This window comes from Bradyrhizobium sp. LjRoot220 (assembly GCF_964252915.1).
Lineage (GTDB): Bacteria > Pseudomonadota > Alphaproteobacteria > Rhizobiales > Xanthobacteraceae > Bradyrhizobium.
In genome coordinates this window covers 1-56,674 of the sequence record NZ_CAXUPS020000011.1, presented here as the reverse complement: position 1 = coordinate 56,674, position 56,674 = coordinate 1, and the positions used below count along the sequence as shown (strand labels likewise).

At 62.8% G+C, this 56,674-nt stretch carries 52 protein-coding genes (1 of these 52 cut by a window edge); 24 read left to right on the top strand and 28 right to left on the bottom strand.

The annotated features are described in order from the left end of the window. The 5 genes from ACSQ84_RS31740 to ACSQ84_RS31720 all read right to left on the bottom strand — a co-directional run. Window positions 1-790: the 5' portion of a crotonase/enoyl-CoA hydratase family protein gene (locus ACSQ84_RS31740; RefSeq protein WP_436215679.1), read on the bottom strand. Its footprint begins 17 nt before the window's first position; 790 of the gene's 807 nt are visible here — the first part of the coding sequence; it begins with the start codon at window positions 788-790; the stop codon falls past the left edge of the window. Between the two features lie 986 nt (window positions 791-1,776). Continuing rightward, entirely contained in the window at window positions 1,777-2,238 is a 462-nt protein-coding gene (locus ACSQ84_RS31735) for a DUF3237 domain-containing protein (RefSeq protein ID WP_436215678.1), read from the bottom strand. 3 nt (window positions 2,239-2,241) lie between these two features. Further along, complete coding sequence (locus ACSQ84_RS31730; RefSeq protein WP_436215677.1) at window positions 2,242-3,558, bottom strand: TRAP transporter large permease; 1,317 nt, start codon at window positions 3,556-3,558, stop codon at window positions 2,242-2,244. A gap of 6 nt (window positions 3,559-3,564) precedes the next feature. Then, entirely contained in the window at window positions 3,565-4,074 is a 510-nt protein-coding gene (locus ACSQ84_RS31725; RefSeq protein WP_212206144.1) for a TRAP transporter small permease, read from the bottom strand. A 195-nt stretch (window positions 4,075-4,269) separates the two neighbouring features. Continuing rightward, the gene (locus ACSQ84_RS31720) at window positions 4,270-5,286 is read right to left on the bottom strand and encodes a TRAP transporter substrate-binding protein (protein WP_436215676.1); all 1,017 of its coding nucleotides are present in this window, start codon (window positions 5,284-5,286) and stop codon (window positions 4,270-4,272) included. A gap of 274 nt (window positions 5,287-5,560) precedes the next feature. Here ACSQ84_RS31720 and pobA point away from each other — a divergent pair, with 274 nt between their 5' ends. Together pobA and ACSQ84_RS31710 are read left to right on the top strand one after the other, a co-directional pair. Beyond that, the gene (pobA, locus tag ACSQ84_RS31715; protein ID WP_436215675.1) at window positions 5,561-6,730 is read left to right on the top strand and encodes a 4-hydroxybenzoate 3-monooxygenase; all 1,170 of its coding nucleotides are present in this window, start codon (window positions 5,561-5,563) and stop codon (window positions 6,728-6,730) included. 241 nt (window positions 6,731-6,971) lie between these two features. Then, the gene (locus ACSQ84_RS31710; protein WP_436215674.1) at window positions 6,972-7,397 is read left to right on the top strand and encodes a PaaI family thioesterase; all 426 of its coding nucleotides are present in this window, start codon (window positions 6,972-6,974) and stop codon (window positions 7,395-7,397) included. Window positions 7,398-7,528: 131 nt separating this feature from the next. Here the strand turns inward: ACSQ84_RS31710 and ACSQ84_RS31705 are convergent, their stop codons facing one another. Continuing rightward, complete coding sequence (locus tag ACSQ84_RS31705; protein WP_436215673.1) at window positions 7,529-8,422, bottom strand: LysR family transcriptional regulator; 894 nt, start codon at window positions 8,420-8,422, stop codon at window positions 7,529-7,531. Window positions 8,423-8,546: 124 nt separating this feature from the next. On the opposite strand from ACSQ84_RS31705, the gene ACSQ84_RS31700 reads away from it, so the two are divergent. Continuing rightward, complete coding sequence (locus tag ACSQ84_RS31700) at window positions 8,547-9,176, top strand: pyridoxamine 5'-phosphate oxidase family protein (protein WP_436215672.1); 630 nt, start codon at window positions 8,547-8,549, stop codon at window positions 9,174-9,176. Window positions 9,177-9,323: 147 nt separating this feature from the next. Then, on the top strand, window positions 9,324-9,794 hold the full coding sequence (locus ACSQ84_RS31695) for a hypothetical protein (protein WP_436215671.1): 471 nt from the start codon (window positions 9,324-9,326) through the stop codon (window positions 9,792-9,794). On the opposite strand, the gene ACSQ84_RS31690 is transcribed toward ACSQ84_RS31695, so the two are convergent. Continuing rightward, window positions 9,791-10,414 (bottom strand): DUF6647 family protein, encoded by a 624-nt coding sequence (locus ACSQ84_RS31690; protein ID WP_436215670.1) that lies wholly within the window; start codon window positions 10,412-10,414, stop codon window positions 9,791-9,793. The genes ACSQ84_RS31695 and ACSQ84_RS31690 overlap by 4 nt on opposite strands. A gap of 514 nt (window positions 10,415-10,928) precedes the next feature. Here ACSQ84_RS31690 and ACSQ84_RS31685 point away from each other — a divergent pair. Further along, complete coding sequence (locus ACSQ84_RS31685) at window positions 10,929-14,936, top strand: BTAD domain-containing putative transcriptional regulator (RefSeq protein WP_436215669.1); 4,008 nt, start codon at window positions 10,929-10,931, stop codon at window positions 14,934-14,936. On the opposite strand, the gene ACSQ84_RS31680 is transcribed toward ACSQ84_RS31685, so the two are convergent. After that, complete coding sequence (locus ACSQ84_RS31680) at window positions 14,933-15,793, bottom strand: nucleoside hydrolase (protein ID WP_436215668.1); 861 nt, start codon at window positions 15,791-15,793, stop codon at window positions 14,933-14,935. The two genes, ACSQ84_RS31685 and ACSQ84_RS31680, sit on opposite strands and share 4 nt — an antisense overlap. Window positions 15,794-15,846: 53 nt before the next feature. Beyond that, window positions 15,847-17,526, bottom strand: coding sequence for a cytochrome P450 (locus tag ACSQ84_RS31675; protein ID WP_436215667.1), 1,680 nt, complete (start codon window positions 17,524-17,526; stop codon window positions 15,847-15,849). Between the two features lie 609 nt (window positions 17,527-18,135). Between ACSQ84_RS31675 and ACSQ84_RS31670 the strand changes: the two genes are divergently transcribed. Then, window positions 18,136-19,353, top strand: a complete 1,218-nt coding sequence (locus ACSQ84_RS31670) for an ABC transporter substrate-binding protein (protein ID WP_436215666.1) — start codon at window positions 18,136-18,138, stop codon at window positions 19,351-19,353. 116 nt (window positions 19,354-19,469) lie between these two features. On the opposite strand, the gene ACSQ84_RS31665 is transcribed toward ACSQ84_RS31670, so the two are convergent. After that, window positions 19,470-20,201, bottom strand: coding sequence for a glutathione S-transferase family protein (locus ACSQ84_RS31665; RefSeq protein ID WP_436215665.1), 732 nt, complete (start codon window positions 20,199-20,201; stop codon window positions 19,470-19,472). A 67-nt stretch (window positions 20,202-20,268) separates the two neighbouring features. Beyond that, window positions 20,269-20,520, bottom strand: coding sequence for a hypothetical protein (locus tag ACSQ84_RS31660; protein ID WP_436215664.1), 252 nt, complete (start codon window positions 20,518-20,520; stop codon window positions 20,269-20,271). A 141-nt stretch (window positions 20,521-20,661) separates the two neighbouring features. Between ACSQ84_RS31660 and ACSQ84_RS31655 the strand changes: the two genes are divergently transcribed. The 3 genes from ACSQ84_RS31655 (at window position 20,662) to ACSQ84_RS31645 (ending at window position 22,512) form a co-directional block, all read left to right on the top strand. Beyond that, on the top strand, window positions 20,662-21,360 hold the full coding sequence (locus ACSQ84_RS31655) for a helix-turn-helix transcriptional regulator (protein WP_436215663.1): 699 nt from the start codon (window positions 20,662-20,664) through the stop codon (window positions 21,358-21,360). Window positions 21,361-21,422: 62 nt separating this feature from the next. Next, window positions 21,423-22,019 carry a hypothetical protein gene (locus tag ACSQ84_RS31650; RefSeq protein WP_436215662.1) on the top strand — a complete coding sequence of 199 codons (597 nt, stop codon included), beginning with the start codon at window positions 21,423-21,425 and terminating at the stop codon, window positions 22,017-22,019. 175 nt (window positions 22,020-22,194) lie between these two features. Further along, entirely contained in the window at window positions 22,195-22,512 is a 318-nt protein-coding gene (locus ACSQ84_RS31645) for a YkgJ family cysteine cluster protein (RefSeq protein ID WP_436215661.1), read from the top strand. Window positions 22,513-22,666: 154 nt separating this feature from the next. On the opposite strand, the gene ACSQ84_RS31640 is transcribed toward ACSQ84_RS31645, so the two are convergent. The 4 genes from ACSQ84_RS31640 to ACSQ84_RS31625 form a co-directional block, all read right to left on the bottom strand. Next, entirely contained in the window at window positions 22,667-23,068 is a 402-nt protein-coding gene (locus ACSQ84_RS31640; RefSeq protein WP_436215660.1) for a hypothetical protein, read from the bottom strand. A gap of 233 nt (window positions 23,069-23,301) precedes the next feature. Continuing rightward, complete coding sequence (locus ACSQ84_RS31635) at window positions 23,302-23,655, bottom strand: DUF3307 domain-containing protein (protein WP_436215659.1); 354 nt, start codon at window positions 23,653-23,655, stop codon at window positions 23,302-23,304. Window positions 23,656-24,089: 434 nt separating this feature from the next. Continuing rightward, window positions 24,090-24,971 (bottom strand): DUF6537 domain-containing protein, encoded by an 882-nt coding sequence (locus tag ACSQ84_RS31630; RefSeq protein ID WP_436215658.1) that lies wholly within the window; start codon window positions 24,969-24,971, stop codon window positions 24,090-24,092. 18 nt (window positions 24,972-24,989) lie between these two features. After that, window positions 24,990-25,658, bottom strand: a complete 669-nt coding sequence (locus ACSQ84_RS31625; protein WP_436215657.1) for a Crp/Fnr family transcriptional regulator — start codon at window positions 25,656-25,658, stop codon at window positions 24,990-24,992. A gap of 249 nt (window positions 25,659-25,907) precedes the next feature. Between ACSQ84_RS31625 and ACSQ84_RS31620 the strand changes: the two genes are divergently transcribed. Both ACSQ84_RS31620 and ACSQ84_RS31615 read left to right on the top strand, forming a co-directional pair. Then, window positions 25,908-26,693, top strand: a complete 786-nt coding sequence (locus ACSQ84_RS31620) for an enoyl-CoA hydratase/isomerase family protein (protein ID WP_436215656.1) — start codon at window positions 25,908-25,910, stop codon at window positions 26,691-26,693. Window positions 26,694-26,960: 267 nt separating this feature from the next. Next, window positions 26,961-27,218, top strand: coding sequence for a hypothetical protein (locus ACSQ84_RS31615; protein WP_436215655.1), 258 nt, complete (start codon window positions 26,961-26,963; stop codon window positions 27,216-27,218). Between the two features lie 81 nt (window positions 27,219-27,299). Here ACSQ84_RS31615 and ACSQ84_RS31610 read toward each other — a convergent pair whose 3' ends face one another. From ACSQ84_RS31610 to ACSQ84_RS31575, 8 genes are all read right to left on the bottom strand, one after another. After that, complete coding sequence (locus ACSQ84_RS31610; protein ID WP_436215654.1) at window positions 27,300-28,010, bottom strand: nitroreductase; 711 nt, start codon at window positions 28,008-28,010, stop codon at window positions 27,300-27,302. A 2-nt stretch (window positions 28,011-28,012) separates the two neighbouring features. Further along, entirely contained in the window at window positions 28,013-29,257 is a 1,245-nt protein-coding gene (locus ACSQ84_RS31605; protein WP_436215653.1) for an acyl-CoA dehydrogenase, read from the bottom strand. Between the two features lie 148 nt (window positions 29,258-29,405). Beyond that, the gene (locus tag ACSQ84_RS31600; protein WP_436215652.1) at window positions 29,406-30,653 is read right to left on the bottom strand and encodes an acyl-CoA dehydrogenase; all 1,248 of its coding nucleotides are present in this window, start codon (window positions 30,651-30,653) and stop codon (window positions 29,406-29,408) included. 154 nt (window positions 30,654-30,807) lie between these two features. After that, a complete protein-coding gene (locus tag ACSQ84_RS31595) occupies window positions 30,808-31,935 on the bottom strand; it encodes an acyl-CoA dehydrogenase family protein (RefSeq protein WP_436215651.1) in 1,128 nt (375 codons plus the stop codon). Between the two features lie 134 nt (window positions 31,936-32,069). Beyond that, a complete protein-coding gene (locus tag ACSQ84_RS31590) occupies window positions 32,070-33,941 on the bottom strand; it encodes an AMP-binding protein (RefSeq protein ID WP_436215650.1) in 1,872 nt (623 codons plus the stop codon). 39 nt (window positions 33,942-33,980) lie between these two features. Then, entirely contained in the window at window positions 33,981-34,787 is an 807-nt protein-coding gene (locus tag ACSQ84_RS31585) for an enoyl-CoA hydratase/isomerase family protein (RefSeq protein ID WP_436215649.1), read from the bottom strand. A gap of 162 nt (window positions 34,788-34,949) precedes the next feature. After that, complete coding sequence (locus ACSQ84_RS31580) at window positions 34,950-35,708, bottom strand: SDR family NAD(P)-dependent oxidoreductase (RefSeq protein ID WP_436215648.1); 759 nt, start codon at window positions 35,706-35,708, stop codon at window positions 34,950-34,952. Window positions 35,709-35,773: 65 nt separating this feature from the next. Next, window positions 35,774-36,370, bottom strand: coding sequence for a TetR family transcriptional regulator (locus tag ACSQ84_RS31575; protein ID WP_436215792.1), 597 nt, complete (start codon window positions 36,368-36,370; stop codon window positions 35,774-35,776). A 334-nt stretch (window positions 36,371-36,704) separates the two neighbouring features. On the opposite strand from ACSQ84_RS31575, the gene ACSQ84_RS31570 reads away from it, so the two are divergent. From ACSQ84_RS31570 to mbfA, 4 genes are all read left to right on the top strand, one after another. Next, window positions 36,705-37,877, top strand: coding sequence for an acetyl-CoA C-acetyltransferase (locus ACSQ84_RS31570; RefSeq protein WP_436215647.1), 1,173 nt, complete (start codon window positions 36,705-36,707; stop codon window positions 37,875-37,877). A 181-nt stretch (window positions 37,878-38,058) separates the two neighbouring features. After that, a complete protein-coding gene (locus tag ACSQ84_RS31565) occupies window positions 38,059-39,603 on the top strand; it encodes an acyl-CoA synthetase (RefSeq protein WP_436215646.1) in 1,545 nt (514 codons plus the stop codon). A gap of 213 nt (window positions 39,604-39,816) precedes the next feature. Continuing rightward, window positions 39,817-40,968: an alpha/beta fold hydrolase gene (locus tag ACSQ84_RS31560; protein ID WP_436215645.1), complete on the top strand. Its 1,152-nt coding sequence runs from the start codon at window positions 39,817-39,819 to the stop codon at window positions 40,966-40,968. Between the two features lie 86 nt (window positions 40,969-41,054). Next, complete coding sequence (mbfA, locus tag ACSQ84_RS31555) at window positions 41,055-42,026, top strand: iron exporter MbfA (RefSeq protein WP_436215644.1); 972 nt, start codon at window positions 41,055-41,057, stop codon at window positions 42,024-42,026. A 2-nt stretch (window positions 42,027-42,028) separates the two neighbouring features. Here mbfA and ACSQ84_RS31550 read toward each other — a convergent pair whose 3' ends face one another. Continuing rightward, a complete protein-coding gene (locus ACSQ84_RS31550) occupies window positions 42,029-42,595 on the bottom strand; it encodes a GNAT family N-acetyltransferase (RefSeq protein ID WP_436215643.1) in 567 nt (188 codons plus the stop codon). Window positions 42,596-42,788: 193 nt separating this feature from the next. On the opposite strand from ACSQ84_RS31550, the gene ACSQ84_RS31545 reads away from it, so the two are divergent. Both ACSQ84_RS31545 and ACSQ84_RS31540 read left to right on the top strand, forming a co-directional pair. Continuing rightward, on the top strand, window positions 42,789-44,261 hold the full coding sequence (locus ACSQ84_RS31545; protein ID WP_436215642.1) for an amidase: 1,473 nt from the start codon (window positions 42,789-42,791) through the stop codon (window positions 44,259-44,261). Between the two features lie 152 nt (window positions 44,262-44,413). Next, entirely contained in the window at window positions 44,414-44,767 is a 354-nt protein-coding gene (locus ACSQ84_RS31540) for a nuclear transport factor 2 family protein (protein WP_436215641.1), read from the top strand. A gap of 145 nt (window positions 44,768-44,912) precedes the next feature. Here the strand turns inward: ACSQ84_RS31540 and ACSQ84_RS31535 are convergent, their stop codons facing one another. After that, the gene (locus ACSQ84_RS31535; RefSeq protein WP_436215640.1) at window positions 44,913-46,001 is read right to left on the bottom strand and encodes a Zn-dependent alcohol dehydrogenase; all 1,089 of its coding nucleotides are present in this window, start codon (window positions 45,999-46,001) and stop codon (window positions 44,913-44,915) included. Between the two features lie 42 nt (window positions 46,002-46,043). After that, on the bottom strand, window positions 46,044-47,828 hold the full coding sequence (locus ACSQ84_RS31530) for an acyl-CoA dehydrogenase family protein (protein WP_436215639.1): 1,785 nt from the start codon (window positions 47,826-47,828) through the stop codon (window positions 46,044-46,046). A gap of 91 nt (window positions 47,829-47,919) precedes the next feature. Here ACSQ84_RS31530 and ACSQ84_RS31525 point away from each other — a divergent pair, with 91 nt between their 5' ends. From ACSQ84_RS31525 to ACSQ84_RS31515, 3 genes are all read left to right on the top strand, one after another. Then, window positions 47,920-48,918 carry a glutathione S-transferase family protein gene (locus ACSQ84_RS31525; RefSeq protein WP_436215638.1) on the top strand — a complete coding sequence of 333 codons (999 nt, stop codon included), beginning with the start codon at window positions 47,920-47,922 and terminating at the stop codon, window positions 48,916-48,918. Window positions 48,919-49,037: 119 nt separating this feature from the next. Then, on the top strand, window positions 49,038-49,739 hold the full coding sequence (locus ACSQ84_RS31520; RefSeq protein WP_436215637.1) for an SDR family NAD(P)-dependent oxidoreductase: 702 nt from the start codon (window positions 49,038-49,040) through the stop codon (window positions 49,737-49,739). A gap of 134 nt (window positions 49,740-49,873) precedes the next feature. Beyond that, window positions 49,874-50,704 (top strand): enoyl-CoA hydratase, encoded by an 831-nt coding sequence (locus tag ACSQ84_RS31515; RefSeq protein WP_436215636.1) that lies wholly within the window; start codon window positions 49,874-49,876, stop codon window positions 50,702-50,704. A 71-nt stretch (window positions 50,705-50,775) separates the two neighbouring features. Here ACSQ84_RS31515 and ACSQ84_RS31510 read toward each other — a convergent pair whose 3' ends face one another. Both ACSQ84_RS31510 and ACSQ84_RS31505 read right to left on the bottom strand, forming a co-directional pair. Then, window positions 50,776-51,393 (bottom strand): N-acetyltransferase family protein, encoded by a 618-nt coding sequence (locus ACSQ84_RS31510; RefSeq protein WP_436215635.1) that lies wholly within the window; start codon window positions 51,391-51,393, stop codon window positions 50,776-50,778. 66 nt (window positions 51,394-51,459) lie between these two features. Next, complete coding sequence (locus tag ACSQ84_RS31505) at window positions 51,460-51,663, bottom strand: DUF1127 domain-containing protein (protein WP_436215634.1); 204 nt, start codon at window positions 51,661-51,663, stop codon at window positions 51,460-51,462. Between the two features lie 117 nt (window positions 51,664-51,780). On the opposite strand from ACSQ84_RS31505, the gene ACSQ84_RS31500 reads away from it, so the two are divergent. From ACSQ84_RS31500 to tcuB, 4 genes are all read left to right on the top strand, one after another. After that, entirely contained in the window at window positions 51,781-52,680 is a 900-nt protein-coding gene (locus tag ACSQ84_RS31500; protein ID WP_436215633.1) for a transcriptional regulator GcvA, read from the top strand. Between the two features lie 93 nt (window positions 52,681-52,773). Then, window positions 52,774-54,174, top strand: coding sequence for an FAD-dependent tricarballylate dehydrogenase TcuA (gene tcuA, locus ACSQ84_RS31495; RefSeq protein WP_436215632.1), 1,401 nt, complete (start codon window positions 52,774-52,776; stop codon window positions 54,172-54,174). Between the two features lie 216 nt (window positions 54,175-54,390). After that, on the top strand, window positions 54,391-55,419 hold the full coding sequence (locus ACSQ84_RS31490; protein WP_436215631.1) for an esterase: 1,029 nt from the start codon (window positions 54,391-54,393) through the stop codon (window positions 55,417-55,419). Window positions 55,420-55,449: 30 nt separating this feature from the next. Then, a complete protein-coding gene (gene tcuB / locus ACSQ84_RS31485; RefSeq protein WP_436215630.1) occupies window positions 55,450-56,556 on the top strand; it encodes a tricarballylate utilization 4Fe-4S protein TcuB in 1,107 nt (368 codons plus the stop codon). Window positions 56,557-56,674 lie beyond the last annotated feature (118 nt).

The following is a 56,674-nucleotide window of genomic DNA, read 5'->3' as shown; positions in this document are numbered from 1 at the left end:
TGGCGGTCTTGCGATCGAGGAACTCACGGATCCGGCGTTTTGCCTCTTTGTCGCTCTGCGCCACCGTGGCCATCAGCGACTCCATCAGCAGGCCGGCCTGCGGATTGGCTTCCGCGATCATCGGCAACGCCTGCAGCACGGCGAAATTTGTCAGCGGCGCGTTGGCCGCGACGCGCTCGGCCAGCTCCAGCGCCTTGGGCAGCGCGCCGCCGGCCTCGGTGAGATATTGCGAAAAGCCGTAGGCGGCGCCTTCGGTCGCGGTATAGACCCGGCCCGTCAGCATCATGTCGGTCATCCGCGCCACGCCGATCAGCCGCGGCAGCCGCACCGAGCCGCCGCCGCCGACGAAGATGCCGCGCTGGCCCTCGGGCAGCGCGAAATAGGCTGATGGTTCGGCAACGCGGATATGCGCGGCGCAGGCCAGCTCCAGCCCGCCGCCGATCACCGCGCCCTTGAGTGCGGCAATGACGGGCACGGCGCTGTATTGAATGCGATCGAACACCCGATGCCACATCTGCGAGTGCCGCAGACCCTCGGTGGCGTCGTGCTCGGTCAGTTCGGACAGATCGAGGCCGGAGGAGAAATGGTCGCCGATGCCGTGGATCACCACCGCGCCGGTCCCCTCGGGCAGGTTGGCGAAGCAATTTTGGATCGCAAGGATGATGCCGTCGTTCAGCGCATTGCGCTTGGCCGGGCGGTTGAGGCCCACGGTCAGCACCGCGCCGGATTTCTCGATCTGGAGCAAGCCGGATGGATCAGCGGTGGCGGAAGCGGAGGCGGCGTTTCCCATGGAATTATTGTTTCCCGTCCAGAATAGTTATGTTTTATAACTATCGCGGCGAGAGTCAATATGTCGGTTCATGCCTCCCGCTGTCATCGTCCGGCTTGACCGGACGATCCAGTATCCAGAGACGCCAGTGCTTGAGCTGATAGGCCGCGGCGTACTGGATGCCCCGCCTGCGCGGGGCATGACAGTGAAGCGTTGGACGCAACTTCACCTTCTCGCGGCGCCAGGCGTCCGAGCTTTGCTGGAAACTTCCCGCCCTCTCCAAATAGAGGGCGCAGGGAAGACCGGGTGCGCGCTGCACCCGCGGTCTCGTGTGCAATGTGCATAAGAATGCGCACACGAGCATACAGGGCAGCGGGGAACACCCGGCCTTCCCTGCGCAATGGCTTTACGGCTTATAACGAGCTCTCCCCGGAGAACGGCTCTTTTGCCTCCGTTGCGCCCTGAGAAGCAGTTGCCTCCAGGTGCGTTGACGCCAGCACCGCGACGTCGGGACCACACGCCTTTGCCGTACGCTTCTGTCGCGATCGTCCATCGCAACATCAGCGTCCACCGCAACCCCGTCCAACGTCCGTGACGACGGCCGACGCCCTTCTGAGTAGAACGGGATGGCCAAACATTTACCCCTGATTTGACTTCCGTAAAAGCGAAATATTTTTTATTTTGGGGTTGACATGATTTCCAATAATCAGAAGTGATCTGCCCGTCGGGTTGTTTTGTCGCACCTGCCGCACCAAGATCGCTATTGTCCGCGAGGCAACGCAGTCGGGATTTTCGTAGTTGCGACGATAACCGGTCATGCGGGCAAGCTCGCGCGGTGAGGTGATGGGTTTCGCGAAGGGCTCAACCCATCGGTCTAGCCAACTATCGGAGGGCTTCATTTGGGACCCGTCGATCATCGCCGTCGCACTTTTTTGGGACATACGGGCACGGTCGCGTGATGAGGCGATGGGTTTCGCGAAGGGCTCAACCCATCCTACAATCTAAAGTCACAACACCTGATGCACGTCGATGACGACGCGGTCGGTGTGGCGGGCGGCGGAGCCGATGAAGAGGTTTTGCATCAGCCAGCGGTATTTTGCGTGGCCGGTCTCGAATTTCGGCACGGTGCGGAAATAGATCAGTTTGGGGTCGACCGGCTCGCCGCGTTTCAACTTCTGCAGCAGATCCACCGGGCCGAAGCGAAGGCCCTTGTTTTCGACATGCACAGTCGCGCCGTCGTCGGTCTCAAAAGCGTATTTGGCTTCCAGTTCGATCAGCTCGTTCGGGCGGATAATCTGAAAATCCGCGCCGAACGCACAGATCTTGCCGGTGATGCCCTCGCCGCGCACGTCGCCGCCGAGGATGGGTATGATCCGGCGCACGCCATGACCGGTCTCGCCGGCCGATGTCACCTCGCCGATGCGGACGGTGAGCGTGAAGACGTATTTGGTCTCCAGCTGCGGCGTCATGAGTTACCCCATCATGCGTTGCGGCAGCCAGAGCGCCAGGATCGGAAATGCGATCAGGATCACCAGGCGGATCAGGTCGGTCGCGACGAACGGGATCACGCCGCGGAAGATGGTGGTGAACGACACGTCCTTGACCACGCTCTTGATGACAAAGACGTTCATGCCGACCGGCGGATGGATCAGGCCCAGTTCCACCGTCATCACGATGATGACGCCGAACCAGATCGGGTCGAAACCGAGGTGCATAATGACCGGGAAGATGATCGGCACCGTCAGGATGATCATCGCCATCGCGTCCATCAGGCAGCCCAGCACCAGATACATCACCATGATCAGCGCGAGGATGCCGTAGGGGCCGAGCCCGAGGCCGGTAAGTAGTTCAGTGACCTTTTGCGGGGTCTGCGTCACCGTGAGGAAATAGCCGAAGATCAGGGCGCCGATCAGCACGGTGAAGACGGCGGCGGCCGTGCGGGTCGCCTGCAGCAGCGAGTTGAGGATTTTTTCCTTGTCGAGCCGCCCGGTGAGCACACCGATCAGGAACGCGCCGGTGGCACCGACGCCGCCGGCTTCGGTCGGCGTAAAGCGCGGCAGGAACGGCAGGCCGTAAAGCCCGCCGATCACGAAGACGAACAGCAGTACCGGCGCCCAGATATTCTTCAGGCCGGCGAAGCGTTCGCGCCAGCTGGTCTGCGGTCCCTTCGGCAGGAAGTCGGGCCGGAACCAGCCGATCAGCGCGATCGTCAGCATGTACATCGCCATCGCGAGCAGCCCGGGAATGATGCCGGCCATGAACAGCTTGCCGATGTCCTGCTCGGTGATGATGCCGTAGACGGCGAGCACCGTCGACGGCGGCAGCATCGCGCCCAGCGTGCCGCCGGCCGCAATCACGCCGGTGGCGAAGGATTGCGGATAGCCGAAGCGGCGCATTTCCGGATAGGCGACGGCGGAAAACGTCGCGGCGGTCGCCACCGACGAGCCGCAGATCGCGGCAAAGCCGCCGCAGGCCGCGACCGTGGCAATGCCGAGGCCGCCACGCAAATGGCCGACAAAGCCGTTGGCTGCCCGAAACAATTCGCGGCTCATGCCGGAATTGCTGACGAAGGCGCCCATCAGCAGGAACATCGGAATCACGCCGAAGGTATAGTCGGTGACCGTGCGCATCGAGGTCTGGCCGACCATCTTGAGCGCCGGGGAAAACCCGACGAGATAGCCAAAGCCGGTGACGCCGACGAGGCCCATCGCCATGCCCACCGGCACGCGCAGCAGCATCAGCGCGAACAGCGCGACAAATCCGAGGATGGCGACGGCGTCGGTGTTCATGATGCCCTACTCCACCGTGGTTTCTTTGGCATCATGGATGTCTTCCGGATGGAAGATCAGCCGGTAGGTGCGGATGGCGATCAAGAGCACCGCGGAGGCGTCGCCGGCCCACGCGATCGCGAAGAACGGCCAGGTCGGCATGCGCATGTCGAAGGTCAGGACGTTGTCGTTGTAAGTGCCCTGCACCTTGTCGAACAGCGTCCAGGTCTGCACCGCCACCACGAACAGCAGCACCAGCGTCGCGAAAACGTCGATCCAGCGCTGGTATCTCGGACCCACATTGGCCCAGACCAGATCGACGGTGATGTGTCCGCCGCGATAGCTGGTCGCTGCGATGCCCCAGAAGATCAGGATGCCGAGCATCATGCGGCCGATGTCAAACGAGTCCGGGATCGAATAGTTGAAGATATTGCGCAGCAGCACGGCCAGGAAAATGTTGGCGGCGACGATGCCGACAAAGGCGGCTGCGATCCATTCGATCGTATCGATGAAACGATCCATCGAAGCGCGATTCATGTGGGGAGGTCCTGTGGCTTCTGATTGAATCGGTGTGGCTCAGAATTCATCTTACCTCTCCCGCTTGCGGGGGAGGTCGGCGCGCGCGAGCGTGACGGGTGGGGGAAACTCTCTCCACACGAACAGTGTGACTCGCGGCGACACCCCCACCCCGCCCTCCCCCGCAAGGGCGGGAGAGGGAGAACTGCGAGTCTTTTACTGCGCCAGGGCGTTCTGCTTGGTCAGCTCGGCACGAAGCTCGGTCATCGCCGCATCCGGGTTGCCGCCGGCTTTCTTGACGTTATCCGCCCAGGTCTTGACCAGCGGCTCGGAGGCCTTCTTCCACAGCGCGGTCTGCTCCGGCGACAGCTTGTAGACTTCATGGTCGGGCAGCGCCTTGATCTTGGCGACACCGGAGTTCTCGTAGATGCCCCAGGGCTCGCCGACGCGGCCGGCGGCCTCGGTGTTGCAGTTGTTGTCGATCGCCTTCTTCTGGCGGTCGGACATCTGGTTGTACTTGTCCTTGTTCATCACGAAGGCAAAGGTCGTGACGTAGATCGGCGCCTCGATGTGATACTTCGTCACCTTGTCGATGCCGAACAGCAGCACCGATCCCCACGGGAAGGTGACGGCGTCGGCGACGCCGCGCTCGATGATGTCGCGGACCTCCGGCGCCGACGACTGCACATTGGTGCCGCCGAGCAGGGTCACGTAATTGGCCATGGTGGCGTGGGCGGGGCGGATCTTCATGCCCTTGACGTCGTCAGGCGTCACGATTTTTTTGGTGCGCGAATGGAACGTGGACGGCGAGTGAATGAAGCCGAGACAGAACTTGACGTCCTTCATCTCCTTCTCGGCATATTTGCGATACCAGGCGTCGAGCGCCATCGAGCCGCCCTTGGCGTCCGACATCAGGAACGGCAATTCACCGGCGCCGATGATCGGAAAGCGGCCGGGCTGGTAGCCCGGATTGATGTAGGTGACGTCGGCGATGCCGTCGCGCGCCATGTCGTAATGGTCGAACGCCTTGCCGAGCTGCTGGGCCGGGAACACCTTGTATTTGATGGTGCCGCCGGATTCCTTTTCGACCGCGGAGCCCCAGTCTTCCAGCGCCTTCTGCAGCGGGTGCGACGCCGGCACCCAATGCGACAATTTCAATTCGATGTTTTTTTCCTGCGCCATCGCAGGCGTCACGCTGGCGGCGAGCAGCAGCGCCAAAAACGCTTTCCTCATCGACATTCTCTCCCTTTGCGCATGAAGGCGGGCTTGGCGCCCGATCTCGTTAGTTAACATGTTATATAGTTGGCGCGGCTTTTCAAGCCGGACGTGTTTGCCGCGACGCCTCCGTTCGGCCGCCGACAAGATGGCCTTGCGGTGCGGTGCAGCAAACAACAACAATGTTTCGCGCAACGCCCTTTGCGAAAATTGTTATATGATATAATTATCATTGCAACACCTCGCGCAAGCGTCGGCGTGCCAATCTGTATCAGACCATGGGAGCAAGCAATTGCGGACTAAAGTCGCAATCATCGGCGCAGGCCCGGCTGGATTGTTGCTTGGGCAACTACTTCACCACTACGGCATCGATAACGTCATTCTCGAGCGTCAGCCCCCGGAATATGTGCTCGGCCGCATTCGCGCCGGCCTGCTGGAAGAGGGCACCGTGGCGCTGCTCGACGAGGTCGGCGCCGGCGCGCGCGCCCATCGCGAGGGCCTGGTGCATCATGGCGTCGAGCTGGCGTTCGGCGGCGCCCGGCATCGCATCGACATGCATGCCGCGACCGGCAAGACCGTGATGATCTACGGCCAAACCGAGGTGACGCTCGACCTGATGAACGCGCGCAAGGCGGCCGGCCTCACCACGGTCTATCAGGCCGCCGAGGTCAAACCGCATGATTTCGATACCGACCGTCCGCGGGTCACCTATCTCAAGGACGGCGTCACGCACGAGATCGCCTGCGACTTCATCGCCGGCTGCGACGGATTCCACGGCGTCAGCCGCGCCAGCGTCAAACCCTCGGCGATCCAGACGTTCGAGCGCGTCTATCCGTTCGGCTGGCTCGGCATACTTTCAGATACCCCGCCGATCAGCCATGAACTGATCTATTCCAACCATGCACGGGGCTTTGCGCTGTGCTCGATGCGCTCGCCCCAGCGCAGCCGCTATTACGTGCAGTGCCCGCTCGACGACCACATCGACCAGTGGCCGGACGAGCGGTTCTGGGACGAATTGAAGCGGAGGCTCGACCATAAGGCGGTCGATGAACTCGTCACCGGGCCGTCGATCGAAAAGAGCATCGCGCCGTTGCGCAGCTTTGTCGCCGAGCCGATGCGGTTCGGAAACATGTTCCTGGCCGGCGATGCCTCCCACATCGTGCCGCCGACCGGCGCCAAGGGATTGAATCTGGCCGCCAGCGACGTGCATTACCTCTCGCAGGCGTTCCGCGAATATTACGACGAGAAATCCAGTGCCGGGATCGACCATTATTCGACGAAGGCGCTGACCCGGGTCTGGAAGGCGGTGCGGTTCTCCTGGTGGATGACGTCCATGCTGCACAAATTTCCCGATCAGGGCGAGTTCGGCGCGCGGATTCAGCTGGCCGAGCTGGATTACCTGGTCAGTTCGAAAGCGGCGTCGGCGTCGCTGTCGGAGAATTACGTTGGGTTGCCGTTCTAGCTTGATCGTGGATCGTAGGGTGGGCAAAGCGAAGCGTGCCCACCATTCCAAGCGACATGCGGGATAGATGGTGGGCACGGCGCAAGTGCGCCTTTGCCCACCCTACGCAGGCCGGCATGACTGCCGCCAACCGCGCGAATTCAAACACCCGTCGAAATTCCGTTTTAAACTTTGTAGGCGGTGCATTGCATGGCGACTTCGCGTTCAATCGCGGCAGGCATCTTCAACACGCGAGCCAAGCATGACCTCCGCTGAGATCCCCGATGGTTTTGAATTGCACACCCGCAGGAGCCCGCTCACCGAGCCCTGGGAGCCGCTCTATGCCAAGCGGACCGACAAGGCCGTGACTATCGGGCTCCGGTTGGCCAAGCCGCATACCAACGGCCGCGGCCTGATTCATGGCGGGCTGATCGCGGCGCTCTCCGACAACGCGATGGGCTATAGCTGCGGGCAGGCGACGGGCTGGACGACCTCGTTCGTGACGATCGGGCTTGCGGTCGATTTCATCGGCACCGCAGAGATCGGGCAATGGCTCGCGATCGAGACCGAGGTGATCAAGACCGGCCGCACCATCTGCTTTGCGCAGTGCCTGATCAAGGCCGACGACGCCGTGATCGCGCGCGCCAATGCGACGTTCCGCGTGGTGCCGAAGAAGGCTGAATCATAGGCCTTACCTCGTGTCCCGGGCGCGGTGCGGCGTCCTACACGCCGCTCCGCAGAACCGGGACCCATGCGGAGAGATGGGCCCCGGCTCTGCAGCGCACCGTTGCACGCTGCGCTGCGTCCGGCGCACGATAGCTACCCAAACCGCCAATCCGTTATCTCTGTCACCAGATCAATAAAGGTGCGCACCTTGGCCGACAGCAGGCGCGAGGTCGGATAGACGATGTGGATCGGCAGCGTCGGCTGCTCGAATTCCGCCAGGACGATTTTGAGCCTTCCGGCTTTCAGCGAATCGGCGGCCTGATAGGCCAGCACCCGGGTCAGGCCGCCGCCCGCTTCGGCATACTGGATCGCGGCATCGGCGCTGTTGGAGTTAAACCGCGGCGTGCTGGAGACGCGAATTTCGCGGCCTTCGGCGGCAAATCGCCATTCCGGCGCGGCGGTCATGGCGCCGAAATGGATGGTGTCGTGCGAGGCGATCGCCTCCGGCGTTTTGGGCTCGCCGCGCCGTTTGAGATATTCTTTCGAGGCCACCACGATCCGCCGCATCTGCCCGACATGCCGCGCGACCAGGGTGGAGTCCGGCAGGTGGCCGATCCGCACCGCGAGGTCGACGCCCTCTTCCACCAGATTGATCATGCGGTCCGACAGCCTGAGTTCGGCCGAGACCTCGGGGTAGCGCTTCAGATAGGCCGACATGACCGGACTGACGTGAAGCCGGCCAAAACCGTTCGGGGCCGATACCGTCAGCCGGCCGCCCGGCCTGGTGCGCTCGCCCTCGGCGGCACTTTCGGCTTCCTCGACATCGCTGAGGATGCGGCGGGCGCGCTCCAGGTAGCGTGCGCCGGCGTCGGTCAGCGTCACGGAGCGCGTGGTCCGCTGCAGCAGCCGGGCGCCGAGTCGCTCCTCCAGCGCCGCGATCAGCCGCGTCACGCCGGAGGGCGACAAATGGAGCTTGCGCGCGGCGGGGGCAAAGCCCTGCAAATCGGCGACAGTGACAAAGGCCTGCATGGCGTCGATACGGTCCATGCCATTATTTCATATATTGCAATAGTCTCGTGTCAATTGGGATAATTGTTTAAAATTCGTGAGAGCGCATTTTGGAGAAGAACAGGCGCAGTGGCGCCCACAGAATTTGGCAGGAGCTAATCCGATGTCAGACGTTCAAACCTATTCAAGTGACGTCGCCTTCACCCCGGCGGTGAAAGCGATACAGACCCGCAAAGGCTCGCGCGACGGCTATGCCCGCGTCGAAGCGAACGGCGGCTGGCGCACCGAGATCGATGAAAACCTCGCGGGCTTCCTGGGCGAAACCAACAGTTTCTATCTCGCCACCGCCTCGGGCAGCGGCCACCCCTACATCCAGCATCGCGGCGGCCCGAAGGGCTTTGTCAAAATCATCGACAAGAACACGATCGCGTTCGCCGACTACAGCGGCAACCGACAATACATCACGCAAGGCAACCTCTCGGAGAACCCGCAGGCGCATATCTTCGTGATGGACTACGCGCACCGCCGGCGGGTGAAGATCTGGGGCGAAGCGCGCGTCGTCGATGACGATCCTGCGCTGACGCAGGCGCTGATGCCCAAGGGCTACAAGGCGCGGCCCGAGCAGGTCATCCTGTTCCGGATTTCGGCGTGGGACACCAATTGCCCGCAGCACATTCCGCAAAAATTCGACGCGGCCGATGTGGCGACGGCTTTGGCCTCCCGCGACGCCCGCATCGCCGAGCTCGAGGCGGAACTCGCCGCCTTGAAGGGCCAGGCTGCGCCGGCGAGCTAGTCGGTCGGTCAACGGCGAGAACTCGCCCGTTTGGTCCACGGGCGAGTTCTGTTGCGAGTTCTCTTGGATGTCAGGCGATCAATAGGCCCTGCAGACGTTGATCACACCGTACGGGGTCACCCGCCAGCAGCTGTAGCCGTACGCGTAATGACCATGATGGTGGTGGCCATGGTGATGGTGACCATGATGATGGCCGTGGTGGTGATGGCCGTGATGGCCGTGGTGGCCGTGGTGACCGCCATGGTGGCCGCCGTGGTGCCCGCCGTGGCCGTGGCCGCCGTGGCCACCATGTCCGCCGTGCCCGTGCCCACCAGCGAACGCCGCGCTATTGATAGACAGCGAGGCAGTGCCCAGTGCGAGAACTGCAATCGCCGAAACAATGATTTTCCTGATCTTGGTCATGGTCATCTCCCGATCCGTGCAGCGCGACAATCGCCTGCTCTGATCGAGAACCTAGACGCCCTCAACGCCATGCGATGTGACGAAGGTCACTCAGGCCCCTGCAAGCGCTCATCCACGGCCACAGGCACCCACCTGCCGAAAGCTTGCCGCCCCGAACGCTCGACACGGCCAAACCAGGATAATCCCGCCGCTGCGTGGAATGACGACACCGCCTAGGATCCATCGCGACAGACGCTCGCCATGTAAATGCCCAGCCCGTTTGTCTTCATTAGATCGTATGGATCATCCACCCCTTGTTCACGCAGCCATTTGATTTGCAGGTCGTAGGCTTGCCGCTCATGGGCAGCAATGCAGGGCAGCTCAATGTTGTTGAATCGCTGCACGTGATGCACCAATTCATGCAACAGGGCGCTCTTCTGCCGGAGATCGTCGGGTAGCCACTGCTGCGGCAGGTAAATCGAGCCCTCGCTGCGGCTGTAGAGCGCTTGCAGTTCCAGCCGGCTATGTTCCGGCGAGCCATGGCGTGTGGCCAGTTCCGTTGATGTCACGAAATGGATCGGCGGATGATCAGGAGCCAACAAGCCGGTCTGAGCAACGATCCACGCGATGTAAGTGGCGACCAGACTGTTCAGGGCATGATCACCGCTCGGGATATGCGCCGGCGTTCGTCGCGGCTCTCCCGCGGGCGTCACAAGCCGATCCGCCAGAGCAACATCCGCGCCGGCCGCTGTCCTGGAGCGAGCGGCCGCCTCGGAAGTCCAAGCGACAAAGGACGTCGGCTTCACGCCGACCCCGAGCAGAATAATGACAATTGCAACAAGGTAACGTGCGCGCATAGCGCCTCCTTGGAAAAATCCCGCTTTACAAATTGAAATCCTGCCGCCCGCATCAGTTCGTCGCGCGGGGGCTACTTGTCGCTGTCCGCGATCAAGTGCCGGTTTTGATGAATGATGCGATTGGCCGTAAGGCGCCTCGATCGGTGAAGAGCGTCCAGGAAAGCTGCAAGAATCGATCCGCATCCGGCTGCGAGACCGAAACTTGCGCCGAAAACAGATTCCGTCGGAACCTTGGCAGATCGAATCAAATCGCGCTGTTGAAGATACATTGCTTGCTTCTCCATTGCGGCTTCGTGCGGCGCGGTTGCGCCGGATTCATCTCGCGTCGCCGGAGCGAGATTTTCGTGATTGCAATGTCCGCACATCGCCGGGGTGAGCGCGATTAAGGCCCTGCTGCCGTCATCGCCGCCGTCAATCAGGCGTCAAAGCAGCGTTATTTTTGCTCGGCCGAGCCGTGAAAGGTGTAGAATGCGCTTCCTGGAAGGGCCTCACTTTGCGAATTTCGCGTGCGCCGTTGGACGGCGCGTCGTCTCCCATTTTTCATCTTTCATTGCTGGGCGGCTTCGAGCTGACCGGACCGCTGGGCGTTGTCGATCTGCCGAGCAAGAAGCTTGCGGGCTTGCTGGCCTATCTCGCCTGCAACGCCCCGCGGCCGCAGTCGCGTGAGAAGCTGTCGGCCCTGCTATGGGGCTCCCATTTCGATGCGCAGGCCAAGCAGAACCTTCGCCAGGCCCTGTTCCGGTTACGCAAGTTGCTTGGCCAGGACGCTCTGGAGGGCGACGGCGAGGTCGTATCGCTCAACACGGCGGTCATCCAGTGCGATGTCGGCCGGTTCGAGGCCCTGATCCGCGAGGGCAGTCGCGATGCGTTGAACGCGGCTGCCGACCTCTACCGGGGCCGGTTCATCGACGACGTGACCGTCGGCGAAGAGGGCTGGAACGAATGGCTCACTGGCGAGCGCGAGAGGCTATTTGAGCTCGCACTCGGCGCCATGGTGAGGTTCGGCGAACAGGAACTGGCCATCGGCCGCGCCGAACACGCTCTGAAGGCCGGCCAGCGTGCCATCGCGCTCAACAACATGCGCGAGGACGCACATCGGCTGATGATTCAGGCGCTGGCTGCCACAGGACGCAAAGCCGAGGCGGTCAAGTACTATCAGGGTCTCGTTGCGCTGTTCAGGCGCGAGCTGAACACGGAGCCGGATGCGGCGACCAGGTCGCTCGTCGCCGGGCTACGCAGCACGGAGGCGCCGAGCGGATCGCTCGCCGTCAGCGAGATCGCCGAGCGCCCACTGCCGTCGGTGGCTGAGCTGCCTCTTGCCGACGTGACGGGCGACCTCGAGCAGGAGACCGGCACCGAGCGCCTCCCGGTGCTGATCGATTCGGCATCAGCTGCGGCCACGATTAGCCCCGGCAGCTCCGGGCGACGACAGCTCACCATCATGGCGTGCAGCATCGTCGACTCGATGGCACTTTCAGCGCGTCTTGACCCCGAGGACATGCGCGATCGGATCACGGCTTTCAACAAGGCGATCGACGATGTGGTGTCGCGGTTCGGTGGATTTGTCGCCCAGTACCTCGGCGATGGCGTGCTCGTCTATTTCGGCTACCCGGCGGCCGATGAGCACGATACCGAGCAGGCTGTGCGCGCCGGCCTTGCGATCCTGGACGCGATCCGCACGACAAACGCCGGCTCCGGTGCCCCCCTTCAGGTGCGCCTCGGCATCGCCACCGGGCTGGTGGTTGTCGGAGAGCAACTGGGCAGCGGCGATACAGCGAAGCGCGTTGCGATCGGCGAGACGCCAAACCTGGCGGCGCGGCTGCAGGCCATGGCACCACCAGGCGCAGTCGTCATCGGGGCCAGCACGTACCGGCTGGTGGGACGGACGTTCGACTGCCGCGCGCTTGCTGCAATCGAAGTCGAGGGATTGTCGCAACCGATCGAGGCGTGGCAGGTGCGCGGCGAGGCGGTCGGCGTCAGCCGCTTCGAAGCGCGTCGCGCCAGTGCGCAGTCCGCACTTGTCGGCCGGCAGGAGGAGATCGACCTGCTGCTCCGCCGGTGGGACCAGTCCAGGCTTGGCGAAGGGAGGGTCGTCCTGCTCTCCGGCGAGCCCGGCATCGGCAAGTCGCGCATCGCTGAAAGCTTGCTGATCACGCTCGCGGACGGGCCACATGCCCGGCTTCGCTATTTCTGTTCTCCACACCATACGCAGAGCCCGCTCTATCCGTTGATTGCGCAGCTCGAGCAGGCCGCGGGATACGAGCCGGGCAGCGACTCCAGTGCGAAACTCGACAAATTGGCGGCCCTGCTCAAGCCGACGACAAAAAATCTGTCCCGCGACGTAGCGCTGATCGCCGAGCTGTTGGGGGTGCCGGCGGACGAGCGTTATCCGGCAGTGGCGGCCAGCCCGCAGCAGCAGCGCGAGATGACCTTCACCGCGCTTCTCGATCAACTCGACGGCGCAGCAGCGATTGGCCCGGTCCTGATCGTATTTGAGGACGCCCACTGGATCGATCCGACATCGCAGGACTTGCTCGATCGAATGGTTGCCCGCGTTGCCGGCCTGCCGGTGCTGCTGGTGGTCACGGCGCGGCCGGAGCTTCAGCCGAACTGGGTCGGTGAGCCGCATGTGTCGATCCTGCCCCTGAATCGCCTCGACAGGCGCGACAGCGCAGGCATCATCGCCGGCATCACCGGGGGCAAGCCGCTGCCCGACGCCGTCGTCGATCAGGTCCTTGCGCGCGCAGATGGCGTGCCGCTGTTCATCGAGGAACTGACCAGCGCGCTGATCGAAAGCGGCGTCCTCCGCGAGACCGACGAGCGCTATGCGCTCGACGGACCGCTGCCGGAACTCGCCATTCCAGCGACGCTGCAGGCTTCGCTGGTGGCGCGCCTCGATCGCCTCGCCTCGGTCAAGGACGTGGCGCAGATCGGCGCCGCTATCGGAAGGGAGTTCTCCCACGAGATGATCGCCGCGGTGTCCGCCATGGTCCCGATCGACCTCGACGCAGCACTCGAGCGGCTGACCGGTTCCGGCCTCGTTTCCCGGCGCGGAGCGACCCCGGACGCGACCTATACGTTCAAGCACGCGCTGGTGCAGGACGCCGCCTACGCCACCATGCTCAGAAGCCGGCGGCAACCGCTGCATGCGCGCATCGCTGCGGGACTCATCGAACGATTCCCGGCGCTGGTCGAGACCCAGCCTGAGGTTGTCGCCCATCATTTCACCGAGGCCGGACTTGCCAGCGAGGCGTTCGTCCATTGGCTCAAGGCGGGTCGGCTGGCGCAGGCGCGATGGGCGCACCACGAGGCCGTCGAGTTCTTCGAGCAGGCGCTACAGCTCGTCGAGGCGCAGTCCATGAGCCGCGAGGCGCTGGAATTGGCTGTCGATCTTCGCTTCGAACTGAAAGGGTCGTTGTTGCCGCTCGGAGCGTTCGACCGCATTCTCGACCACCTTCGGCAGGCCGAAGGTCCGGCCAGGGCACTCGGGGATCAACGGCGACTGGGCCAGCTCGGAGTCCATATGTGCCACGCCCTGGCGCTGGCCGGGGATCTGCGGGAGGCGATCGCGTTCGGCGAGACCGCTCGCACCATCGCGGCGTCGCTTGAGGACGTGCCGTTGCAGGTGACCGGGCATCTGTACCTCGGGGCGGCCTACCTGTGGACGGGCGACTATCGACGAGCGGAGGATCTTCTCCTGACGGTTGTGCGCTTGCTCGACGGCGAGCGGAGCCGGGAACGGTTCGGCCTCACCGCATTTCCGGCCGTGATCGCCCGCGCCTACTTGACCTGGTGCTGCACCGACGGCGGAGAATACGAGCGAGGGATCATCCACGCTGAAGGAGCCATCGGTCTCGCCGAGGCGCTGGACGATCCCTACACTCTGACCATCGCCTGCTGGTATGTCGGCTATCTCCGGATCTGCAGGGGCGAACCCGGCCGCGCCATCGATGTGCTGGAACGCGCGCTGACGGTGGCACGCGAGTGGAATCAGACCTACAACGGAGCGCTCCTTTCCGGCATGCTGGGGTACGCCTACGCGATGTCGGGACGGACGGGCGAGGGCATCGCGTTGCTGGAGCGCGGGCTCGGCTTCCTCGAGGCGACCGGACATCGCGTGGGCCAGCCGAACTTCATGGTGTTCCTGGGCGAAGCGTGCGCGCTGGCCGGCCGGTTCGCAGACGCGTCGGGATTTCTCACGCGCGCCCTCGCCCTTGCCCGAGAAGGCAGTCAACGCGGCTATGAGGCAAGGGCGCTCAGGCTGCTCGGCGACGTCGCTGCCCGCGATGAGTCGCCAAAAAAGGCCATGCGCCACTACCGCGATGCGCTGGTGCTTGCCGAAGAGATCGGCATGCGCCCGCTAATCGCACACTGCCATCTCGGTCTCGGCAGGCTGTACCAGGGCACGGGTGAGCCCAAGCGGGCCACAGAGCACTTCTCCACGGCGGCGACGATGTACCGCGATCTCGACATGTCATTCTGGCTGGAGCGGGCCGAAGCTGAGTGGCGCCAACAGGCCTAGGCGAGCCGCTTGAAAAGCAACTCGTAGGCCGCGTCTATGTTGACGCTTCTCGCCATGCGGACGGGGTGGCCCGCCGGATCCGGGATGATCCTGCCAGACTCGACGCGAATCCTCGTCGGTTCAACCTTGAACAGTGACGGTTGGAGCGCATAGAGGGCCGCCAACTGGTCAAAGACGCCCTCGTTTGCTTCGTAGTTTTTCTGATCCAGCTGGTCCTGGATCACCTTCGCGTAGAAAGTCGCCCACTTCGTTTTCATATCTTTCATCGTCTGCTGAGCCCAGTGCCCCTTGTTCATCGTCATCTCGACGTCAAACGGAATCATCACCGGGTTCAAATCCGCTTCGAGCAGCTTGTTGGTGGCGAGCGGATCGCTGCCAAGATTAAACTCGTGGGTCTTCTTCTCCGTGCATGTTCCCCCAGTGACGACAAGAGTGCCGACCGTCTTCATCGCCGCCCTGTCGCGTTCGATGGCCGTGGCGATATTCGTCATCGAACCGATGGCAAGGATGGTCAGCTCCGGCCCATGCGCCCTCGCCATAGCTGTTAGCATCTCGGGCGCGTATGTTCCGTTCACGACTGTCCCGAGAGGGGGTAGCGCCCGCACGACACTGCTTGGCGGGCACGGCACCTCGATTGAGACTGGCTTGAGGGCCTGCATGCACCCTGCATAGATGGGGATATCGGGACGTCCACAGCAGTAGGTCATGCGTCGTGCGTTGGTGGTGGTATCTGCTATGTCCTCGTTGCCCCAGACCGTGGTGACGCAGAGCACGTCGATGTCCCGCTTGGCGAGCAACAGGACCAGGACCAGGGCATCGTCCCAGCCCGGATCGGTGTCTATCACCAGCTTGGTCACCAGATGCTCTCCCTTGGCGGTTCACCAACCTTACGTAGGTGTCAGTAGCGCAATTAAGTCAAGGCGCGGTGCTGAGCTGTACGGGGGCATCCGATGGCGGGGGCGCGATTGAGTCTCGACGCGCCATCGGTACCTTGGTCGATCCTGTGCTCGAGACTCACTTCGCGCCTGCTCGCGACCTGCCGCGGAACGAGCTGCACCGGCACCGAGGAGGGTGTCACCGAGACTGTAGCCGAGAATGTCACGGCGACATCGGACTTCGGCACCAGTTCGAACTCCCGAAGCACCGCGCTCAGGAAGTATGTCAGCAGGTATTCTGCCTGGTGGCGCCCGATGCAGTGGCGCGCTCCCGCGCCAAACGGCATCGCGCTCACAATGGACTCTGCGGGCCGCTCGCCGGCCGGTCCCGCAGCGAAACGGCACGGGTTGAAGCGCGGCGCGTCTGCGAAGAACGCCTGGTTCAGGCCGACGGCCGTCTTCATCCACATTACGTTCGTCTTCGCCGGGATATGGAGGCCCGCCACCTCGAGTGATCCGGTCTCGGAGATCTTCGAACTGAACGGAACAGGTGGGAAGAGGCGCATCGTTTCGTGGAGAATATTCAGCACGAAGGCATCTCCTGCGCTTTTGCCCCCGTCTGCGGCCTGAAGCACCCGGGCTCTGGCCTCGTCCTGCACGTCAGGGTTGCGGGAAAGCAGATAGAGCGCCTGCGCCATCGTGTAGCTCATAGCGTCGGTGCCGCCCGCGACCAGCGAGATCAACTCCTCTACGCACTCCTCGTGGTTCCAACCGGCCTTGCCGCCTGACGGATCGAGCTTCAGGTTGACGAGCCTTCCCAGCGCATCCTCCCGCGGCCCTTCGCCCGGTCCCGGCTTCAAACGCCGTTGCAGCCGTCGCTGCAACGCAGCTTCAAGATGGTCGAAGAGGTAACGATACGCGGTTCTTGCCCGGCTTGCCCGGTGCGGGAAGAGCCATCGTACGAAGAAAGGATGAAACGCCCGGAAGCTGATCGCTTCTTCGAGCTCTCCGATCGCCGCCAAATACACCGAGAGGTCGGTCGACTGCTCCCATTCCTCGCCGCAGAGGAAAGAACCCAGACTATTGGCGCTCCAGTGATGGAGGTCCGCCTTCAGGCTGCCGTGCAAGTTCTTGCCGGATCGCCAGGTCCGAAGGTAAAGCGCCGAAACCTCCTCCAGGCGGCAAGCCCCCTGCTGCACGGCCTTCGGCGTAAAGTGCGGGTTCATCTGCTGCCGATGCGCCGTATGTCTCTCTCCGCGCTTCAGACCCATCAAACTTCGCGGCAACACAGTATTGTCGGCGACCCGGTTCGAATCCATGTCCTTGTGCCCGAGCTCCTTGGGTGCGACCGAGAGCGAGACAAACGGCGTGCTGCCCCATGCCATGTGCACCTTCACGACCGGGCCGTACACCCGATGCAGCTCCACGAGTGCCCGATCCCGAGCGCCATGTTCGTGGAGGAGGAGATACCTGAGGCTTCCGACGAAAAACGAAGGTTTCGGGCCAGGAATATGGGCGTATCGTCGAAACTCACCCAATCGGAACGCCACACCCAGTGCCAGGAGCCCGAGCGGGGCCAGCGCTGCGAGGAGCCAGGCTTCACGGAAAGACAACGCGCACGCTAAGGTCACTCCAGCGGCAACCAGCACGATGACGACCACGGAGCCATAGACGCATTCGTACAGTTTCAGAAGGACGGCCGTGCTCTTCATCATCGAGGCTCCGGCGATGGATCGCCGGATATTCGGCACATCGCCGGCTGACACCACTCGAAGCCTGTTGTTGCCGGCGTTACCCGGGCGTGACAGCGGCGTTATTTGTTCACGACTGGCAAAAACGTAGAATGCATCGCAACGCGGGCATGACGCACTGGTGTAGGTGCGGTGCAGCGGAATGGTCGAAATACAGATGAGCGTTCGGCTTTAAGACAACGTCTCAGATGCTGTTTGGATCAATGGAGGAAAGACTCAATCGTAGTAGATGACTTCCGTACTTGTCCGACAGCGGAAGCTCGTTCGGCCGTGCCGGCTGTGCATCAAAGCGATCCCCGCCGCTGCTTGGAGCTATGTCTGCTGGACGAGCGAATGCAACGCGCTAACCGCGGCCTCGATTGCGTCTGATCCCGTCATCGGGGCCGCAACCCAGCAACTGCAAACGGACCCGCTCACGCAGTTTCCCGCTGCGGCGGCCAGCCGAGTGCGGGATAATCTCCGCCACGCGGAACTGCCAGTTCTGGCGATTTCCGCGGTCCTGAATTCAAATCAAGTTGATCGCCTTCAATCTGCCGCGAAATCCGGCTGCACTCCTGTAATTGAGTTCACCCGATGCAAAGCTGGGTCCGAACGCCGATTGCGATCGTCGTCGCGCTTACCTCTTTAGGCGCGATCACCGAGCGGGTGCGCGAACCTGATGTCACCGACACTGAAATTCGCATAGGGAACGTTATGCCCTATAGCGGAAGTTTGCAGGCATTCGGGGCGATCGGAAGGGCCGAAGCCGCGTATTTTGAGATGATCAACGAGCGTGGCGGGATCAACGGCCGCAAGGTGCGCTTCATCACTCACGACGACAAATCCAATCCGTCGACCGCCCTGGAACTTACGCGCGACCTGATCGAGAAAGAGAACGTCCTGCTGATGTTCGGCTCGTTCGGAACTCCGGGCAATTTTGCCGTCCGCGCCTACCTGAACGAACGGCAAGTTCCTCAACTGTTCGTCGCCTCCGGCGACGATCATTTGAGCGATCCATCGCTGTTCCCCTGGACCATGGGTTGGCAGCCCTCGATTCGGGAAGAGGGGCGCATCTACGCCAACTACATCCAGGCGTTCTACTCCGGAAAAGGGATCGTGGCGCTTTGGCAGAACGACCATTTCGGTCGTGAACTATTCAGGGGACTGCAGGACGGGCTCGGTGACATCGCCCGGATGATCAAGCTCGACATCGCGTACGATACAGACGAGCAACTGGCCGCGCACGTATCGGTCCTGAAGCGATCAGGCGCCGAGATTTTTGTGTTTGCGGGTGCACCTGCGAACCTGACCAAGGTGATCCGACGCGCGGCGGAGCTGAACTGGCACCCGGTGTTCCTGCTGAACCACATGTCGTCGTCGATTGCGACGGTGCTAAAGCCCGCCGGCCCGGAAAAGGCCTTGGGCGTCATTACGGCAACCTTCCTGAAGGATGCAAATGATCCGGCCTGGAAGGACGAACAAGCCGTCAAGGACTGGCTGGCCTTCATTGAAAAATACCAGCGGGCCGGAGGCAACGACGACAGCGCCGCCATGTTCGGCTACGCGGCCGCCGAGACCCTTGCCCAGGTGCTCAAACAATGCGGCAATGACCTGTCTCGCGACAACGTCATGAAGCAGGCGGCGGCCCTCGAAAACTACCAGGGCTCGATCCTGTTACCCGGCATCAAAATCAACACCGGACGCTGGGATTTCCGCCCGATCAAACACCTGCGACTGGTTCAGTTCGACGGCCGTAGCTGGCAACCAATCGGCGACGTGCTCGAAACGGCTTTTGCCCGGGCCCCGGATTAGCTGCGTCCGGGCGTCCGGGCGATATACCGTACTGAGAAACAACGTACCGGTTTGCGTCGCAGATGCGGACGACGGGCGTTCGCTCGCCGCCGATCTCAGCGTTCAGGCCCTCATCTTTACGCAGCTTCCTGCTGCAGCGGAGCCCAGCCGAATTCCGGATAATATTGCAGCATCATCCGGTCGACATAGGCGGTCAGGTTGCCGAACTTCTCGGCCTGCTGCCGCAGCGGCGATTCGAAGAACGGCGTCAGGATGCCGGCAATCGCGCCGAAGGCGGTGGCATCGGTGCCGCAGGGCGTGTCGCCGAACAGATATGGCTTGTCACCAAGCTGAACCGACAGCGCAAACAGCGAGCGAACGGCGAGATCGACATCCTCTTCCGGGGCGTGGCGGCCAAGGCCGCTCAACAGATAGTTCTCCGCGACCCGGAACTGCGCATCCTCGCGCAGCTTCTCACGCATATGCTCCGGCACGCCGTCGAAGAAATGCGCCGGACCTTTGGCGAAATTCTCGCTATCGACCCAGCGGGCGCCCACCAGCGCCCAATAGACATGGTGCTCGATCATCCGCTCGAACGCCCAGGCCTGCGCCCGCGCCTGCAGCGACAATGGGGCATCGAAATCGAAGCCATATTTGCCCTCGATATGGGCGCGGATGAAGGTGGAATCGGCGATGCTTTCGGCCTCGTCGACGATGTATGGCAGTTGCCCCTTCGGCGAGGCCGGCGGCATCGCCTTTTCCTTGCGATAGGCCAAACCCGCCATCCTCAGCTGGACCTCGGTCTTGGTCACAAAGGGGCTGATTTCCGGCAAGCCAAAGCCGGCGCCGAAGCCATAGAGCGTGATCATCCGAAAAACTCCTGATTTCCTTGGGTCGTGAGGGAAAGCCTAGCGGCGGCCTGCTGCCACCGTGGTGTCAGCAGCAACAATGGCGGCCGCGACCGTCCTCCTCCTGCTGCTGCGCCCGATGCCCATGGGCCCACGCCAGAAGTTGCGCTTGCGCGAAGCGACACATTGCGGTGAATGAGCGCCATGCCAGCTCGACCATCGCCCAGCGCAGGTCTGACGTGACGCAGTGGATCGAAACCAGCTGTTCCAGGGCGAAGGCCTGGGTATTCACGAGACGGCGGCGGCCTCCCCGGAAGCCAAAATCGCTGAAAATCGTCATGGACAAATTCCCTTCAGTTGAGGTGTTGTCCCGATATACAGACCCCCTGCTGCCAACATGCTGTCAGCATCGGCCAGGCGGGTTCGCGAAAAGCGACCAGAGAAGCGACTGGAAGAGAGACTTCGAGAAAAGGGACTTGCCATGAGACGCGCCGACCGGCTGTTCCAGATCATCCAGGTGCTCCGGCGCACGCGGAAACCGCTGACGGCGGACGCGATCGCAGCCGAACTGGAGACCTCGAAACGCACCATCTATCGCGACATCGCCACCCTGATCGAACAGCGCGTGCCGATCCGCGGCGAGGCCGGCATGGGTTACATTCTGGAGAAGGGATTCGACCTGCCGCCGTTGATGCTGACGCCCGACGAGATCGAGGCGGCGGTGCTCGGCGCGCAATGGGTCGTCGGCCACGCCGATCCCGTGCTGGCACGCGCCGCCCAGGACCTGATGGCGAAAATCGCCGACACGGTACCGGAACGGTTGCGACCTTTCGTGCTCGAACCCGCGAGCCGCGCCCGTGCGGTCTGGAACCGGGAGCCGGATCGCATCGATATGGTGCGGACGCGCACCCAGATCCACGAGGGCAAGAAGATCACCCTGAACTACCGCGACGAACATGGCCGCGAGAGCCAGCGCACGATCTGGCCGATTGCGATCGGCTATCACGAGGCCGTGCGGATCATGGCAGCGTGGTGCGAGCTGCGGAAGGATTTTCGCAGTTTCCGCACCGACCGCGTCGTCGACGCGGTCTACCACGACGAAAAATACCCGGAGCGGCGCGACCTGCTGCGGGCGAAATGGCGGCGCAGCCTGGTTTGGGAAGCTCCGAAGGATACCTGATGCCCGGGATGATTTTTGGTTGAGACCTGCCGTCCAGCATGGGTGGAGGGAGACAAGCGCAAGTGTTCGAGGAAGACCCCAAAGCTCGGTCCGATTTCAAGGCGGGGACGCTCTATGCCATCTGGGGCTTAGCTGACTGGATTTACTACGGCCAGGTCGCTGTTGACAAATCTGTCGCGTTCTTTTCTCGCCGTGACCGAAAAATAATTGCAGCTGCGGACGTGTTGGCCTCGCCGATCATGTCGAGGGTGGGAGTAGATTTTGCGTCCCTCGGACGGGCGCTTCGGTCGGGTGCGTGGAAGAAGCTTGGGAAATATCCTTTGCGCGACGAATTAGGAAGCCTCCAGCCCGTCGTGCAATGGCCCGTAGGGACTCTGGATGTAACTGTTTGGATTGGTCATGTGCAGAGTCGTCTCACGCGAGTTGAGGATCCATCGATTCAAAACTTGGAGATAATCGCAGCTTGGGACGCGATCTATCATATTCCCGCTCGGTTGGCGGTTGACTACGCGCCGGATGAAGCAATCCAAACCGTGGCCAACGTTTGGTCCATCGGAGGGCCGATCTGGCGAGAGCGGCGCGTGAAAGAAGAGTTCGCCCGCCGCTTCGATAAACCGTGGCATCAGTTACCTGCGGATTGGGTGCCAACGGGCCTCTAAGGACCAAGTACGAAATGTCCGTTTCGGGCACATCGCGTTATTGCGTTGTGGTGCGGAATTTGGTCGCTACCGGGCATTGCGGACATACGTTCAGCCTCCCGATCATCAATATCGATTTATGAGCACACCCCAGGGGCGGCTGGCCGGACGCATCATTCCGCGCTAAAGGGCAGCGATGGATGAACTTGCATCAGCAGCCGGCAGCGAAAGCCCCTGCCAGGCCTGCGGCGCCTGCTGCAGCTATTCGCAGAACTGGCCGCGCTTCACCACTGAGGATGATTCCGACCTCGACCTGATCCCGGAAAAGTTTGTCAATGAGCGGCTGTCGGGCATGCGCTGCGACGGCGACCGCTGTTCGGCGCTGTCCGGCAAGGTGGGCGAGGCGACCGCCTGCACGATCTATGCGGTGCGCCCCGAGGTATGCCGGACCTGCATGCCCGGCGATCCCGAATGCGCGATGGCGCGGAAGCGGCATGGGTTGGCGGTGCTGTGACACGACACGCACACGATGTCGTCCCTGCGAAAGCAGGGATCCATACGCCGCGGCAGATATTGCTGGAAAAGAAAGATAACGACCAGCGTGTGAAACAATTTCGGCTGGTGGTTATGGGTCCCTGCTTTCGCAGGGACGACGGATAGAACGACAGCTACGCCGGCACCGCTTCGGCGATATCTTCGTCGTCGAGATCCTCGATCGGGGCGAAGGTGGAGAGCGGCTTGGTCGAGAGCGTGATCGGCTTGCGGTTGCCGTAGGACGACGACGGCGCGGAGCGTGCGGCCGGTTCTCGCGACAGCGCGTAGAGGGTGGAGCCGACGCGGCCGCCCAGCGAGATCAGTTCGCGCTCGGTGCAGCTGGCGGCAATCGCAAGGGCCAGCGAGTGCAGGTGGCTGCGGCGGTAGCAGAACAGCGCCAGCATCGCGCGCGTCTCGGAGGAGACGCTCTCCACCAGAAGCGACAGCCCATTGGCGTTGGCGCGGTACATCTCGCCGAGCAACTCGTCCCGGACCGGGCAGAAATCGTTCTCGAAGGCGTCGCGGCTTGAAAACATTGCGGTTCTCCCTATGCGGAAGATGCAGTGCAATTCTCTAACGAAAGGTTAACTAAGGGGGGCAGTAGTGTTCCGGGGCACTTGCCACTTACGGCCGAAGCGGAACGCGCGGGTCGAAGGCGATTTGCGCTGGATCGAATACGCCTTCATCGATACCGCCACGGCCGGCATTGGGCAGGCTATCGCGTGGCGGAGGTCGGTGCCTATCCGGAATAATGCGGTCCCAGGCCGGATCAGTTCGCCGCCATGAAGATCGCCAGGCCGAAACCGGTGAGATGGTGCAGCGCCTGATCGACGCCGATCAGCGTCCAGAACCACGGATGCTCATTCTCCAGCGTCACCCCGAAGGACGACGCGCAGATCCCCTTGATGCGGTCGATCGTGATGTGAATGGCGAAATCGATAAAGGCGACGAACCAGAACCGCGGCGCGAACACCATGATCAGCAACAACGACGTCACCAGATGCACCGAGCAATGCGCCAGCAGCGGCATCGCCCAGCCGGTCTTCTGGTCCTTGCCGATCGCCATCCAGGAAGTCTGGAAAATAAAGTCGGCAATGATGTGCTTCACCGTGAGAAGCAACATCCATCCCACCAGCGCAGCAACCGGGACCGACGACGACATGGAAGGAAACAACAAAGCTGACGCCCTTTGCTGGGGACTAACGAGGTGGCAATAAAACCGGGGGTCTAGGCTGTCAGCGAATTTTCTTCTCGAACCCGGACGTGAACGTTGCCGTTATTTATGGCACCTCCCGGAGCGGAATGCACCTGTGGGCGGTCCGAAAAAACGGTGGTGTGGCCGAACGGCGATACTGCGGCATCGGCGCGCAGCTTGCCCCGGGGTAAGGTTACCGGCGGGGCGATTTGCAATCCGGCGGGGGCAGGATATCATTGCCGCACAGGGAAAATTATCGTTCTTTTCTAGGTATTTACGAATTCATTTGGATGGCCTGCGACGCCGATTTGGCGCCGGTGGTGGCCGTGAAGACCGCGGCAAAGCGCGTAATCCCCGACTGGTCACCCCGCTGCGGCGCTCGAGCCGCTGGCGGGCACCCGCGCCCTGATTTCAGCGATCTTGCGCTTGAGTGCGACCTGCCGCGGATCGGGCAGCGCCGCCGTGCGGGCCTCCGCAACCGCGGCGCCGAGATCTGGTAGCGCCAGCACGCCGTCGAAGGTTGGCTTGGCCAGACCATCGATGATCGCGTTCCAGTCCGCCATGCCCTGACGGTAGACGTCGCCATAGCTCTCGATCATGGTCGCGGTCTGCACGATTTCGCCAGCCGCCTTCGGCTGCTTGACCAGGCTGCGGCTGATCATGTGCAGCCAGCGCTCTACCCATTGCCGTTCCTTGGAATAACGCACCGAGTAGCGCCGCCACCGCTTCAGTCCTGCTTCCATCTTCAGGCGGCGAATGCCCACCCGGCTCGCGGTGCTGAAACGGACGGAAATCCGCTTGTGCGCCCACCCCGCCCATTCCAGCGCATCGATCAGATACTCGGCAATAACGGCAGGAAGCGCGCTGACCAGTTCATCGACCCGGAATTTCCGGATATCGACCGAGCCTGCCGGCGTGCCGGACGCCTCGTCGCGTTCGGCCATCTTGAGCTGCGCAATCCGGATCGGATCTTGATAGCTCATGCGCACCGCCATCAGCCGCGCAATCTCGACCAGCATCGCATCATCGACCCCGTTCCGGCCGACGAAGCGCCGCAGCCGGTCGACGTAAAGCTGCGCGTAGTCCGTGCTTTGATACTCGATCAGCAAATGGATGGCATCGCTGGCGACCGCGGTGACGGCCTCCGGCAGACCCTCGGGAAGAAACGGCGGAGTGTCGTCCTCCTCGCCGATGAAATCGGCGAACAGATACCGCAACGACGACAGGAAACTGCGATCTGACACTCCCCTGGCTCCCGGCCTCTACGTGGGCTTCGGCACGGCGGAGGCGGCCGCCGTCTGCTGGGCCAGCCGCTGCTCGAGCGCCTCGATGTTCTGGAACAGCCGGGCGCTGGCGAGACGCAGGAAGTAGAAACCGAAGGCCGGATTTTGCACGTAGAGTTCCTCGACCTTGCTGTAGCTGACGCTCAGGATGAGACCGTCCTCGATGCATTCCAGCGACTGGGTTCGCATGTTCGACGGCGACAGCATGCCGAGCTCGCCGACGATGGCGCCGACCGGCAGCACGATGCCGGACTCGACCAGCTTGAACTTGCCGTTGACGATGTAGAGCATGTCTTCGGCCTTTTCGTCCTTGTAGAACAGCATTTCCCCGGCCGCGCACTTGCGCTCGGTCATGAACGGCTTGAGCCATTCCATCGACAGGTCGCTGTTGACCGATTTTTTCACGTCGCGCACGAGCTGCAGCATCTGGTGCAGCCGGTACGAATTGATCAGCAGCATCGCCGCCTGCACCACCATGATCAGATAATTATGAGCCGGAATGGCTGTCACGAACAGGATGATGTTGGCGAGAATGCCGAACACCCGCAACGGGATCATCGTCCGCATCGTGGTGGTGGCGACCACGAAGATTGACGCGAAGACGGCGCCGGCGGTTCCTGCATGTTCTGCCAGATGAGACGGATCCATTGGAAGCCAACCAATTTTCAGGGAGTGAATTTTTTCGCCATTCTGTTGCAGTGCCCGCTATCGTAATGGCCGGAGGCTATTTTTGATATACGAGGAAAGAACGACGATTTGCCGGGGTTTTCACCAATTCCGGGTAAAATTTGACCCGGACCCGGTCCGGCCGCTGATGGCAGGGCGGCCCGACCTGGCAGAGACCTTTGACGCCAAACGGCGTGCGATCGAGACCAAGTAAAAAGAATGGAGAACGATATGCCCAGTTCAGCCGAGACGGCGAGCGCGCCGCTACTCGAAATCAATGCGGCGCGCGCCACCATCCGCCTCAATCGGCCAAAGCACCTGAACCGGCTGCAGAGCGAGGATCTCGGCGAGCTCGTGAAACTGTTCGACCGGATCGAGGCCGATCCTGACATCCGGGTGCTGATCCTGACCGGCACCGGCCGCGCCTTCTCGGCCGGCTACGATCTCAATTCGGTCGCCGACCGCGCCACCAGCGCCAGGGAAGAGCAGAGCGCCGGCTCGGCGTTCGAAGTGGTCGTCAACCGGCTGGAAGACCTCGGGGTGCCGACGATCTGCCGGCTCAACGGCGGCGTCTATGGCGGTTCGACCGATCTGGCGCTGGCTTGCGATTTCCGTATCGGCGTCGATACCGCTGAGATGTTCATGCCGGCGGCGCGGCTGGGCTTGCATTATTACACGAGCGGCATCGAACGCTACGTGACACGGCTCGGCGTCGACAATGCGAAGAAATTGTTTCTGACGGCGCAGAAGATCCCGGCGCCGGAGATGCTGCGGATCGGCTATCTCACGGCGATGGTTTCGATGGAGATGCTCGACCAGGAAGTCGACAGCCTTGCCGCGGTTCTCGCCGGCAACGCGCCTGTCGCGATGCGCGGCATGAAACGCGCCATCAACGAATTCGCCCGCGGCAAGCTCGACGAGGAAGCTGCAAACCAGCGCCATCGCGAGAGCATGCGCAGCGCCGAGATCAAGGAAGGCATCAAGGCGTTCGCCGAAAAGCGGCCGCCGCGATTCTGACTGTGTGAGGGACGTTCCCCGGATGCTGCGCAGCGCGCCGCACTTGCGGCGTGGTGCGCTGCTAAGCCGGGGTCCATCGGCCATGGGTCCCGGCTCTGCGGAGCAGCGTGACACGCTGCACCGCGTCCGGGAAACGACACACCACCCCCCACGAAACATTCCTGAAACACGATTCTCCAGAACCGGCGTGAACGAATATTCACGTCGCGCCGACAGAGGTGCAGGGACGAAACAACGGCCCCCGCGCCATTCAATTGGAGAACGACTATGCTTCGCAAGGTTACCCTCGGACTGATCGCTGCCACCGCCCTCACCCTCGCCGCTGCTGCGCCTGCTGCCGCTGGCCCCTTCCATCACCACCACCACCACGGCCATTGGGGCCACGGCTGGGGTCATGGTTTTGGCGTCGGCTTCGGCGGCGTCTACCTCAACACCGGTTACGGCTATAACGACTGCATCCAGCAGCGCTGGATCGAAACCCGGCGCGGCCTGCGCCTGCGCACCGTCAATGTCTGCGCCTACTGATCTCGTCTGAATCCAGATAGCGAAAAGCCCCGGCCGCCATTGGCGATCGGGGCTTTTTCCTGTGCGCTGTATTTGAGCGCGCTATTCGTCGAAGAAGGTCACGGTATCGGCCACGCTGGCGCGCGAGGTCCGGTAGCTGTTGACCTGGTGCGCGTGGTCGGCAAAGCCGAACGAAATGCCGCAGACCACGCGGCGGTCGTCTGCGAGCTTGAAGTGACGGCGGATCAGCCCGGAATGCCGCGCCAATGCCGCCTGCGGGATGGTGCCGAGACCGAGCGCCTGCGCCGCCAGCATGAAATTGCCGACATAGGCGCCGCAATCGACCGCACCGTAAATCCCGAGCGGTTCGTCGGTGTGAATAATCGCGACATGCGGCGCGCCGAAGAAGTTGTAATTCTCCAGCGCCTGCTTGGCGTAAGCCATCTTGTCGCCTCTGGTGATGCCGAGCGTGTTGTAGAGCTGGAAGCCGCTCTCGCGGCGGCGTTCGAGATAGACCCCGAGATATTCCCGTGGCGGCGTGAAATCATGATCGTCCTTGGCGCCCGAGGCGGCCTCGGCATAGATCGCCTTGCGAAACCGCTCCTTGGCCTCGCCGCTCGCGATCAAGACCTGCCAGGGCTGGCTATTGCACCACGACGCCGTGCGCTGCGACACGGCGAGGATATGCTCGATGGTCTCGCGCGGCACCGGCTGCGGCAGAAACGCGCGCACCGAGTAACGTTCGCCGAGCAATTCTTCGAGCACGCCGATGCGATCCTCGCTCGCGTAGCGCGCCTTTGCCTTTGCATCCATCGTCATCGCCCCTTGGTCGGGATCTTGTTGAACGGAACGTCCTTGTCGACCCTGATGTCGCCGGGCAGGCCGAGCACGCGCTCGGCGATGATGTTGCGCAGGATTTCATCGGTACCTCCTGCGATCCGCATCGACGGCGATGACAGCAGCATCTGCTGGAACTGGCCGCTCGCGGTTTCCTCATCGGCGCCGGTCAACGCACCGGCCGCCCCTTCCAGGTCCATCGCGTAGGTCGCGATGTCCTGCAGCATCGTGCCCGACACCAGTTTGCCGATCGAATTCTCCGGTCCCGGACGCTCGCCCTTCGACAGCGCCGAAATCGCACGGTAGCTGGTGTATTTCAGCCCGCTCGCCTTCACCGCCCAACTTGCCAGCCTGGAGCGCGTGGCCGGGTCGTCGATCGCGAGCCCGTCTTCGGTCATCAGGTTCGAGCAGAACTCGAACATTTCGGGAAAGCCGGTCGCCAGCCTGGAGCCGATCGACATGCGCTCGTTCATCAAGGTGGTGAGCGACACGTTCCAGCCATCGCCGACCGCGCCGAGGCGCTGATGATCGGGAATCACGACGTCGGTGAAATAGACCTCGTTGAATTCCTGCATGCCGTTGGCCTGCTTGATCGGCCGCACCTCGACGCCCTTGCTCTTCATGTCGAGGAAGAACATCGTCAGGCCCTTGTGCTTGGGCACGTTGGGATCGGTGCGCGTGATCAGAAGACCGTAATCGGAATAATGCGCGCCCGAGGTCCAGATCTTCTGGCCGTTGACGATCCAGTTGTCGCCTTTCTTCTCGGCCCGGGTGCGCAGGCCTGCGACGTCGGAACCGCCCGCCGGCTCGGAGAACAGCTGGCACCAGATATGTTCGCCGGAGGCGAGCTTCGGCAGATAGTGCCGCTTGTGCTCCTCGCTGCCGAACGCCATCACGGTCGGGCCGCACATGCCCTCGCCGATCTGGAACGGCTGCGTCAGCTTGCCGTAGACGCCCTCTTCCTGCTGCCAGATCACCTTCTCGATCGGCGTCGCACCGCGGCCGCCATATTCCTTCGGCCAATGCAGACAGGCCCAGCCGCCTTCGGCCTTCTTCTTCTGCCAGGCCTTGCCGACATCGACGATCTCTTCCTTCTCCAGCCGGATGCGGCCGAGCGAGGACTTTGAGAGCTCCGCCTCGTATTTCTTCGGCGCGTTGGCCTCCATCCATTTGCGGGCGGTGGAACGGAATTCGGCTTCCTGCGGGGTATCGTCGAAGTTCATGGCGGACCTCTCACGTTTTTAATTCTTGCGTCAGTCTCAAACCCTCATGGTGAGGAGCGCGAAGCGCGTCTCGAACCATGAGGCCACCAGTCGGGCTTCATCCTTCGAGACGCGGCCAAGACGCCGCTCCTCAGGATGAGGTCTTCAGCTACGCTCTTCCCTTGGTCGGAATCTTGTTGAACGGCACATCCTTGTCGACCCTGATATCGCCGGGCAGGCCAAGCACGCGTTCGGCGATGATGTTGCGCATGATCTCGTCGGTGCCGCCCTCGACGCGGGTGCCCGGCGCCCGCAGCAGCATCGCCTGGAATTTTCCGGCGACTTCCGCATCCTCCGGCCCGCTCAGCGCGCCGGCGGCGCCCTGCAAATCGAGCGCATACATCGCGACTTCCTGCACCATCGAACCCGCCACCAGCTTGCCGATGGAGTTTTCGGGACCCGGACGATCGCCCTTCGATAGTGCCGAGATCGCGCGCATGCTGGTGTATTTCAGCCCGCTCGCCTTCACCGCATAGTTCGCCAGCCTGGAACGCACGTTGCGATCCTCGATCGCGGGGCCGTCGTCGAGCATCATGCTGTTGCAGAAATCGAACAGCTCCGGAAAGCCGGTGGAAACGCCGGCGCCGATCGACATGCGCTCGTTCATCAGTGTCGTCAGCGAGACGTTCCAGCCGTCATTGACGGCGCCCAGCCGCTGCGAGTCCGGGATCTTCACATCGGTAAAATAGACCTCGTTGAAATCGGACTGCCCGCTGGCCTGCTTGATCGGTCGCACCTCGACGCCGGGGCTCTTCATGTCCAGGAAGAACATGGTGAGGCCCTTGTGTTTGGCCACATTGGGATCGGTGCGCGTCAGCAGGATGCCGTAGTCCGAATAGTGCGCGCCCGAGGTCCAGATCTTCTGGCCGTTGATGATCCAATCGTCGCCCTGCTTTTCAGCGCGGGTGCGAAGCCCCGCGACGTCGGATCCCCCTGCGGGTTCGGAAAACAATTGGCACCAGACCTTTTCGCCCGAGGCCAGCGGCGGCAGATACTTGCGTTTTTCCTCTTCACCCGCGAATGCCATCATGGTCGGCCCGCACATGCCGTGACCGATGATGAACATGCCCGAAAGTTTGCCGAACGGGCCCTCTTCCTGCTGCCAGATCACGCGTTCGATCGGGGACGAGCCGCGGCCGCCATACTCCTTTGGCCAGTGCAGGCAGGCCCAGCCGGCATCGGCCTTCTTCTTCTGCCAGGCCTTTGCGACCTCGAGGATGTTGGCGCCCTTCAGCACGGTGCGGCCGAGCGAGGATTTGCGCAGCTCTTCCTCGTACTGCTTCGGCGCATTGGCCCCGATCCAGGCTTTCGCCTCGGCGCGGAACGCGGCCTCCTGCGGGGTGTCATCGAAGTTCATTCGCGTGGTCCTTCAAATTCTCTGGTCGTCCCGGCGAACGCCGGGACCCATAACCACCGGCCTACAAAATTTAACCCGGGCGCTCGCATCGTCATCCAATCGAAACTTCCCGGCGTATGGGTCCCCGCGTTCGCGGGGACGACACCATTGCTATTCACGCAGCGTTCTTCTTGCGCATGCGGTCGATCAGCTGATCTTCCCAATACGACAGGCTGCCGAGCGTCACCGCGGTCGCATTGGCGCGGCGGTAATACATGTGGCAGTCGAACTCCCAGGTGAAACCCATGCCACCATGGACCTGGATGTTGTTCTTGGAGCAATGCTGGAACGCCTGTGTCGCGCTGATGCGGGCGGCCGCCGCGGCCTCCGGCAATTCCGAGGCGTTGGTCGAGAGCGCCCAGGCGCCGTAATAGCAATTCGAACGCGCCAGCGTCGCCGATACATACATGTCGGCGAGGATGTGCTTCACCGCCTGGAACGAGCCGATCGGTCGGCCAAAGGCGATACGATCGAGCGCGTAATCGCGCCCCATTTCCAGCGCGCGGTCGGAACCGCCGACCTGCTCGAACGCCATCAGGACGGCGGCGCGGTCGAGCACCTGAGTGAGAATGCTCCAGCCGTCGCCGGCGGCGCCCAGCGGCTCGGCCTTGCAGTTCTTGAAGGTCAGTTCGGCCTGGCCATGCGTCGGATCAATATTGGTCAGCGACCTGACCTCGACGCCGCCCGCCTTGAGGTCGACCAGGAACAGCGAGATATCGGCATCGCGGCCCGTCGATCCCGTGCGCGCGGCAACGACGGCGAAATCGGCGATTGCGCCATCCGGCACCGGCTTCTTGACGCCGCTGAGCGTGCCGCCCGAGGCGGACAACTTGATCGCCTGCGGCGACGGATTGCCCTTGCCTTCAAACAGCGCCAACGTGCCGATCGCCTCCCCGGACGCGATCTTCGGCAACCACTTCTGCTTCTGCGCGTCACTGCCCGCGAGCAGCAGCGCTTCAGCGGCAAGATACACCGTCGAGGAGAACGGCACCGGCGCCAGCGCACGGCCCATTTCCTCGGCGATCACACAGAGCTCGAGATGGCCGGCACCCGCGCCGCCGAATTCTTCCGGGATCGCAACGCCGAGGAAACCCATCTCCGCGAGCCCTGCCCAAAGCGCCTTGTCGTAGGTCGCCTTGCCGTCCAGCACCTCACGCACCGCCTTCGGCGGGCACTTCTCGGTGAGGAATTTTCTCGCCGCGTCGCGCATCTGCTTTTGTTCATCGGAGAAATCGAAGTTCATGGCGGCTAGCCTTTTCGTTGCTGTCATTCCGGGGCGATGCGAAGCATCGAACCCGGAATCTCGATGTAATAACCTCTGGATTCCGGGTTCGCGCTACGCGCGCCCCGGAATGACGAATGGAGAGAACGTGATCTTCAATTCAAAATAATCACGTCCTCCCCGGGATGAGCGGCGTAAAGCCTTTCCACCAGCGCAGCGCGGCGTTCGAGGCCGGCGCGCTGGTTGATGTAGCCCTTGTCGGTGAGTTCGTTGCCGTCGATGGAAGGCGGCTCCGCCATCAGCATGGCGCGGGCGATCCGCGTGCTGCTGCCGGTGCTGGCGGCGTTATGCGCCTGCAGGCCCTGCTTCAGGCACGCGATGACGGCTGGATGTTTGACGACCTCTTCATAACTCGCCTCGGGATTGCCTGTGATCTGCCGGCAGGCATGCAGATTGGGCCAGGCCAACAGCCCGATGAATTCCCGGTCCTGCCCCGCGACCAGCGCGTCGTGCACCACGGGCGTGGCGGCTGCGATCGCATCGGTGCGCAGCGAGCCAACATGAACGAAGGTGCCGGTGGTGAGCTTGAAGTCCTCGACCACACGGCCGGCGAAGATGATGCCCTGCAGCGGATCCTCGTCGTCGACGAACACACCGGCATCGCCGATGCAGTAAAAGCCTTCCTCGTCGAACATCTTCTTCGTCAGATCAGCCTGGCCGAAATAGCCCGGGGTGACGTTGATGCCGCGCAGGCGCAGCTCATATTTAGAGTCGCACGGCACCATCTTCAGTTCGACGCCGGGGAACGGCAGACCGATCAAGCCTACGCGCTCGGTGTCCCAATAGGTGCCGGTAGAGGTCGGTGCAGTCTCGGTCGAGCCCCAGCCGGTATAGAACACGATGCGCTCGCCTGATGTCTTCACCGCCAGCGCCTGCATGCGGTCATAGAGATCGTCGGGCAGCCGCGCACCGCCATAAGCCATGACGGTCAGATTTTTGAAGAAACTACGACACAGCGCGTCGTCCTTCTCCATCGCCGCCGCCAGCGCCGCATAGCCGGCCGGCACGTTGGCGTAATAGGTCGGCGACACCTCGCGGAGATTGCGAAGGGTTTCCTCGAATTGGCCCGGCATCGGCCGGCCGTCGTCGATATAGAGTGTGCCGCCATCGACCAGGATCGGATGGAATGCCGCGTTGCCGCCCATGGTGTGATTCCAGGGCATCCAATCCAGCATGGTCGCGATCGGCCCGTTCGGATCGCGCGGCCGCACCTGCATCATCATCGCCGCATTGGCGCACATCATTTCTTGCGTGTTGATGACGGCCTTGGGCATGCCGGTCGAGCCCGAGGTGAACAGCAGCTTGCCGACGCTATCCGGCGCAATTTTTGCGATCGACTCGTCAACCGCCTTGGTCACCAGCGTCGCCGCGAGATCGGCATAGGACACGCTCTTGATGCCCTCGCACGGCCGCAGCACATGCACGACCGTGACGCCGGTGAGATCGAGCGCCTTCAAAGCCTTTTCGAAGGTCGGCCCGTCCTGCACCATCACGATCGCAGGCTTGATCAGGTTGAAGAGATATTTGAGCTTGAGATGGTCCTGGCTCATCAGCGAATAGGCCGGCGACACCGGCGCGGCCGGAAGCCGGGCCTGCATCGCGGCCTGCGTCATCAGCGCGTGCTCGATGGAATTGCCGGAAAGGATCGCGACGGGGCGGCTGTCTTCCACTTCGAGATCGAGCAGGCCCTGCGTCAGCGCGTCGACGGTGCGCTTGGCTTCACCGTAGGAAACCTTCCGCCATTGCCGGTCCGCGCCACAGCGCTGCGCCAGCCAGATACGTTCGGGCGCTTGCCTGGCCCATTTCGCGAGCGAGGCCGGAATATGATTCTCATAAGGTTGCAGCGGAATGCGCGACTTCAGCACGATGACGCCGTCCGGCCGCCGCGCGACATCGATGTCGCGCTTCAGCCATGCGATCTTGCGAAAGCCGGGTTTGGTGAGCACCGCGGCTGCATTCCCACTCATATTGCGTCTCCCGGAATTCGGTCCTTTGCGGATCTTTCTCTATCGTTTGATATAGACAGGCTTTCGCTTTTCAAGGAAGGCCCTGATGCCTTCGCTGAATTCTTCGGAGCGGCTGCACAGCACTTGATTGCGATCTTCCATCGCGATCACGGCCTCGATCGAGCCGGCGTCGACGCTCATATTGAGGCATTCCTTGGATAGCCGCAGCCCCACAGGCGAAGCCGTTATCATCGCCTCGACATAAGGCTCGGCCGCGGCGTCGAGCCCGTCTTCCTCGACCACTTCAGAGACGAGACCGACCGCGAGCGCGCGCTCGGCGCCGATGAAGCGTCCGGTCAGGATCAGTTCGGAGGCCAGGGAGACGCCGACCAACCGCGGCAGGAAATAGCTGGTGCCGATATCGCAGCCGCCGAGGCCGAGCTTGATGAAGGCGCAGTTCATCCGCGCCGATTTGGTCGCGATGCGAATATCCGCCGCCAGCGCCAGCGCAAAGCCGCCGCCGGCCGCTGCACCCTGCACCAGCGCAATGATCGGCTGCGGGCAACGCCGCATCAGCATCACGATGTCGGCGATCCGGCGCTGCGAATCCAGCGACTCGGTGACGCCAGGCGGCTCCTGCTGCCCGGCCCGACGCTGCATCGCGTGTTTGAGATCGAGCCCGGCGCAGAAATTCTGGCCGGCGCCCTTCAGCACCACCACGCGCGTGGTGCGGTTGCGCTGCAGGCCTTCGAAATAGGCGTTCAGGGCGTCGATCATATCAGGGTTGAGCGCGTTGAGGCTGTCCGGACGATTGAGCGTCACCCGGTCGACCCCGTCATCGTGTTCGATCAGCAGCGGTTGAGTCATCTCAACCTCCCCACCGTCGTCCCGGCCAAGCGAAGCGCGAGCCGGGACCCATACGCCGTGTCCTCTCGATGGGGCATGGTCGCAGAGACCTTCCTAAAACAAGAACCGCCGCGGAGTATAGGTCCCCGCTTTCGCGGGGACGACGACCGTTGGGAGCAAGAACTACCGGGGCGCCATGCGGATGGCGCCATCGAGACGGATGGTTTCGCCGTTCAGCATCGGGTTCTCGACGATGTGAACCGCGAGGTTGCCGTATTCGGAGGCATCACCGAGTCGTGCCGGATGCGGCACCTGCGCGCCCAGGCTTTTTCGCGCTTCCTCGTTCAAACCCATCAGCAGCGGCGTCAGGAACAAGCCCGGAGCGATGGTGTTGACGCGGATTTTCAGGCTGGCGAGGTCGCGCGCGGCCGGCAGCGTGAGGCCGACGACGCCGCCCTTGGACGCCGAATAGGCGATCTGGCCGATCTGGCCCTCATAAGCTGCGACGCTGGCGGTGTTAATGGCAACGCCGCGCTCTTCACCGATCGGCGGCGCGGTGGCGAGCCGTTCGGCGAACAGGCGCAGCACATTGAACGTGCCGATCAGATTGACGTTGATGATGCGGACGAATTTGGCCAGCGGATAGACGCCGTCCTTGCCGACGGTGCGCTGCGAGCCGCCGATGCCGGCGCAGTTCATCAGCACGCGCGCGATGCCGTGCGCAGCTTCGGCCTTGGCGATCGCGGCCTTGATCGCGTCCTCGTCAGTGACGTCGGCATGCAGCGCAATGCCCTTCACCTCGGCCGCGACTTTTTCGGCGTTTTCCTTGTTCTGGTCGATCACGCCGATTTTCGCGCCTTTGGCGGCCATGGCGCGGGCGGTAGCGGCACCGAGGCCGGAGCCACCGCCGGTGATGAGAACGGCAACGTCTTGTAACTGCATTTCTTAAGACCTTTCCTTGGGCGTTTCTTCTCTGGACTTTCACTGGTATTCGGGCGAAGCGGCCGTCATCCGGCCGCGGCACCTTGTTGGCTGAGCATGCCGCCGCAGATCAGCGCTTCCATATGCTTGATGTACTGGCGGCAGACTTCATCGGTGACCGGACCAACACCGGTCGCACGCGACATCGCGTGGCGGCCGAAGAACAGGTGATCGCAGGCGCCGACCAGGCTGGTGTAGAACATGACAGGATCGATGTTGCGGAACTCGCCGGCCTTGATGCCTTCCGCGAGCAGCCGCCGCTGGAACTCGAGCAAAGGCGCCACGAAGAATTTCGACACTTCATCGGCCGCTTCCGTGCTGCTCTCATGCAGCAAATAGTGGATCAGCCGGTTCATGTACGGGAACTGGTAGTAGGCGCGGATGATGCCGCCGATATGCAGCTTGAGCTTTGCGGTCGGCGAGATCGGCTGGCTGATGAGGTATTCGAGCTGCGACATCTCGGTCGCGGCGTCGCGCGCCAGCAGCGCCAGCAACAGCCCGTCCTTGTTGCCGAAATGGTATTTTACAAGCGCGGCGTTGACGCCGGATTTTTGCGCGATGTCGGAGAGCGATACCTCGATCGAGGCGCGCTCGATCATCAGCTCGCTTGCCGCGACAAGCAGCTTTTCGGCGGTGGTGTTTTTGCCGCCCGCAAGCCTGGGGCCTTTTCCGTTCCGATTGGATCGGAACGGGGCTCCAGATTCTTGGTTTGACGCGTTTTCTTCACGCGAACTGGAGTCCAATTCGCTGGAAAACGCTTCAGTCGGTACGCTGGTATTCAACGGTGATCCCCATCACTGCCAAAGTAACTGCCAAGCCCGGAAATCCGGGCCGCACATAAGCGCATGCCGCGGCTGCACTCAAGAGTTAATTGATTGATTGACTAAATCCCGAGCCACCCCTTAAATCCGGCCCATCATTCAAAAGCCAACCAACAACAATTTTGGGAGAACAGACATGGCCGAGGCCTATATCGTCGCCACCGCACGTACCGCCGGCGGCCGCAAGGGGGGACGTCTCGCAGGCTGGCATCCGGCCGACCTCGCCGCCTCCGTGCTGGATTCGCTGATTGATCGCAGCGGCGCCGATCCGGCCCAGGTCGAAGACGTCATCATGGGCTGCGTGATGCAGGCCGGCGAACAGTCCAACAATATCGGCCGCAACGCGGTGATGGCTTCAAAACTGCCGGAAAGCGTGCCCGCCACCTCGATCGACCGCCAGTGCGGCTCCTCGCAGCAGGCGCTGCATTTCGCGGCCCAGGCGGTGATGTCCGGCACCATGGATTGCGTGATCGCAGCGGGCGTGGAGTCGATGACGCGGGTGCCGATGGGCCTCGCCTCCTCGCTGCCGGCCAAGAACGGTTTTGGCCACTACAAGAGCCCGGGCATCGAGAAGCATTATCCGAACATCATGTTCAGCCAGTTCACGGGTGCTGAAATGATGGCGGAGAAGTATGGTCTGTCGAAGGATGAACTTGATACTTATTCCTACAACAGCCATCAGCGCGCGATTGCGGCGACGCAGGCCGGCAAGTTCAAGGACGAGATCGTCTCGCTGCAGATCACCCGCGCCGACGGCTCGACCGATACCCACCATATCGACGAGGGCATCCGCTTCGATTCCAGCCTCGACGGCATCAAGGGCGTCAAGCTGATCGCCGAGAACGGCAAGCATACCGCGGCCAGCGCCAGCCAGATCTGCGACGGCGCCTCCGGCGTCATGGTCGTCAACGAAAAGGGCCTCAAATCGCTCGGCGTCAAGCCGCTGGCGCGGATCCATCACCTCACCATGATGGGCGGCGATCCCGTGATCATGCTCGATGCGCCGCTGCACGCCACCAAGCGCGCGCTGGAAAAGGCCGGCATGTCGGTCGACGACATCGACCTGTTCGAGGTCAACGAGGCCTTCGCCGCGGTCCCCGTGGCATGGCTGAAGACCACGGGCGCCGATCCTGAGCGGCTCAACGTCAATGGCGGCGCGATCGCGCTCGGCCATCCCCTCGGCGGCTCCGGCACCAAGCTGATGACCACGCTGGTCAACGCGCTGAAGCAGCGGGGCAAGCGCTATGGTTTGCAAACCATGTGCGAAGGCGGCGGCATGGCGAATGTGACGATTGTCGAGCGCCTGTAAGCTGTAGCGACTGCAGGTGTTGCGATAACAAATAGTGTCGTCCCTGCGAACGCAGGGACCCATAACCACAAAAGTTCGTGGTTGTGCTGAGTTGGAGCTCCAGCTCATTTTCCAAACCATGTTCGGTGGTTATGGGTCCCTGCGTTCGCAGGGACGACGATGATTTCCGCTGAGGACCCTCATGACCCACCCGACCGTTCACGCCCGCATCCAGCCCAACAAGATCGCCTACCAAATGGCGGGCACCGGAAAAGCCATCAGCTATCGCGAGCTTGACGAGCTCTCGAACCAGGGCGCGCATCTGTTCCGCGCGCTGGGTCTGAAGGCCGGCGACCACATCGCGTTCCTGATGGAAAATCGCCTGGCGTTCATGGAGATCTGCTGGGCCGCGCAGCGCGCAGGGCTCTATTACACGGCGATCAGCCGCTATCTGACCGAGGACGAGATCGCCTACATCGTCAAAGATTGCGGCGCGAAAGTCTTCATCACCACGCCGAAATGCGCCGAGAAGGTTCAAGGCTTGATCAAGGGCGAGCCCGGCGAACCGCTATTCTTCATGGTCGACGAGCCGCAGCAAGGTTTCCGCTCGTGGGACAAGGAAGCGATCGCGCAACCGACGACGCCGATCGCAGACGAGGTCGCCGGTTACGACATGCTGTATTCTTCGGGCACGACCGGGCGGCCGAAAGGCATCAAGAAGGCGTTCGAGGGCAACAGGATCGACGTGCCCAACCAGTTCCTGAAAATTCTCTGCGCCGACATGTGCGGCATGGGCGCGGACAGCATCTATTTGTCGCCGGCGCCGCTCTATCATGCGGCCCCTTTGCGCTTCAACATGATGGCGACCATCCTCGGCGGCACCTCAGTGATCATGGAGTCCTTCGACGCCGAGGAATTCTTGAAACTGGTCGAGAAGCACAAGGCGACCCAGTCGCAGCTGGTGCCGACCATGTTTGTGCGGATGCTAAAGCTGCCGGAAGAGGTGCGCACGCGCTACAGCGTCGCGTCATTGAAGGGCGCGATCCATGCCGCTGCGCCCTGCCCGGTCGATGTGAAAGCAAAAATGATCGAGTGGTGGGGGCCGATCCTGATCGAGTACTACGCGGGCTCCGAGGGCAACGGCGTCACGGTGTCGAATTCGCAGCAATGGCTCAGCCATCGCGGCACCGTCGGCCGCGCAGTGGTCGGCAAGGTCAAGATTCTGGATGAGAACGACCAGGAAGCACCGACCGGGCAAATCGGCACGGTCTATTTCGCCGACGCGCCGGTGTTCGCCTATCACAACGATCCCGAGAAGACGAAGAAGGCCTACAACGACCGCGGCTGGTCGACGCTCGGCGATGTCGGCTATCTCGACGACGAGGGCTTTCTCTATCTGACCGACCGCAAGAGCTACATGATCATCTCCGGCGGCGTGAACATCTACCCGCAGGAGACCGAGGATGTGCTGATCACCCATCCCGGTGTCGCCGATGTCGCGGTGTTTGGCGTGCCGAACGAGGAGATGGGCGAAGAGGTCAAGGCCGTGGTGCAGCCGCACGACATGGCCAAGGCCGGCAAGGAGCTCGAGGCCGAGCTGATCCTTTTCTGCCGCAAGCATTTGTCGCCGATTAAATGCCCGAAGAGCATCGACTTCGAAGCCGAACTGCCGCGCACGCCGACTGGCAAGCTGGTGAAGCGGCATTTACGGGATCGGTATTGGCCGAAGGCGGCAGCGAAGGGGTGACGCAGGAATCGTAGGGTGGGCAAAGGCGCGCAGCGCCGTGCCCACCACTCAAAACATCGCTTTAGATGGTGGGCACGCTCCGCTTTGCCCACCCTACGGAATGCCGCAAGTGTTTTCGTTATGCCCGGGCTTGTCCCGGGCAGCCACGTCCTTACAACTGTCGCCATAGAACGTGGATGGCCGGAACAAGTCCGGCCATGACGAGGAAACATCATGACCGCCCTCCCCGACATCCCTCTCCCCACCGGCATCCGCTCGCGCTACGTCGAGAACATCAACGGCTTGCGCATGCATGTTTTGGAAGCCGGCTTCGAGACACGCGGCCGGCCTTGCGTGCTGTTGCTGCACGGCTTTCCCGAACTCGCCTTCAGCTGGCGCAAGGTGATGCCAACTCTCGCCGCCGCCGGCTATCACGTGATCGCGCCGGACCAGCGCGGCTATGGCCGAACCACCGGGTGGGATGCCGATTATGACGGCGATCTCGCCTCGTTCCGGCTCACCAATCTGGTGCGTGACGCGCTCGGGCTAGTGTCGGCGTTCGGCTACAAGAGCGTCGATGCTGTGATCGGGCATGATTTCGGCTCGTCGGTCGCGGCCTGGTGCGCACTGATCCGGCCCGACGTGTTTCGATCGGTCGTCATGATGAGCGCGCCGTTTGGCGGACCGCCGTCGCTGCCATTCAACACGGTAGACGCCCCGGCCAAATCGGCAGCCGATGATCCCATCCATCGTGAACTGGCGGCGCTGCCGCGGCCACGCAAGCATTACCAATGGTACTATTCGACGCGCGAGGCCAACAACGACATGCACGACGCGCCGCAGGGCGTGCATGACTTCCTGCGCGCCTACTACCATCACAAGAGCGCGGACTGGAAAGACAACCAGCCTTATCCGCTCAAATCATGGTCCGCGGGCGAAATCGCAAAACTGCCGACCTATTATGTAATGGAGCTCGACAAGGACATGGCTGCAACGGTTGCGAAGGAAATGCCGTCGGCAGGAGAGATCGCCGCGAATAAATGGCTGCCGGACAGCGACCTTGCCTTCTACAGCGCCGAATATGCCCGCACCGGATTCCAGGGCGCCCTGCAATGGTATCGCTGCGGCACCTCGGGCGCGTTCCTGGCGGAACTGCAGACCTGGTCAGGCCGCACCATTGACGTGCGCTCTGCCTTTATCTCGGGCAAGCAGGACTGGGGCACCTATCAACGCCCCGGCGTGTACGAGGCGATGCAGTCGAAGGTCTGCACTGACTTGATCGGCTGCCATCTCATCGATGGCGCGGGCCACTGGGTGCAGCAGGAGCAGGCTTCGGAAGTGAGCTGGTCGCTGGTGCAGTTCCTGCGAGGCGCCAAGGCGAGCTAGCGAAAGGCGGCGGCCAAACGATTTGACCAAGGAAACGCGCCGCACTATGTTTAGAATGATTCTAAACTAGTAAAAGGCGTCGTGCCGTGAAGAATTTCGCCGATCTGACCGAGCGCGAAGTGCTGGCGGTGGCGATCTCCTCCGAAGAAGAAGACAGCCGCATCTATATGAGTTTCGCGGAGGACCTCGCCGAGCGTTATCCTGACTCGGCCAAGATTTTCGAGGAGATGGCGGAGGAAGAACGGGGCCATCGCCACCGGCTGCTCGAACTATACGAGCAGCGTTTCGGCCCGCATCTGCCGCCGATCCGCCGCGAGGACGTCAAGGGATTCCTGAGGCGGCGTCCGATCTGGCTGACCAAGAACCTACCGCTCGACACCATCCGCAAGGAAGTCGAGACCATGGAGCTGCAGGCCGAGCAGTTCTACATCAAGGCCGCCGAGAAGGCCGAGGATGTCGGCGTGCGCCGTTTGCTCGGCGACCTCGCCGAGGAAGAAAAGGGCCACGAGAAGCTCGCGGTCAAGCTGACCGACCAGATCCTCAGCCCCGACGTGCGCGCGGAAGAAGACAAGACGCGGCGGCGCGTGTTCGTGCTGCAGTATGTGCAGCCCGGGCTCGCCGGCTTGATGGACGGATCGGTCTCGACGCTGGCGCCGCTGTTCGCCGCCGCGTTCGCGACACATCAGAACTGGCAGACGTTTCTTGTGGGCCTTGCCGCCTCGATCGGCGCCGGCATCAGCATGGGTTTTGCCGAAGCGTTGTCGGATGACGGCGCGCTGAGCGGGCGCGGTTCGCCATGGCTGCGCGGTGCGGCCAGCGGCATCATGACCGCGCTCGGCGGCCTCGGTCACACCTTGCCCTATCTGGTGCCGGATTCCTGGCCGAACGCATTCTGGATCGCAACTGCGGCGGCGGGCGTCGTCGTGTTCTTCGAGCTATGGGCCATCGCCTTCATCCGCGCGAAATACATGGACACGCCGTTCCTGCGGGCCGCGTTCCAGATCGTACTCGGCGGAGTGATCGTGCTTGGTGTCGGCATCCTGATCGGCGCGTCGTAGGTTCATTTCGAATTCGCAGCATCTGCCGCGATCCGGCCAAACATTCGAAAGTCATGGAACGCGCCCTTGAACCAGGCCTTTTGCCGCAACGTGCCTTCATATCGAAAGCCCGACTTTTCCAGCACACGGTCCGACGCGGCGTTGCCTGGCAATGTCCAGGCATCGATGCGATTGAGCGCGAAGGTCTGATGACCGCACGCCACAACGGCCTTGACCGCTTCCGTCATCAGGCCCTTGCCCCAATAATCCGGATGCAACTCGTAGCCGATCTGGCCGCACCGCCATTTCTTCTCGAAACTATTGAAGCGGATCGCACCGGCCATCGCCTTTGTTCCGCTGATCTCGATGATCCAGCCACACCCCCTGCCGGAGCCGTGCAGCTTGGATATCCAGCGTAAGGAGCGTTCGACCTGCGTTGTGGACGGAGCATCAGGCCAATTGGAGAACCGGGTTACATCGGGAGCCGCCATCAGCGCCTGAAACGCGAAAACATCCTTTGACGTTGCCGCCCGCAGCGTCAGACGCCTGGTGGACAACACGGGAAATTTTCGGCTCGCGGTCGGTGGCATGGATTCCTCGCCGTTTAATCTTGCTTTGCGGACGTTCCGGGCTGGTTGATCGAGAGACTACAGCGCGAGCGGCGCGCGCGCCAATAGCTGCCAATAGAAGCCGCGCCCTGCCGCTGTACAGCTATTGCTCTTGCGGCATCGGTCCAAACTGAGCATCATCCCCGCATCATCAAGAACAGACCGGGAGCAAGCCTTGGCCAAGTCGCAATGGAGTTTCAAGACCGCCGTTGAATTGTCGGCAGCACTCGCTGCAAAGAAGGTTTCCGCCGTCGAACTTGCGCAGGACGCGATTGACCGCATCGAGCGGCACGATGCCAGGATCAACGCGATCTGCGTGCGCGATTTCGAGGGCGGCCTCGCCGCTGCGCGTGCCGCCGATGCGGAACTGGCGCGCGGCGTCAGCAAGCCGCTGCTCGGCATCCCCATGACGGTGAAAGAGTCCTTCAATATCGCGGGGCAGCCCACGACCTGGGGCATCCCGGCGCAAAAGGATTTCAAGCCAACCGAAGATGCGTTGCCGATTTCGCGCGTCAAGGACGCCGGCGGCGTGATCCTCGGCAAGACCAACGTGCCGCTCGGGCTCGGCGACTGGCAAAGCTACAACGAGATCTACGGCACCACCAATAATCCCTTCGATCTCGGCCGCACGCCTGGCGGCTCGTCCGGCGGATCCTCGGCGGCGCTTGCGGCCGGCTACGGCGCGCTGTCGCTCGGCTCCGATATCGGCGGCTCCTTGCGCGTGCCGGCGTTTCACTGCGGCATCTATGCGCACAAGCCGACCTTCGACCTCGTGGCCATGCGTGGCCACACGCCGCCGCCGTTGCCGCCGCTGCCGTCCAATCGCGATCTTTCCGTGATCGGACCGATGGCCCGCGGCGCGGCCGATCTCTCGCTATTGCTGGATGCGATGGCCGGACCCGATCCGTTCGAGGCCGGCAAGGGCTACAGACTTGAGCTGCCGGCCTCGCGCCACACCGAATTGAAGAACTTTCGCGTGCTGCTGATCGATACCGACCCGCTGATGCCGACCGACACGGTGGTGCGCGGAACGCTCGAAACGCTGGCCGCCAATCTCGTCAAGGCTGGAGTCAAGGTCGAGCGCCAAAGCCGGCTGTTGCCCGACTTCGCCGCATCGTCCCGGCTTTATATGCGGATGCTGATGTCGTTCCTCGCGGCGTCGTTCGCGCCCGAGGTCTATGCCGGCGCGCAAGCCGCGGCGGCGTCGCTGCCGGCCGACGACATGAGTCTCGGCGCCGAGCGGCTGCGCGGCATCGCGCTCAGCCATCGCGACTGGCTGATGGCCGATGGCGGACGCACGCGGCTGCGGGCGCAATGGCGCGAGTTGTTCAAGACTTTTGACGCCGTGATCTGCCCGATCATGCCGACGCCGGCCTATCCGCACGATCACTTGGCTGACCAGGAACAGCGCCGCATCAAGATCGACGGCAAGGATTACGTCTATCCGGACCAACTGGCATGGCCCGGCATCGCCACCTTGCCCGGCCTGCCTTCCACCGCGATCCCGACCGGCTTCGCGCCGGACGGATTGCCGGTCGGCGTGCAGATCGTCGGCCCCTGGCTGGAAGACCGCACGCCGCTAAAACTCGCTGAACTGATCGAGCGTGAGTTCGGCGGGTTCAAGCCGCCGCCGATGTTTGATGATTGACAATAAAGCCTCATCCCCGGATGAGCGCTTTGCGCTCACCGAGGGAGCGGCGGCTTCGCCGCATCTCGAAGGATGAGTCATCACGGCCGCATGGTTCGAGACGGCGCAAGGGCGCCTCCTCACCATGAGGAGAGAGATTGGAGCCAAGCCCCATGAGCAACGACATCGAAGAACTCACCGCCCTGAACCGCGACTATGTCGCCTCGGTGCAGAACTCCGACGTCAAACGCTTCGACGAGATTCTGGCGCCGGACTTCTACTGCTCCAATCCCGACAAGACGCTGGTCGACCGCGCGGCGTTCCTCAAGCAGACCGCCGTGCCGGTGACGATCCGCAATCTGCGCGCCGAAGACGTCAAAATCCGCGTGCTCGGCGATTTCGCCATCATCCACGCCGCGACGCGCTACACGACGGCGGATGGGCAGGAAGCCCAAGGGCGGTATACCGATTGCTGGGCGAAGCAGAACGGGCGATGGCTGGCGGTGTCGGCGCACGTATCGCGGTGATGCAAAACCTCTACCGTCGTCCCGGCCTTGAGCCGGGACCCATAACCGCCGGCTGAAATTGTTTTACGCGCTAGTCGTTATCTTCCTTGTCTAACCACGCCGGCCGCGGCGTATGGGTCCCGGCTCAAGGCCGGGACGACGGATGCTACGCATCAAACATGATCACACTGCGCACCGTCTTGCCGGCCTTCATCGCCGCAAAACCCTCGTTAATCTCGGACAGCTTCAGCTTGGCCGAAATCCAGTCCTCCAGATGCAGCTTGCCGCGCATGTAGAACTCGACCAGGCGGGGCATGTCGACGCGGAAATGGTTGGAGCCCATCGAGGAGCCCTGGATCCGGCGCTCGCGCAGGAAGTCGAAGCCGTGCAACTCGATCTTCTGGCCGAACGGGATCATGCCGACGATGGTCGCGGTGCCGCCCGCGGCCAGCATCGCAAAGGACTGCTCCGCGGTCTCCTTGCGGCCCAGCACTTCGAACGAATGGTTGACGCCGCCCTTGGTGAGTTCGCGCACCTGCTGCACGACATCGCCGTTGCGGGGATCGACAATGTCGGTCGCACCGAGCTTGGTCGCCAGTTGCAGCTTGGCCGGATTGGTGTCGATCGCGATGATGCGGCCCGCGCCGGCAATCGCGGCGCCGTTGATTGCGGCCATGCCGACGCCGCCGCAGCCGATCACCGCGACGGTTTCGCCGGCGGTGACCTTGGCGGTGTTCACGACAGCGCCGTAACCCGTGATGACGCCGCAGCCGATCAGCGCGGCGAGTTCAAGCGGCATATCATTGCGGATTTTGACGATGGCATTTTCGTGCACCAGCATCTGCTCGGCGAACGAGGACAGATTGAGGAACTGGTTGAGTTTCTCCGAACGCGCCCAGGACAGCCGGTTGGACACGCCGGGCAGCATCTTCACGGTCGTGTCGGTGCACAGCACCGTGCGGCCGGTGGTGCAGTTATCGCAGGTGCCGCAGAACACCGACAAACATGTCACGACATGATCGCCGGCCTTCACATAGGTCACATCGGAGCCGACTTTCTCGACCACGCCCGCCGATTCATGACCGAGCACCGCAGGCAGCGGATGCGGATAAAGCCCTTCCATGAAATGCAAATCGGAATGACAGAGGCCGGCGACGCGCGTGCGGATCAGAACTTCGCGCGGGCCGGGATTCGGCACGCTGACATCCTCGATCACGAGCGGCTGGTTGACTTCATGCAGGACGGCGGCCTTCATCTTCGACTCCCTTGATTGTTATTATTGAACGTGGACCGCAGCCTACGCTGCGACGAGCAGTTCGCCAACCTCGGCCATATCAACCGCGCGCTCGCTGAGCAGATGCTCCGTGATGGCGCGCTGCGTGGCATTTTCCGTCAACCGGAACGGATCCGGCGCGGCCACCCGGTGATCGATCACCATGCGCGAGAGCAACAGCCGCCTGGCGTCGCCGCGCATCTCGTGGATACGGCCGCCTTCCCATGTCAGCGCGACGGCGCTGGCGACATGATAAAGCAGGCTGGTGGCGCGCCGCGCATCGCCCTCATTGTCGGACTTGCTGGCGACCTCACGGGCAAAGCCGATGGCGCGGTCGGCCAAATCGCGCAAACGGTTGCGCCAGGCCTGCGGCACATTGGAGCTGTCGTCGAGGCGGGCATGCAGATCGGCCGCGAGCGCAGCATCCGCGCCATGGCGGCCGACCGCGCGCTTCAGCGCATCGATCGCGACGATGTTGCCGGTGCCCTCCCAGATCGATCCGAGATGCGCGTCGCGCAGCAGCCGCGCGGTCGCGAACTCCTCGATGTAGCCGATACCGCCGCGCATCTCGAGCGCGTCGCCGCAGACCTTTCGGGCATCGCGGGTGGCACGAAATTTCAGCGTCGGCGTCAGGATGCGCAACAACGCCGCCGCGTCCTGGCTGCCGGCCTCGGCGCGGTCGAGCGCGTCGGCGGTGAGGAAGCTCATCGACAAAGCCTGTTCGGTCGGCAGCATGATCTTCATCAACTGCCGCCGCGCCAGCGGCAGGTCGATGATGCGCTGGCCGAACACCACGCGATTTCGCGCCACCGTCATCGCGTCATGACAGGCGCGCCGCATCAGCGCGGTGGATTTGACGCCGTTGGAGAGCCGCGAGGAATTGACCATCTCGGCCATTTGCACAAAGCCGCGATCGAGCTTGCCGACAGCGTAGGCGATCGCGCCCTCCAGCTTGATCTCGCCCGAGGCCATCGAGCGGGTGCCGAGCTTGTCCTTGAGGCGAACGATCCGATAGTGATTTTGCGAGCCGTCCTCGAGCCGCCGCGGCATCAAAAAGAGACCAACGCCGCGCGTACCCGGCCCCGCGCCTTCCGGGCGCGCCAGCAGCATCACCACTTCGGCGTCGGCATTGGAGCAGAACCACTTCTCGCCATGCAGCCGCCAGTGATCGCCTTCCTGCACGGCGCTAGTGGTCAGCGTGCCGACGTCGGAGCCGCCTTCTTTTTCGGTCATGAATTGACCGCCCTGGGTCAGCTTGCTCATGTCGGTCTGGGTCAAGCCGTCGAGGTATCGCGCCTTCAGCGCCTCGCTGCCGAAATTGTTCAAGAGCTTGGCGCAGCCGTCGGTGACGTTGATCGGACAACCCAAACCGAACTCGGCTTGATTGAACAGGAACGTAAAGGCGTGCTTGGCGACAACTGGATATTTGTCCGGCCAGCCCATGATGCCCTTGCGGATCGACATCGCGTGAATGCCGAACTCGCCGAACGCGGCCTTCTCCAATTCGCGATAGGCCGGGTGATATTCGATGTATTGGGAATCGCGGCCAAAGCGATCACGCTGGTGCAGCACCGGCGTATGACGATCGGCCAGCCGCGCACATTCGTCGAGATGCCCGCCCGCGAGTTCGCCAAGCCGGTCGAGATGCGGTTCGATATGGCGAAACAGCGGCTCCGGCAGATGCAGCCGCAGCAGATCCGTCAGCGCCGGATCGGCCCGGTAGAAATTCATTCCGGTTGTGTCCGGCGCAAGCAATCCCGGCTTGTCGGCCAAAGCCATACTGCGATCATGCGTGAGAGGCTGCTGCATATTTATCTCTTGTTCGTTCCGCCCGATCTTGATCATCTACCGATAACGCAGGCGATCAAGCCGTCAACAAGCATAATTGGAGGATCACCCCATGGCGGACGGATATCGCATCATCGGCGCCGAGATGTCGCCCTACTCGGTGAAAGTACGCGCCTATTTCCGCTACAAGGGAATTCCGCACAGCTGGATTTTGCGCAATGCGGCAAGCCAGGCGGAATTCGAGAAGCATGCGAAAATGCCGATCATCCCGCTGGTGATTTCGCCTGACGGAACTGGCATCCAGGATTCCACCCCGATCATCGACCAGGTCGAAAAACTTCACCCGGAGCCGTCGATCCATCCCACCGACCCGGTCGCGCGGTTCATCTCGGTATTGATCGAGGAGTTCGGCGACGAATGGGGCAACAAATGGATGTTCCATTACCGCTGGGCGCGGGATGTCGACCAGATTTCCTCGGCCGGACGCATCGCGCGGATGCGTGCGCCAACGGCGAGCGAAGAGCAGCACGAGGCGCTCGCAGCGCAGGTTGCCGCGCGCATGGTTGACCGGGTCTGGTTCGTGGGCTCGAACGCGATGACGGCACCGCTGATCGAAGCCGGCCTGCAGGACATGCTCGGTCTGCTGGACGCCCACCTCGCCGCGCGTCCCTATTTGTTTGGCGCGCGACCTGCGTATGGCGATTTCGGTCTCTGGGGGCAGTTTTATGAGATGTGGACTGATCCGACCGTCGGCGCCCTGATCGGCGGCCGCGCGCCGAACGTGTTGGATTGGATACACCGCATGCTGTGGCCAAGGGCCGAAGGCGCGTTCGAATCCTGGACATCGTTGGCGCCGACCCTGATGCCGATCCTGACCAAACAGGTGGGGCGGCAATTCTGGCCGTGGACGCTCGCCAACGAGACCGCGCTCAGGGATGGCAAGGACGAATTCAGCGTCACGCTGGGCGATGAGGTCTGGACCCAGAAGCCGCAGAAATATCATGCCCGCTCGCTCGGCATGCTGCGCGCCAAATATGCCGAGATCGCCGACAAGAAGGATCTCGACCTGGTTCTGGCCGCGGCAGGTTGTCTTGCAGGATTGCGCGCCTAGATACTTGGTTCTGATTGAATCAGAACCAAGTCTTCTGTTTGACGCGTTTTCTTCACGCGAACCGGTAACCACTTCGCTTGAAAACGCTATAGGTACCCGGCCATACGAGGAGCGCGCCCATGCAGACGCCAACCTACAAGACCGCCCTGATCGTCGGCGCCGGCGAGGGATTGAGCGCGTCGCTGGCGCGGTTGTTCGCCCGCGAAAAAATCCGCGTCGCGCTGGCCGCCCGCAAAATCGAAAAGCTCGGCGCGCTGTGCGCCGAGACCGGCGCCCGCGCCTATGCCTGCGATGCAACCAACGCCGACGACGTCGAGCGGCTGTTCGGCCAGGTCGAGCGCGAGATCGCAACGCCCGATCTCGTCGTCTATAACGCCAGCGGACGCGCGCGCGGTCCCTTCACGGATCTGGTGCCGGCCGATGTCGCCAACGCGATTGCGGTCAGCGCCTTCGGCGGCTTCCTGGTGGCGCAGCAGGCGGCGACGCGCATGCTGCCCAACAAACATGGCGCGATCCTGTTCACCGGCGCCTCCGCCAGCGTCAAGGGCTATGCCCAGTCGGCACCGTTCGCGATGGGCAAGTTCGCGCTGCGCGGCCTCGCCCAGAGCATGGCGCGCGAATTGTCGCCGCAGGGCATTCACGTCGCGCATTTCGTCATCGACGGCGGCATCCGCAGCGCCGCGCGCACCGAGCCCGCCGACCGGCCGGATTCGATGCTCGACCCCGATGCCATTGCGCTGAGCTATTGGAGCGTGCTGCAACAGCCGCGCAGCGCCTGGACCTGGGAGCTGGAAGTGCGGCCGTGGGTCGAGAAGTTTTGAACGAGGGGCCGTAGGGTGGGCAAAGCGAAGCGTGCCCACCAACCAATCCCTCCGCTAGACGAGAAATTGGTGGGCACTGCGCGAAGCGCGCCTTTGCCCACCCTACGAACCAAGAACAGGGCAAGGGGAACGAAATGGCCACCGAAATCACCATCGACACCGGCACCAATGAATTGCTGTGCGTGATCCGCGACCGCGTCGCCATCATCACGCTGAACCGGCCTGAGGCCCGCAACGCGATGTCGGATAATTTGACGCCGGCGCTGCGCAACATGATCAGGACCTGCGGCGAGAATCCGGAAGTCGGCGCGCTCTTGATTACCGGCGCCGGCACCGCATTTTGCGCCGGCGGCAACGTCAAGGGCATGGGCGCCAATCGCGACAAGGCGAAGCTCGAAATGTCGCATGACGAGCGGGTCGCCGATTTGCAGGAACGGCAACGCCTGCTGACCGGCTCCTTGGTCTCGGTGCGCAAGCCGACCATTGCCGCCCTCCCCGGCCCCGCGGTCGGCGCCGGCCTCGCGCTCGCGATGGCCTGCGATATCCGCATCGCGGCGCAATCGGCATTCCTTTCCACCGGCTATCTCAAGGTCGGCCTGAGCGGCGACTATGGCATCGCCTGGCTGCTGACGCGCCTGGTCGGCACCGCGCGGGCGCGCGAATTGATGTTCACCTGCGAGCGGGTCGATGCCGCCAGATGCGAGGCCATCGGCTTGGTCAATCGCGTGGTCCCGGACGACAGGCTGCAGGCGGAAGCCTTTGCGCTCGCCAAATCGATCGCGGAAGGTCCGACGATCGCGATCCGCTACATGAAGGACAATCTCGACGAAGCCCTGATGTTCGACTTCGCCACCGCGCGCGACCATGAGGCCGAGCGCATGATCCGCACCCAGCTGACCGCGGATCACAAGGAGGCCGTGCAGGCCTTCATCGAGAAGCGCCAGCCGGTGTTCAGGGGCGGCTGAGCGGCGCCGGTTGGGGATCGCAAACATAAAAATAGCCCGGTTCTGGTTAGCCAGAACCGGGCCTAGTTTCGTCAAACCGCAACCGAGGACATGGTGGCCTGGCGGGAGAGGGCGGCGAGCCGCCGGCTTGCGCAGGGGATGTCTTGCGGTTCGACGTCGATATGCTTTGCAAATCGCACCAGCCTCCAGTCGCCGGGGGTCGGCATGAAGGCGTAGCCGGATTTGCGGGCGAGCCCGATCATGGCCTCGTTGGAACGCAGCGTATCGCCGAACAGACGGTCAGCTCCGAACGAGGCGGCGCGGCATTCGAGATTCTTCAAGAGCGCCTTGCCGATGCCATGGCCCTGCCAGCGATCGTCGATCGACAGGCCGAATTCGATGCTGCCGTCCTCGAACGCGTAACGGGCTTCGCCGACGATGATCTCGTGGCCATCGACCAGCATGGTCGCGACCACGCTGAAACGGTCGGCCGCGCCGATATGGATGAATTGCTCGAGCTGCGACGCCGGCAGTTCGCTGGTGGCGCCGAGGAAGCGGTTGTGGCGGGAGCGGGCCGTCAGCGAACGGAAGTAGTTCTGCAATGCCTCGGCGTCGCGCGGCTCGACGAAACGCACGGTCACGGCATGGCCGCCGCGCGAACGCAGCACGTCCGAATATTGCCTGAGGTCGCCGAAACGCAGGGCGGTCATCGCGCGCTCCCGAAAAATGGCCGGCGTCCCCCTGATGAGGCGACGCCGGCCTTGGCTGCCCTTAGGTTAGGCCCGCCAAAACGGTTTTGAGGCTTCATAGACGGCCTGGCCGTGGGAAACGCCGATGTCGTGGAGTTCCCGGTCGGACCAGTTGGCCAGTTCCCGGCGAGCCGCGGCGCGCTGGCGCCAGACATGGAACAGCTCGGCGACTTGACTGAAAAAACCCTGTCCATGATGATTTATCATCGATTCATGCGTGAAAGTAGACATTTGAAGCTCCTATCTCTAATCTGTTGAGGCTAATATCTGCGCTCCCAGGGCCTTTCACAAACGACACTTTGTACCGCTTCGGATGATAAAAACTCATATAACTGGGAATTGTCTGCCATGACCGCCAGGCTGCCGTCGCTGAATGGATTGCGCGCCTTCGAGGCCGCCGCCCGGCATCTGAGTTTCACGCAGGCCGCGGCCGAGCTGAACGTCACGCAGACCGCGATCAGCCATCAGATCAAGCGACTGGAAGAAGAGCTCGGCGTCCGCCTGTTCGTGCGCCAGAACCGCGCGCTGACGCTGACGCCGCAGGCGGAGGATTACCTCCCCGGCATCCGCGCCGCCTTCAACGATTTGCGGCTCGCCACCGATCGCCTGCTGCGCAAGGACGACGATCATGTGCTGACGGTCTCCACGCTGGCCTCGCTCGCCGCCAAATGGCTGCTGCCGCGCCTTGCCGCGTTCCAGGAGGCCCATTCCGGCATCGATGTGCGCATCACCACCTCGACCAGTCTGGTCGACTTCCAGCGCGACAATGTCGATGCCGCGATCCGCTATGGCCGCGGCCAGTGGGCGGGCCTGCGCGCCGACTGGCTGATGGCGGACGAACTGTTTCCGGTGTGCAGCCCGGAACTGCTGCAGGGAAGCAAGCCGCTGAAATGCCCGGAAGACCTCAGGGACCACGTGCTGCTGCATACCAGCAACGTCAACAGCGACGACTGGCGGCTGTGGCTGACCGCGGCCGGCCTGCCGGCGGATTTTTCCAAACAGCCGGGCGTGACCTTCGATCTCATCTTCATGACGGTGCAGGCTGCGATCGACGGCCTCGGCGTCGCGATGGGCCGCACCGCCTATGTGCAGGAGGACATCGCCAGGGGCCGCCTCGTCGTGCCGTTCAAGATCACGCTGCCGACCGACGCCGGATTCTATCTGGTCTCGCCCGCGGGACGAACGGACCCGCCAAAGCTTTCCGCGTTCCGGCAATGGTTGATCGGATCGGTGCAGAGCAAACCATAGCAGGTATTCCAGAATACGCGGCGCGTCCGACATCGTCGCATGAATGCTGCCGCGCCAATTTGATTTCCATGCAAACAACGATAACAAGAGCGCATGGTGGATTTGAAGCGCAGGTTCGACGTTCTGGTGATCGGCGGCGGCAACGCCGCTTTGTGCGCCGCGATCAGCGCCCGGAGATCCGGCGCCTCGGTGCTGGTGCTGGAGGGCGCGCCGAAATTCTACCGCGGCGGCAATACCCGCCACACCCGCAACATGCGCTGCGCCCATGATGCCGCGACCGACATCCTGACCGGGCCCTACACCGAGGAGGAATTCTGGCAGGATCTGTTGCTCGTGACCGGCGGCCAGACCGACGAAGATCTGGCCAAATTCATGATCAGCGAGTCCAAGGACATCCTGAACTGGATTGTCGAACAGGGCGTGCGCTGGCAGCCGTCGCTCGGCGGCACGCTCAGCCTCGGCCGCACCAATTCGTTCTTCCTCGGCGGCGGCAGGGCGATGCTGAACGCGCTGTATCTGACCGCCGAGAACCTCGGCGTCCAGATTATCTATGACGCCGAGGTTACCGACCTCCACATCGAGGACGGCATGTTTCTGGCAGCTCACCTGAAGCAGCCGGCCGATGGGGTGACGGAAATCCGTGCCTCGACGCTGGTTGCCGCGGCCGGCGGGTTTGAGGCCAACATCGAATGGCTGAAGGAATATTGGGGCGAGGCGGCCGACAATTTCCTGATCCGCGGCACGCCCTATAACCGCGGCTCGATTCTGAAGATGCTGCTGGCCAAGGGCGTGCAGGATATCGGCGATCCCACGCAATGCCATGCGGTCGCGATCGACGCCCGCGCGCCGAAATTCGACGGCGGCATCATCACCCGGCACGACTCGGTGGTGTTCGGCATCGTCGTCAACAAGCACGCCGAGCGATTCTACGACGAGGGCGAGGATATCTGGCCGAAGCGCTATGCGATCTGGGGCCGGCTGGTGGCGGCCCAGCCCGACCAGATCGCCTACATCATTTTCGATTCGTCCGTGGTCACCAGCTTCATGCCGACGCTGTTCCCGCCGATCGCGGGCGGCACCGTTGCTGAGCTCGCCACCAAGCTCGAACTCGATCCGGCCGCGCTGGAGAAGACCATCATCGATTTCAACGCCGCGGTGCAGCCCGGCACGTTCGATCACACCATTCTCGATGATTGCCGCACCGAAGGCATCACACCGGCGAAGACGCATTGGGCGCGCAAGATCGAGCACGCGCCGTACCTCGCCTATCCGGTGCGGCCCGGCATTACCTTTACCTATCTCGGCACCCGCGTGAACAAGCAGTCGCGCATGGTGATGAAGGACGGCAAGCCTTCCGCCAACATGTTCGCCGCCGGCGAGATCATGGCCGGCAACGTGCTCGGCAAGGGCTACGCGGCCGGCATCGGCATGACCATCGGCAGCGTGTTCGGACGGGTGGCGGGACGGGAAGCGGCGAAGAGTGCGAGGAATTAGGCGAACGCTCTTACCTCGCCCCGCTTGCGGGGACGAGACGAGCATAGCTCGCTCCGAGAGGTCGGATTTGCGCTTCGCGCAAATCCGGGTGAGGGGGACTCTCCGCGGGCACGGTCTGCGGAGACAGCCCCTCACCCCAACCCTCCAAGAGCGAGCTTCGCTCGTCTCGACCCCGCGAAGTGCGGGGAGCGGGAGAAAACAGATTAGGGAGGGATCATGCCTCGATTTGCAATTGCTGCTGCAGCAGTTCTGATGAGCGCGACGCTGGCCACCGCCGCCGAGCCGATCGCGTTGCGCGACATGGGCTCGTTTCATGTCGGCGGGCGGCTGGTTGAAATCTCCGGCAAGCCGGTCAAGGAAATGACGTTCACGCCGGGCGGCGTGCCGGCAAAGGTCGATCCGAACGGCACCTACCAGGTCGAGCAGATGTACGTGCAGTATTTCCTGCCCGCCGTTGAGAAGGGCGCCTATCCGCTGTTGATGTGGCACGGCGGCGGCCTCACCGGCGTCACCTACGAGACCACGCCGGACGGACGCGAGGGCTGGTTGAATTACTTCCTGCGCAAGGGCTGGGCCGTCTACAATTCCGACGCGGTGGAACGCGGCCGCGCCGGCTGGGCGCAATATCCCGATATCTTCAAGAGCGAGCCGGTGTTCCTCACCACCGCCAATCCGTTCGAGCGCTTTCGCATCGGCGACGGGCCTAACTCCTACAATCCCGATCCCGCCAAGCGGAAACTGATGCCGGGCAGCCAGTTTCCGAACGATGGCTACGAAAATTTCGTCAAGCAGAGCGTGCCGCGCTGGACCACCACGGATGATGCGATCATCGCCGGCTATATCGCCGAGATCGACCGCGTCGGCCCCTCCATCATCCTGTTCCACAGCCAGGCCGGCAGTTTCGGCTTCAAGGTGGCGCAGGCGCGTCCCGACAAGGTCAAGGCGCTGATCGCGATCGAGCCCGCCGGCGTAGGCGATCCCGCCAAGATCGATGCGCTCAAGAACATTCCGACGCTGATCGTCTATGGCGATTACATCGAGCGCGATTCCCGCTGGCCGAAGATCCGCGCCACCGGCATTGCCTTTGCCGACGCCATCAAGGCCGCCGGCGGCAGCGTCGATGTCGTCGACCTGCCCGCCGCCGGCATCAAGGGCAATTCGCACATGGTGATGATGGACAGGAACAACGCCGAGGTCGCCGCCCTGATCCAGCAATGGCTGGAAGGCAAAGGCCTGACCAAGTAAGCCGCCGTCGAACGAAGAGAGCACCGCGCAATGCACGGAACGAAAATCCTGGAGGAGGCCGACCGCCTGATGACGGTCTGCAATTCCTGCCGCTATTGCGAGGGGCTTTGCGCGGTGTTTCCGGCGATGGAAATGCGCCGCGCGTTTTCCGACGGCGATCTGAACTATCTCGCCAACCTCTGCCACGGCTGCGGCGCCTGCTACACCGATTGCCAGTTCTCGCCGCCGCATGAATTCAACGTCAATGTGCCGCAGACGCTCGCGATTGCGCGGAGCGATTCCTATGCCGCCTACGTCTGGCCCCGCGCCTTTGCCGGCGCCTTCGCGCGCAACGGCCTCGTGATCAGCATCGTTGCCGCGCTCAGCGTCGCCGCCTTCATCTTCGGCTTTGCCGCCTTCCACGACCGGCAAATTCTGTTCGGCGTCCATACCGGGCCGGGCGCGTTCTACAAACTGATGCCGCATAACGCGATGGCGGCGCTGTTCGGCGCCGCATTCCTCTACGCGATCGTGGCGCTGGTGATGGGCGTGCGCGCGTTCTGGCGCGATATCGGCGAGCCTGCCGGCATGCGCACCGACGCGGGCTCGATCCTGCAGGCGATCCGCGACGCCGGCGAACTGCGCTATCTCGACGGCGGCGGGGTCGGCTGCTTCAACGAGGATGATCGCCCGACCGACCGCCGCAGGATCTATCACCACCTCACCTTCTACGGCTTTGGGCTGTGCTTTGCTTCGACCAGCGTTGCGACGCTGTATCATTATTTCCTGGCGCGTCAGGCGCCCTACCCGTGGTGGGACCTGCCGGTCGTGCTGGGCACGCTCGGCGGCATCGGGCTGTTGATCGGGCCGGTGGGACTGCTGCTCGAAAAATGGAAGCGCGATCCCGACCTGGTCGATGAAAAACGCCTCGGCATGGACGTCGCTTTTATCGTCATGCTATTCCTGACCAGCCTGACCGGCATGGCGCTGTTGTTGCTGCGCGCAACGCCGGCGATGGGACCGCTGCTGGCGCTGCATCTCGGCGTGGTGTTCTCGCTCTTCATCACCATGCCTTATGGAAAATTCGTGCACGGGATTTATCGGTTCGTGGCTTTGGTGCGCTATGCGCGCGAGCGGCGAATGATGGGGCATGTTTGACTTTCGTCATTTCGTGCCATCTCTCCACTCGTCGTCCCTGCGAACGCAGGGACCCATACGCCGCGGCGCTCATTGTTGAGGAAGGTCTCTGACGCCAGCGCTCTTACCGAGGAGCCGC

Bases quoted from the DNA above. Each gene is read 5' to 3' on its own strand.
- ACSQ84_RS31735 (WP_436215678.1), bottom strand. From the start codon at position 2,238: ATGACGCCGCAGCTGGAGACCAAATACGTCTTCACGCTCACCGTCCGC.
- ACSQ84_RS31730 (WP_436215677.1), bottom strand. From the start codon at position 3,558: ATGAACACCGACGCCGTCGCCATCCTCGGATTTGTCGCGCTGTTCGCG.
- ACSQ84_RS31725 (WP_212206144.1), bottom strand. From the start codon at position 4,074: ATGAATCGCGCTTCGATGGATCGTTTCATCGATACGATCGAATGGATC.
- ACSQ84_RS31720 (WP_436215676.1), bottom strand. From the start codon at position 5,286: ATGAGGAAAGCGTTTTTGGCGCTGCTGCTCGCCGCCAGCGTGACGCCT.
- ACSQ84_RS31710 (WP_436215674.1), top strand. From the start codon at position 6,972: ATGACCTCCGCTGAGATCCCCGATGGTTTTGAATTGCACACCCGCAGG.
- ACSQ84_RS31705 (WP_436215673.1), bottom strand. From the start codon at position 8,422: ATGGACCGTATCGACGCCATGCAGGCCTTTGTCACTGTCGCCGATTTG.
- ACSQ84_RS31700 (WP_436215672.1), top strand. From the start codon at position 8,547: ATGTCAGACGTTCAAACCTATTCAAGTGACGTCGCCTTCACCCCGGCG.
- ACSQ84_RS31695 (WP_436215671.1), top strand. From the start codon at position 9,324: ATGACCATGATGGTGGTGGCCATGGTGATGGTGACCATGATGATGGCC.
- ACSQ84_RS31690 (WP_436215670.1), bottom strand. From the start codon at position 10,414: ATGCGCGCACGTTACCTTGTTGCAATTGTCATTATTCTGCTCGGGGTC.
- ACSQ84_RS31675 (WP_436215667.1), bottom strand. From the start codon at position 17,526: ATGATGAAGAGCACGGCCGTCCTTCTGAAACTGTACGAATGCGTCTAT.
- ACSQ84_RS31670 (WP_436215666.1), top strand. From the start codon at position 18,136: ATGCAAAGCTGGGTCCGAACGCCGATTGCGATCGTCGTCGCGCTTACC.
- ACSQ84_RS31665 (WP_436215665.1), bottom strand. From the start codon at position 20,201: ATGATCACGCTCTATGGCTTCGGCGCCGGCTTTGGCTTGCCGGAAATC.
- ACSQ84_RS31660 (WP_436215664.1), bottom strand. From the start codon at position 20,520: ATGACGATTTTCAGCGATTTTGGCTTCCGGGGAGGCCGCCGCCGTCTC.
- ACSQ84_RS31655 (WP_436215663.1), top strand. From the start codon at position 20,662: ATGAGACGCGCCGACCGGCTGTTCCAGATCATCCAGGTGCTCCGGCGC.
- ACSQ84_RS31645 (WP_436215661.1), top strand. From the start codon at position 22,195: ATGGATGAACTTGCATCAGCAGCCGGCAGCGAAAGCCCCTGCCAGGCC.
- ACSQ84_RS31640 (WP_436215660.1), bottom strand. From the start codon at position 23,068: ATGTTTTCAAGCCGCGACGCCTTCGAGAACGATTTCTGCCCGGTCCGG.
- ACSQ84_RS31635 (WP_436215659.1), bottom strand. From the start codon at position 23,655: ATGTTGCTTCTCACGGTGAAGCACATCATTGCCGACTTTATTTTCCAG.
- ACSQ84_RS31625 (WP_436215657.1), bottom strand. From the start codon at position 25,658: ATGGATCCGTCTCATCTGGCAGAACATGCAGGAACCGCCGGCGCCGTC.
- ACSQ84_RS31620 (WP_436215656.1), top strand. From the start codon at position 25,908: ATGCCCAGTTCAGCCGAGACGGCGAGCGCGCCGCTACTCGAAATCAAT.
- ACSQ84_RS31615 (WP_436215655.1), top strand. From the start codon at position 26,961: ATGCTTCGCAAGGTTACCCTCGGACTGATCGCTGCCACCGCCCTCACC.
- ACSQ84_RS31610 (WP_436215654.1), bottom strand. From the start codon at position 28,010: ATGGATGCAAAGGCAAAGGCGCGCTACGCGAGCGAGGATCGCATCGGC.
- ACSQ84_RS31605 (WP_436215653.1), bottom strand. From the start codon at position 29,257: ATGAACTTCGACGATACCCCGCAGGAAGCCGAATTCCGTTCCACCGCC.
- ACSQ84_RS31600 (WP_436215652.1), bottom strand. From the start codon at position 30,653: ATGAACTTCGATGACACCCCGCAGGAGGCCGCGTTCCGCGCCGAGGCG.
- ACSQ84_RS31595 (WP_436215651.1), bottom strand. From the start codon at position 31,935: ATGAACTTCGATTTCTCCGATGAACAAAAGCAGATGCGCGACGCGGCG.
- ACSQ84_RS31590 (WP_436215650.1), bottom strand. From the start codon at position 33,941: ATGAGTGGGAATGCAGCCGCGGTGCTCACCAAACCCGGCTTTCGCAAG.
- ACSQ84_RS31585 (WP_436215649.1), bottom strand. From the start codon at position 34,787: ATGACTCAACCGCTGCTGATCGAACACGATGACGGGGTCGACCGGGTG.
- ACSQ84_RS31580 (WP_436215648.1), bottom strand. From the start codon at position 35,708: ATGCAGTTACAAGACGTTGCCGTTCTCATCACCGGCGGTGGCTCCGGC.
- ACSQ84_RS31570 (WP_436215647.1), top strand. From the start codon at position 36,705: ATGGCCGAGGCCTATATCGTCGCCACCGCACGTACCGCCGGCGGCCGC.
- ACSQ84_RS31565 (WP_436215646.1), top strand. From the start codon at position 38,059: ATGACCCACCCGACCGTTCACGCCCGCATCCAGCCCAACAAGATCGCC.
- ACSQ84_RS31560 (WP_436215645.1), top strand. From the start codon at position 39,817: ATGACCGCCCTCCCCGACATCCCTCTCCCCACCGGCATCCGCTCGCGC.
- ACSQ84_RS31550 (WP_436215643.1), bottom strand. From the start codon at position 42,595: ATGCCACCGACCGCGAGCCGAAAATTTCCCGTGTTGTCCACCAGGCGT.
- ACSQ84_RS31540 (WP_436215641.1), top strand. From the start codon at position 44,414: ATGAGCAACGACATCGAAGAACTCACCGCCCTGAACCGCGACTATGTC.
- ACSQ84_RS31535 (WP_436215640.1), bottom strand. From the start codon at position 46,001: ATGAAGGCCGCCGTCCTGCATGAAGTCAACCAGCCGCTCGTGATCGAG.
- ACSQ84_RS31530 (WP_436215639.1), bottom strand. From the start codon at position 47,828: ATGCAGCAGCCTCTCACGCATGATCGCAGTATGGCTTTGGCCGACAAG.
- ACSQ84_RS31525 (WP_436215638.1), top strand. From the start codon at position 47,920: ATGGCGGACGGATATCGCATCATCGGCGCCGAGATGTCGCCCTACTCG.
- ACSQ84_RS31520 (WP_436215637.1), top strand. From the start codon at position 49,038: ATGCAGACGCCAACCTACAAGACCGCCCTGATCGTCGGCGCCGGCGAG.
- ACSQ84_RS31515 (WP_436215636.1), top strand. From the start codon at position 49,874: ATGGCCACCGAAATCACCATCGACACCGGCACCAATGAATTGCTGTGC.
- ACSQ84_RS31510 (WP_436215635.1), bottom strand. From the start codon at position 51,393: ATGACCGCCCTGCGTTTCGGCGACCTCAGGCAATATTCGGACGTGCTG.
- ACSQ84_RS31505 (WP_436215634.1), bottom strand. From the start codon at position 51,663: ATGTCTACTTTCACGCATGAATCGATGATAAATCATCATGGACAGGGT.
- ACSQ84_RS31500 (WP_436215633.1), top strand. From the start codon at position 51,781: ATGACCGCCAGGCTGCCGTCGCTGAATGGATTGCGCGCCTTCGAGGCC.
- tcuA (WP_436215632.1), top strand. From the start codon at position 52,774: ATGGTGGATTTGAAGCGCAGGTTCGACGTTCTGGTGATCGGCGGCGGC.
- ACSQ84_RS31490 (WP_436215631.1), top strand. From the start codon at position 54,391: ATGCCTCGATTTGCAATTGCTGCTGCAGCAGTTCTGATGAGCGCGACG.
- tcuB (WP_436215630.1), top strand. From the start codon at position 55,450: ATGCACGGAACGAAAATCCTGGAGGAGGCCGACCGCCTGATGACGGTC.